The sequence below is a fragment of the Nostocoides vanveenii genome, from assembly GCF_039531165.1.
In the GTDB taxonomy this organism is placed as follows: domain Bacteria; phylum Actinomycetota; class Actinomycetes; order Actinomycetales; family Dermatophilaceae; genus Nostocoides_A; species Nostocoides_A vanveenii.
In genome coordinates, this window is sequence record NZ_BAAAPN010000059.1 from 1 (window position 1) to 55,044 (window position 55,044).

Here is a 55,044-nt window from a genome sequence, read left to right on the forward strand (position 1 = left end):
TGGCCAGCACAGGGCAGATCCCACGGCCACCACCGGGCACTCCTCTTGACCGTCACCGGGCAGGTCCCACGACCGCCCCTGGGCAGATCTCAATGGCCCTTGACAGGCATCTCAGCGACGAGCGATGTGTGTGTGCTCCATGTCGATGATCTCTTGAGTTCGCACGCGCGCACGACACATTCCGCCGGGCGTCTCTCCCGTGTGCTCTCCGTGCTCTCCGTGCTCCGCTATTCGTTGGAAACTGAGGCGAAAGCACCGGAGAGCACACGGAGAGCACACGGAGAGCACACGGAGAGCACACGGAGAGCACACGGAGAGCACCGCCTGTTGTCCTACCCCCCTGCTCTCCGTGTGCCTGTCGGCCCCTGTCGCTCGCCCGCACGGTGCCCCAGTCTGTCCGCCTTGGGTCTCATCGCTAAATGGCGACTCGCATTGCGTGTTGATGTGCGCTGTGTCGATCTGTATAATGGTGCACGCGAGGAGCCTTCGGGCCGATTGCACTGGGTCGCATTCGCGGCGCAGTGGGACTGCCGTCCACACCTGACTCACCTAGGGCAGTCCCGAGTCGTATGCAGTCCCCGAATGCCGGGCGGACGGGACCTCTTGAGAGGTCCTGTTTTTATGTCCGCTTTTGTCAGGAGCGTCTGCTCGGTCGACGGTCAGGTGACCATCGACCTCGAGCGCGACGCTGATCTGCTCATCGAGCCCTCGGACGTCGCCACCCTCGGCTACGGCCACCCCCAGACTGTCCGTGCACACATCCGCTCCGGCCAGTTGCCGGCCGTGAAGGTCGGCGGCCGCTGGAAGGTCCGCGTGGGGGATCTGCCCCGGCCCGGTGCTGCTGCGTCGACCCCGGTGGCTCCGGCTGCGAGCGAGAGCCCGGCCGGTAGCGCCGACCTCGATGCTCTCGCCGAGGCCCTCGTCGCGACCTTTTCCCCGCTGACTCGCGAGCAGGTCGCCGAGCTCGGCCGCCTGCTCAGCTCGGCTGCGGCGACTGACGCCTCGCCCGCCCACTCCGCGGCCTGACCGCTCCCCTCCCCCGTACACACGTGGGGCCCGGGGAGTGGAGTCTCCGCCGGGCCCGACACGGACGATCTGTAGAGGAGATCGCCATATGTCTGACCCCATTTTGCCACATCGCGACGACGATCGCGAGGGCACCAGCACGGCAACGCACTACGCCAACGTCGCTCCGGAGCACGTCCAGGAGCTCGAGGCCAGTGCCATCCCCGCGGCCGTGGCCGCCGACCAGGGTGTGTACACGGCCAACAAGGTCGACGACCTTCCCGAGTGGGCCCTTCGGCACGTCGAGAAGCACGGTACCGGGACGCTTCCGGCGCTCGTCTACCCGATGGTGCACCCCGACGGCACCGCCACCGGCCAGGTCAAGTTCGTGCCCGGCAGCGTGACCAACGCAGACGGTCACGTTCAGAAGTACGTCTCGCCGCTCAAGGATCAGAACCCGCCCAAGCTGCCCGTCCTGCGGGTCGTCAATGATCCCGCTGTTGTCCTCATCGTCGAGGGTGTCAAGCAGGCCCTCGCTGCTCTCGCCTGGGCTCCGGACGACTGGTCGATCTACCGGATCACCGGGATCTGGTCCTGGCGCGTGACCGGCGACGACGGCGCACCCGGCACCCCGACCCCCTACCTTGCTGCGGTCCAGCGTCAGGACGTGGTGATCGTCCCTGACGCTGACGCGGCGACCAACGTGCGTGTCTTCGACGGTGCTGCGGCCCTCGGCAAGGCGTGCGAGGAGTACGGCGCAAAGTCCGTCCGGTTCGCGCGCCTTCCTGGCGGCGGCAAGGACGGCCTGGACGATGTCCTCGCGAGGCTGGCCGACGACGACGCCCGCCGTTCGATGCTCGCCTCCTGGGTGACTGGCGCGAAGGCCAAGCCGGCCGATCTCGACAAGCGTGAGCTCGACAAGATGCGTCGGCAGCTTCGGGACCGGGATGTGGCCCGGTCAGTCGCTGCTGTGGCTGCGCAGGCTGGCGACGACCGGGTGAGCATCAACGTCGACGAGGACCCCCGGCAGGTCTCCCTCGAGCTTGTCGATGCCCTCGTCGAGCGTCGCGGCGGCACGCGGCTCTTCAGCCGGGACGAGGGCATCGTTCGTCTGCGCCGGAAGAACGACCCGGGCACCGGCGGTTACCTGGTCGTCAAGCCGCTCGGCAACCGTGGCGGGCTCCACCGCGAGCTGCTCGACGTGGTTCAGCCGATCACGGTCGGGCAGCAGGGTGCGCGCCCCTGCGGCGTGTCATCCATGCTGCTCGACCTCGTCGACGACCACCCCGACCGGTTCCCCGTTCTCGTCGGCATCACTCGCTCCCCCATTGTCCGCGCCGACGGCTCGGTCAACACGACGTCCGGTTACGACCCCGCCACGGGCCTCTACCTCGATCTGACGAAGGACGTTCAGGACATCGACGTCCCCGAGCACCCCTCCGATGCAGACATCCAGTGGGCCGTCGTGCTGCTTCGGGACGACCTGTTCGCCATGGACGGGGTCGGTGGGTACGACGGGTGGGTCTTCCAGGACGTCGCTGACCAGACCCACGCGATCGCCGGCCTGCTTACGCCGATGATCCGGGTGAACATCCCGCTCGCTCCGATCCTTGTGTTCGACGGTCTGCAGCGAAGCGTCGGCAAGGGCGGTGCCGTGGACGTGATCCACAAGGTCGCTTTCGGCACGCCGGCACCCCTGCAGGCCGCACCCAAGGATGACGCCGAGATGGAGAAGCGGATCACCGCGAAGGTCGACGCCGGTGCGACGATCATGGTCCTGGATGAGGTACAGCCCCCGGATGGCCCGTCGCGGCTCGTTTCGGCCGCTCTGACGACCGCGACCACCTCGCAGGTCCACGAGGGGCGCAGGCTCGGTGTCTCTGAAATGGTCTGCCTTCGTAACGTGATGACCTTCTACGCCCTGGGCAACAACGTCCAACTGCCGGGCGATGTCGTGCGACGCGTCTACACGTGCCGGATGAGCTCCGATCGGGCTGACCTGGAGACGCGTGACAACTTCCGTCACGACCTCGACACCTGGGTCCCCGAGAACCGCGCTGCGCTGCTGCGTGCCGCTCTGATCCTGATCCGGGCCTGGTACGACCGCGGTCAGCCGCCGGCCCCGCGTGCGTTCGGCTTCAAGAGCTACACCGAGTGGCAGCGGGTCATCGGCGGCATCCTGCACCTGGCCGGCATCCGGGACTTCCTCTCGACCGTCCTGGACGTCCGTGAGACTGCCGACAGCGAGGCGGTCGACAACCGGGAGCATTGGGAGTGGGTTGCTGGCCTGTTCCCCGTCGGCACCCGCTTCGGTGCCTCCCAGGTCGTCGCCCATGCCAAGGCCGACCCGGACGCTCCGGCTCCGTACGGCTTGTCCTGGGGTGATGTCGACGCGAAGGTGCTCTCGACGTTCTACGGACAGCATCCGCGGTGGTACGGCGACCTGCGGATCCGTCACGACGGCAAGCTCCACGGCCGCGGCAAGGCCTATGTGATCGACCGGCTGCAGGCCGGTGTCACGGCCATCCCTGCCGCTCCTACCGCTCCCCCGGCTTCTCCCGGACCGCGCACGGGTGCCGGCGCTGCCCCCGGCGAGGTCATCGAGTTCACCGACCGTCACGGCTTCACCCAGCGGGCGGCGCGGACCATGCCGTCGATCGACGGCAAGACCATCGCCGAGCTCAGCGGTGATGCGTCGTGAGCACCCTCTACCTCGACCTCGAGACCGCCGACGCCGACCGCCTCTGGGACCACGGTCCCGGCTTCGTCCGGCTGGCCGGCTACGCCATCGGCACCGGGCCGGTCGTCACTACCACGGACATCGCCGCAGTGGTTCGGCTGATCGAGCAGGCCGACCACGTCGTGGGGCACAACATCCTCGGCTTCGACCTGCTCGCCCTGGAGCGGTACCACGGCCTCGACCTGGCCCGCCTCGTCCGCGAGGACCGAGTCGTCGACACCCTGCTCGTGGCGCGCCAGAACGACCCGCCGGTCTCGGGCAAGGCCGACTCCCGCCGCTACAACCTCGATGCGGTGTGTCGCCGCGTGCTCGGAGAGGGCAAGGTCGCCGACGACTCGGGGTCCCTGCTGAAGGCTCTGGCGCGACAGTGTCGCGGCTACGACCTCATCCCCGTCGACCACCCCGACTACGTGCGATACCTGGTCCAGGACGTGGATCTCGTCCGAGGCTTGGCCGAGCACCTCGTGGTCGACGACTACGTCCGACGCGAGCACCGGCTCATGTGGCGGCTGCACCACATCACCAAGGTCGGCTTCCGGGTCGACGTCGACCTCGTGCAGCGCTCGATCGACGAGCGGGAGGCACGCGTTGTCGCCTCCAAGCGCGCGCTCTCCCGGCGGTACGGACTGCCGACCGACGGGGCGAAGCCGCACACCACGACGGCTGGCAAGGCCGCGCTGGAGCGCGCCTTCACCGACCTGGGCATCGAGCCTCCACGCACTGCCAAGGGCGGCCTTGCGACCGGCAAGGAGGCACTGGCGGACCTCGAGGCGCAGCACCCGGACCACGCCGGCCTGATCGACCTCTGCCGCACCTTGCGGGCCCTCAACGGCGAGCGGTCGACCGCCCGGACGATCCACGACCACACGGGACCCGACGGCCGCGTGCATCCCACGGTGGCCGCTGTGCAGGCCACCGGCCGGATCAGCATCACCCACCCGGGACTGTCCGTGATGGGCAAGCGCGATCGGACCAACGTCGGTGAGCGCTGCATGCTCCTGCCCGATCCGGGACATGTGCTCATCACCGCGGACCTGGCCCAGATCGACGCCCGGGCGATGGCGGTCCACTGTCAGGATCCTGCCTACATCGCCGCCCTCGAGCCCGGGAAGGACATGCACGACGAGATGGCCGCCGCCATCTTCGGAGAGGCCGACTGGGACCGCACGAGCGGGCACCACCCGCGCCGTGGCGACGCCAAGGCCATCACGCACGCGACCAGCTACGGGATGGGCGCTACAGCGCTGGCCGGCCACGCCGGGATCAGCCTGGCCGACGCCGAGCGTCAGCTCGCCACGCTCGATCTGCGGTTCCCCAAGCTGGCCAGTTTCAAGGAGGCCATCCGCCATGAGGCCGCTGGTCAGGTCGTGCGCAGCGCCTTCGGCCGGTGGATGCGGGTGCGACCCGGCAAGGAGTACACGCAGGCCCCGGCGTTCGTCGGTCAGGGCACCGCTCGCGACTTGATGATGGAGGGCGTCCTGCGTCTGCCCGAGTGGCTGCTGCCGTGCCTGCGCGCGATCGTCCACGACGAGATCGTGCTCAGCGTCCCCGAGTGCCGTGCCGAAGAGGCCGAGGCGGCTGTCCTGCGCGCACTCCAGTTCGAGTACCGCATCACGCCCGATGCGCTGGCCGTGCCCGTGTTGGCCGAGGCCGGTGACCGCGGTCGCGACTGGGCCGACTGCTATCGCAGTGAAAAGCGTGCCTGGCCCGAGGTCGCCCGCGACCACCGCGACCAGCCTGAGTGCGAGGACGTCGACTGCACCTGGCACAAGACCACCAGCAACACCACCGAGAAGAAGGAGAACGCAGCATGAGGATGCCCACCTACGACGAGATGCTCCGTATGGCCTACGTGAGCGCCTACGACTACCTGCGTGAGCACCCGGAGTTCGACGGCCGGCCTCGACCCGGGCTGGACGCCATCGTCCGCCGCGGTGTCGACCCCAAGGACATCAAGCCGTGGCCCGGCGTCGCCGACGTTCGCACGATGTCGCGGGACCAGTGGGTCGCCGCCCGGCTCGCGGCCGTCGCCCGCGGCGACGAGGAGCCTCCCCTGCGCCGGCCGGGAGGTGCTGCCGCAGGATCCCTCACCCCCTGACCGAGACCGAGCGGGCGGAGCCCGCGAGCAGAGACAGACAAGACCGCCCGCGCCAGCGGGCGCACTACAAGATCGGAGATCACGACATGACCACCTACACCACCAAGAAGGCCGCGGCGCTGGCCCAGCGCCTCGCCGATCAGGAGGCCGAGAACCGGCGGCTGCTCGCCGCGATCCAGGCCGAGCAGGACGCCCACGACGCACGGCTGGCCAAGGCCCTGGCCGACGCCGGGCCGGCCCGCGTCGCCCTCGTCGAGGACCTTCTCGACAAGCTCGGCATCGACTCGGTGCCGCACGAGGCGCAGGTACACAAGCGCACCGGCGAGGTCGTCACCGACAAGTCCGGCAAGCCCCGGATGATCGACCCGGACCCGCACGAGGAGCAGCGCATGCAGCTGCTCGCCGAGGCGATCGACCGGCTCATCGAGGGCAGCGCCGACCAGGTTGAGGACAGCGGCGATCGCGACCTCGACGAGGTCATCGCGACGGTCCAGCTCGACGCCAGCGAGCAGGAGTCGGTGTCCGTCGAGGACGACGCCGGTGACGATTCGCAGGAGCCCGTGCAGTCCTGGTCCGCGGCCTGATGCCGTCGCCCGGCACGGGCACCGAGCAGCCCCGGTCAGCAGTCGCTGGCCGGGGCTGTCCCGTGTCTCCGGCGCTGCACAAGGCTGCGGTCGCGGCACCGTCCGTGCAGACGGCGGCCCCACGTCGCCGCACCGGCGGCGGCATCGTCGCGCACCACGGCCCGAGCGCGCAGCGCGAGGGGTCCTCTCCCCCAGGTCCACGGGGCGGAGCGAGCGAAGCGAGCGTGAGCCCCTGGCCGGCAACCCCCTGCCCGGAGGGCGCGCGCGTAGCGCGTTGATATCAGGGGGGATTGCTGGCTTCACCTCCTTTCGCTACCGGTACCCCTCCACGTGGTGTAGTATTGGCAGCATCAGAACTAGTCTCGATCTAGTGCCGTACTCGGCAAGGGGGTGCTCACAGCATGGCGCAGTACGCGGTCGCCGTCCTCGTGCGGATGACGCCGGAGCAGGCCGCTCGACTGGACGAAGTCCAGGCGATGGGGTCGCCGCTGTGCTCCCGCGCGGCTGCCGTGCGTCGCCTCATCGACTCCCTCGACGACGACGACCTCGCCCCCTCCGTGGCGGCCTCGTCCGCTCCCCCGGTGCCGGTCCTGCACCCGGATGTCGTCGCGGCACTGGAGTGCCGCACCGAGGCCTACAACGAGATTGGGAGGCAGGTGCGCGCGGCCGGTCACAACCTCAACACGATGACGCGCCTGAGCCATCAGATCGCAACCTACGGACGCGGCGACGCGATCCCTGCCGAGGCCGTCGCAGCAACCGGTCGCGTGCTGGTCGACGTGCACCGGCAGATGTTCGAGCTGGGTGCACGGGACCGTGCCGACGACATTCGCCTGGCCGGGTAGTCGCTCATGACGGCCGTGTCGAAGCACATCCCTACGACCTCCGCGTCGACCCTGATCCACTACCTGCGCGGGCCCGACGGACTCGAGTTGCGCAATCCGCGCGCGGTCTACGCCTGGGGCACGCACTGCACCTACGAGCGGGCAGAGTTCGAGTTCCGGGACCTGCGCATCGAGCAAGGTCGTGACCAGGAGGTGCGGCGTAACCCGAGCAAGTATCGGAAGCCGAAGGACCCGGCCGACGCCACCCACCTCAAGGTCGGGAAGAACTGGCGCGAGGCCAAGGCGAACGAGACCGCGACGCACCTGCGGATCCCGCCCGAGGTGGAGCTGGAGAAGCGGTACGAAGCGTTCCATTTCATCTACAGCTTCGACCTGGCCACGGTGAATCCGGACGACCCGCAGTCCGTGATGCGCGCTGGCGACGCCGTGCGCGCCTTCCGCGAGGGGTACTCGCCCGGCGTGCAGTCGCTCTTCGTGGGCCAGTCCGACGCCAAGGGTTCCAAGGCTGCCCAGGCACGCGGCGAGGGCGGCAAGTACCACGTGCATGAAGCCATGAACGCCATCGTTCACTCGCGCATGACGGTGGGCGGCCGGACCTTCGAGCCGGGCATGCGCGTCGGCGGCGCGATCACCCATGTCGACACCTACCGCGCAGCGTGGGACGAGTTCCTCGAGCGGCGTGGCCACGAGTTCGGACTGGAGCCGCAGGACCGCGACGTGCTGCCCGAGGTCAGGTCTGCGGAGTACAAGGCGGTGCGCCGTACCGACCACGACTTCTGGGTTCGGGAACGCGGTGGCATTTCCGACCAGGACCGCGCCCGGCGGGGCATCGAGACGGCACTGCAGTCGCTCTCGAGGGACCCGTCGAGGCTGGCCGGGCTCAGCGCCGGTCAGCGCATGGACGTTCTCGTCGACGAGGTCGCCGCCACCGGGGATCTGGAGATCAAGACGCGGTCCACGAAGAAGCTGGGCACCCGGGTCCGCTCGTTCGTGGTGCCGGGGCGGCAGCAGCCGATCGGCAGCACGAAGCTCGGCGAGCGGTACACCAACGCCGGCCTCGACGAGCAGCTCGACCTCGTGGCGCAGGGACGGTGGAAGCCGCACACGCGCGGGCGGGTGACCGCCCCGCCGAAGACGTTCGAGCCGCTGTCGCCACAGGAGGAGGCGGAGCTGTGGGCGGAGGTCCACGAGGCTGCGGCGCAGGAGCGGGCCGCACAGGCGGCCGAGAAGCAGGCGGCCGAGAAGCCGCAGTCGATCGCCGAGCTGTACGAGCAGCGTGTGCGCCCGACGCTCGACGACGGCGACGAGTACTTTGGGGGCGCTGCGGCAGCCTTCCTGGCCGACTACGAGCAGCGGGGTCGCGCTCTGCCGTCGATATCTCCGGCCGTCGAGCAGACCGAGGCGACGCGGCCGACGGTGCACGTCGACGACACCACGCATCAGCACGTCGAGCCGCACGCGGCCGAGACCGCTGCACGCACCGACGACGCCGTGGAGCAGCAAGCCGACACGCCCTCGCTCGAGCGTGAGCCGGATGTGCCCGAGGTCCAGGCAGGGTCGGCGACGGCACCGACGGCATCGCCGACGGTCGCCAAGCCCCAGCGCCGCCGGGAGCGTCAGGTCTCCGTCCTCAAGGGCGACGAGATGCGCGGCCGCGAGCTGGTCGCCGTCGTCGTGGGCGAGCAGGACGATCGCGTGTATCTCGACGCCCAGCTCGCGGCCCACGACCCGGCCGCCGCCGACAGGTCGGGACTGCACCTGTACACCGAGCGCAAGAGCACCACGAAGGACGGTCACCGGCAGACCGTGACCGCCGTGGCTGCCCCGTACTCCCGCGAGCAGGTGTCCACGCTGCGTGCCGCAGCCGGGGACAACCGCGTCGTCGTCGCCGGCCGCGAAGTGCTGGCGCTGCGCGGCAATGTCTCGCCGTCGAACGACGGACGCGGCTACGTCGTCGTCCCCCACTCCGTGGGTCCGACCGACCGCCCGATCGGCACCGATGTCATCGAGCGGCAGCACGCGTCGGAGGACCGGGCCCGCCAGCGGGAGAAGGAGCGGGGCAAGAGCCTGTCGGAGCAGTTCAGCCAGCAGACCCTTGAGGCCGCAGAACGCGACGACCACGACATGGATCGCTAGGAGAGGGTGATGACGATGACCGAGCAGAGCTACGAGCGGTGGCTGCTGACTGAGGCCGAGTGGCTCGAGCAGGAGGCGGCCCGCCTGGAGTCGCAGGCTGACGAGGACGAGGCGTATTCGTGCGGCTCCTACCTCATGGGCGGCACCGGGGCCAGCAGCCACCAGTACGACATGGACCGCGTCGAGCGCCTGCGCCAAGAGGCTCGTGACCACCGGGCCACGGCCCGGCGGTACCGCATCGACGCACGAGCACAGCGCCGGACGGCGTGACAACCAGACCCGAGAGAGAGGACGAGGACATGGCTACACAGCAGGGCACGAGGCAGATGGACCCGCAGCGGGCGGCCGAGATGAGGCGGCTGCTGGCCACCGAGGGCGAGCGGGCCGTGGCGCAGCGCTACGGCGAGCAGTCGCTGCGGACCGAGGAGTACCAGGAGGCCCAGCGTCAGCTGCAGCAGCGGCGCAGCCAGGAGCGCAAGACGGTGCTCGAGGGGCTCGAGCGTCAGGACCAGCTTGAGCGCCAGCGCCAGGAGCAGGTCCAGCGCGAGGACCAGGCTCGTCGCACCGAGCAGGTCCAGCGCCAGGACGCTCAGCGTCGCGAGCAGCAGCGTCAGGCCCAGATGCGTCCACAGCAGGAGCAGCAGCGTCGGCAGGAGCAGCAGCAGGTCGACTCGGACCATCAGCGCACCGCGCAGGAGCAGGGTCAGCCGCGCGACCAGCGGGCCGATGCAGGTCCGGACCGAGACGCGGGCCGCCACACGGACACCCGCACGACCGAGCGCCGGGTCGCCGGTCGGCGCGAGAATGACGAGCCGCAGCAGATGAGTCCCTCGGACCGCTTCACCGCCGCGGCCAACGCCGCGGAGGCGCGCGATCGCGAGCAGGAGCGCGAGGGTCGCGGCCGCTGACTCGGCATGCAAGAGGGTCCGGGCCACGCTGGCCCGGACCCTCTCTCGTGTGCAGCGCTGACGGTCACCAGCGCCAGATGCCGGGCAGCTCGACCATCTGCCCCTTCCTTCCGTACAGCAGCAGTCGGCCCTCCTCGGCGCTGGTTGGCAGCAGGCTGGTGGCCGTGGTCCGCTGTGCTCGCTCGGCGGTCATCGACCGCTGCTGCCTGGCATCGATGGACTCGCGCCACACGTCCGCCTCGCCGTCCCACCAGGCCGCGGCCTCGAGCATCTCGCGCTCGGGTGCCCCCTGCAGGATCAGCGCCGCGGGGAAGACCTCGCGCAGGACCTTCGCGCCGGTCTCTCCCCACCGCAGCTGCATCTGGTTGGTCGACTGCACCGCGATGACGCAGGCGACGCCCAGGCCGCGGGCCTCCGTCACATAGGTCGGCAGCTTGGGGATGGGGCATGTATTGACTGCCTCGTCGATCGAGAGCAGCACGCGAGGCAGGCCGCGCTCGATGCCGCGTCGCCAGTGCTTGATGATCATCTCCACGGCTCCGACGGCAGCGCCGGCCGCCACGCCATCCGCCGGGGCGATGATCGCCAGCGTCGGCTCGCGGCCACCCTCGCCCTCGAGCATGGTCGGGCTGAACGCCTTGGCTCCTGCCCCCCGGACGTTGGTCAGCAGCCACGGGGCGAGCCCGGCCTTCATCGTCGCCGTGATGTTGTCCCGCATCTTCGCCTCCGTCTCGACCACTGCGGCGAGGTTCTGTGCGTGGAAACTGGTCTGCTCGATGAGCTCGTAGCCGATCGCCCACGACGGGCTGATGTCCCCCTCATCGCTCTTCTTGTGCTTGCTCGCCGCGCGGACCGTCCAGTCGATGCCCTGCCCGGAGGCCTTGCCCGCCAGCAGCAGCGCCGCCAGCGGTTGTGCCGCGATCGTCTGCCAGAAGGCGTCGTCGGAACTGCCCCCGCCGTCGGAGGCACCGAGGCTGCCGACCTTCATCAGCAGCGCCGACATAGCCAGCGCGTCGTCATCGTTCTCGATCAGCGCCGTCGGGTCGCTGGTCACCCGGGTGTACTCGATGCCCTGGAGCCAGTCGAAGGACTCGTCGAGCTCACCGGCCAGGTCCATCACGTAGAGCGGACCCCGCTTGGCGATGTCCTTCTCGACGAGCCACTTCAGGTAGTCGGTCTTGCTCGAGACGATCACCCGGGGGCCACGCCACAGCACTGCCCCTGGAGCCAGCACCCGGGTGGTCTTCCCTTGGCCGGTGGGCCCCGATACGAGCAGGTGCGGGGCGGTGGCGACGGGCACCGCGCCGATCGCTCCGCCGTAGGGCGTCTGCTGGGCCTTGAAATCACTCTCGGTCATCCTCGCTCCTTCTTCTCGCTGCTGTCCCAGCGCACCCGTGCCGCGGCTCGTGCACCGGCCCTGATCCGCTTGCGCCCGGCGCGCTTCTCGTCGCGGATGCGGTCGGTGACTTCCGGGTCGTCGACGTGATCGAGTCCGTGCAGAAGGAGCACCCGGGCGAGCAGGCCGTGGCTCATGCCCGCCCGTTGCGCCTCCCCGTGCAGCACCTCCTGCTCTTCGGCCGACAGCGGCACGTACTGCTTCCGGCTCAGCTCCATCGCGATGTCTCCTCCTTGTTGATGCGTTGCCCTACTCGGGGTACTATTATGATACCAAGCATCACAACATGTTTTTAGTGCCCGATCGAGAGAGGGGTAGACATGGCGGGTTTCGTCATCAAGGCGGTCCTCGGCCTGGTCGTCGTCGGCGCGATCTGGTTCTTCGGCTTCGTCGCCGGCGGCGCGTTCGCCACCGGGATGGCCGAGGAGTCGGTGCTCCAGCACGTCGCCCGGTGCCTGCCGGCCGAGACGATTGACCAGCTGCGGCCCTGCCTGGCGCAGGGCGGGTGAGCGATGAGTGACATCGAGCGCTACGAGCGCGTCCGCGCCGATTGGCTGCTGGCCAACGAGGTCAGCTGGCACCTCTCGGACCGGCGCATGGCCAACGAGTTGCGCCGCGCGGCGGACAAGAAGGACCGGTCGGCCGCCGGTGCCGCCGAGTCGTCGCACCACGAGGGACGGATCAAGCCGATCTGGTCGCGCTTCGTCGCCTCCGGCGAGGACTCGAAAGAGACCGCCGCCCGGGCGCTCCTGCTGTGGGCCGGGGTCGTCCCGGCGCTGGCGCTGACCTTCGGCCCGGCGCTGGCGCTGTCCTACGGCACCTACCGCGCCACGACCGAGAAGGCGCTGCGGCGCGGCTCGGTGCCAAGGCGTCGGCCCTGGCTCGTCGCGGCCGCTGTGCTCGCGGTGGCAGGTATCGCTGCCGCCGCGCTCCTGCCCGACCTGGCCACCGTGGCCACGCTGCGGTACTACCCGGAGCAGACGGTCGCCGTCCACTGGGGCCGCGTCGGACTCATGTACCTCTGGTGGCAGACCTCCGTGGGCCTGGCCCTGGTCGCCTGGCAGGTCCGCCGCCACGGCTGGCCCGGTGTGACGGTCGCCGACCAGGCGCAGGTACCCACGGTGCCGAGCATCCCGCAGGTCCCGACGGTGCCCGCCGCCGCGCACGAGCCTTCCCCAGTCCCGGCGCTGCCGCCAGTGCCGGACACCCCCAGAGCCCCCGCCATCGAGGACGCACCCTTCGTCGTGGTCAGCGATGACGAGGACGACGAGCCGCCCTATGACGAGGACGCGCCCTTCGCACTGATCTACGGCGACGAGGACGTACCCGACACCGACACCACCCACCACATCCATCAAGGAGGAGCAGCATGAGCACCGACGCCGACAACGACAGCCGCGCCGCGGCCGACCCCGTGAGCCCGACCGTCCACGTACACAACGCGATTCGTCTCGACAGCGGCCGGGGCTGGAACGTACTGGTGACGTTCCTGCTCGTCGCCGGTCTGACCGCGATCGCCTACCAGCTGAGCCTCGGCCCGCTGGCCGACGTCGTCGCCACCGGCCTGGCGATGTTCACCACCACTCTCGTCACCTTCATGTTCCGCGCGGGCATCCTGCGGCTTCCCGAGACCCAGGGGCCCGACGACCTGGCGTTCACGAAGTCGACGGCCCGGCGCATCTACGACGAGCTGACCGCGGCGATCGTCAACAGCTCGATGCCGCGGCTCATCCTGTTCGCCGCCGTCCAGACCGCAGCCTTCCTCATCTTCCGGGCCGCGGTGGCCTTCGGACTCGGGCTGCTCTCGTCGATGTGGATGGCCATCGGTGTCGGCCTCATCGCCGGCGCGCTGGTCGTCGCCCAGGACCAGATCTGGTCCTGGGTCCGCGGGTCCATGGTCAAGAGGGGAAACGCGCGATGAAGGGCACGATGGTCACCGCGGTTGCTGCCCTCGTGGCGCTGGCGCTGACCGGCTGCGTGCGAGTCGACACCACGCCGCAGGACGGCACGGCTCCTCCGCGCACGTCCTCTACCGCAGTGCCGAGCGACAGCACCGGCTCCTCGACGTCGGGCAGCAGCACGCCCTCGTCGCCGGGTGCCAGCTCGACCTCGAAGCCGAGGCTGCCGGTGGTGGACCTGACGCCGGAGACGGGTCAGACCTACCTCGCCGCCTTCCCGGCCTCCGGGATGATGTCGCCGCCGAAGGTCCTTGGCCCATGGATCGAGCAGTGGCACCTCGATGGCACGAAGCTCACCTACCGCGAGATCATTTGCACGGGCACCGCCGTCCGCACGGCGACCGGCACCCTCGAGGACGGCCCGGACGGGAAGGTCGTGCGGTGGATCGACAACGGTGAGGGCGAAGCAGACGACCCGTGGATCGGCAACGCGGAGACCGAGACCACTTCCCTGAAGATCACTGACAGCGACGTGCGCGCACCCTTGCACGAGAAGGCGGTCAGCGACACCGACGGCCAGACCCGGGCCTTCGTGCGGCACTGCAAGGACGCCGGCGAGGAGGTCGCCGACTTCCTCGGGGTCGGATCGAAGTGATCGCGCGGCGTGAGGGGTGTCCAGCGGGGTCTCCCCTGCTGGACACGCACGGCACCCACGGGTGAGGCGTCCATCGAGGTCAGTGGACGTAGAGATGGACATGACTGCAGAGAGGGTTAAGACATGAATGGACACATGGGGCAGGTGGTCGGCTACGTGCGCGTCAGCGCCGTCGACCAGAACGAGGCGCGGCAGATCGCCGCGCTCGGGTCAGTCGACCGTCCCTTTTCGGATAAAGTCAGCGGGCGCACCACCGACCGCCCCCAGTTGCAGGAGTTGCTCGCCTACGTCCGCGACGGCGACGTCGTGCGGGTGAAGTCGCCTGACCGGCTCTCGCGCTCGACGCGGGACCTGCTGGAGCTGGTCGAGAAGCTGCAGGGCAAAGGCGCGCAGGTCGAGTTCGTCGACAATCCGTCGCTCAATACCGGCACGCCGCAGGGCGAGTTCCTGCTCACGGTGCTGGCCGCGTGCGCCCAGCTCGAGCTGGCCACTCTCCGTGAGCGGCAGGCCGAGGGCATCGCCATCGCCAAACAGAACGGCGTCTACGAGCGCACGCTGCGGCTCACCGGCGAGCAGATCGCGCAGGCGCGGAAGCGCATCGCCGCCGACGTCCCCAAGGCCGTCGTCGCCCGGGAGCTGGGGGTGAGCCGCCAGACCCTGTACACGGCGCTGGCAGGCGAGGGCAGTTACGCGGTGTCAGAGGGCGATGGGACGGTCGAGTCATGAGCGATTCACTTGAGGAGCAGCGGCTGTGGGCGGCGTCCCTCGCCAAGGTCGAGGCCCAGGACGCTGCCCGGGGAGACTGGGCAGACCCGCGCCAGGCGCAGATGCCCGACCCGCCGTGGCCCTCGCGGGACGACCCGACGCTGCGGGCGCTGCTGGACCAGGCTCGCCGGCAACTGGCGACCGAGGGCGTTGAGGCCGCCCTGATCCATCTGGCGACGCACTGCTGGTTCGAGGGAGGCATCGAGGCCTACGACCGGGGGCAGCAGGATGCCCGCCGGGGGCAGGGCCACTGAGCGGGCGACCAGTCAGTCGGTCAGCCCGAACCGAGCGAGCTCCTCGTCGTTGAGCTGCAGCTCGTAGATGTCTCAACATGCCCTCGGCCGGATTAGCGAGCGCGAGACACCCGGCGGCCCCGAGACCCACCGGTAACGCCCGACCCGCCGCCCATGTCTCGTCAGGGTGATGTCTCCGAGACGCCGTCGTAGACGCCTGGTTGCTCGTCGGGCGGGCCATGATGGCGCGGTGCGGACATGCCGCCAGCCCTCTTCGCCGCCCGGCCGCTGGACAGCGACCACGACATCGTGCCGCTCGTCGCGGTGTTCAACGCGCTGGGACACAGACGCTCGGCCCGACTTCGCCGGACCGAGCATCTGTGTTGTGTCGTCAGCCGTGAGCCAAAGGTCGCGGATGGCGACGATCACGCAGGTGGAGCAGTGCCTTCCCCGCGGCCGCAACCGCGGCCCATATCAGCAGGAGCCTGACCGTGTCCATGGTGCCAAGCGCTCCTGTGATCATCGCCGCGATCACGAAGCTCACGATGACAAAAAGCAGAGTCTGTAGAAGCTTGACCATCGATCCTCCTTTGTAGATGCCGGTTGCGAACTGTCGCTGGCTGCCAATCAGCCAGTCTTCCAACCTGAGTAGCTCGCCGTTCCGTTGCCGTACTGCGTGATGGAGACCGCCGGGTACAGGTCCTGCAAGCACCCGTACTTGAAGACGCAATACTCCATGTGTCCCTGCTGGTAGTCGTGCAGCGACCAATAACCAGCTGCACCGACGCTACTGGAGCTGACGCCTCGGTACGCCCAACCGTACTGCTGGTTGGTGACGTAGGTGTACTGGTTGTTGATTCGGGTCACTTTCGACCCGGACCAGCAGGTGTCCAGGTGACTGCGCCACTTGTACTCGACGCTGTAGTCAGGCCACCCGGTCTTGCGGGTCAGAGTTCCCTCCTGCCACCCACAACCGGGCCCGGCGGCCGCTGCTTGGACGGCGGTCGACACCTGGCGACTCGGACCACTCGCGGTCGAGACTTCGACCGAACCAGGCGAGAATGCCACCGCGAGGTCGTGGTGGTTGGCGAGGATTCGTTGGTCCGCTTGGGACGGAGTCGCTGTGCTCGTCCGGAGCCTCACGAGGGCTTGCAGCACCTCGGAGGGGATGGACGCGCGTGCAGCTGCCTGCGCATGCGTCGGCACGCTCCACCCCGCAAACGCCTGACTCGCTGTCATGACCGGCGGCGCGGCATGCGCCGCGTTCGGACTGACCAGCAGCGCGACACTCACCCCCGCCATCACACTGCCCCACTTACTGACCCTTCTCATCGTGGACCCCCTGCCCACTCAGGCCGATCCCCATGAATCGGCATGTCCGCATCAAAGCGCGACAGGATGCCCGAGCGCATCGCACTTGACGAAACCTTGACCATTGCGGGAGCAAAACTTGACTGAAGCCCGTTGTGCGCGGATTCCGTCAGCTTGAGCCGACCAGGACGGTTTAGGTGCCCTACCAAGCGCTTGGCGAACACTATTCCGGACCAACGGACCCGTTTGAAGGCGAGCCCCGTTGACCTCCTCCAGTGTTCAGAATGACCAGCCATGGAGATGCCCGATGCCCTCTTCGCCGCCCGGCCGCTGGACAGCGTCCACGACATCCTGCCCCTCGTCGCGGTGTTCAACGCGCTGGGACACCGGCACAGGCTGAGCATCTTGCGGGCACTGGTCCAGAGCGACATCCCGCTGTCGGTGCCCCAGCTGCGGGTGCGTGTGTCCGGACCGGCCACCGTCCTCGAGCACCTCAAGACACTCAGGTCTGCCGGCTTCGTGGAGATGGTCGGTCAGGGCCGGGCATCCAAGTGGCGCGTCGTGCCCGGGAGTCTCGACAAGGCGGCTGCGCTGATCGCCACCGACCCGCACTGACGGTGGGCTGACCCACTGGACTCTGGTGGCTCTCAGCGCTGCACAGCGTCGAGGTCGGCCTTCGTCAGCAGCGACACAGTCGCGAGCTCGATCTCGCCGAGCGTGTTCTTTCCGGGCTCGGACCGGTCAATGGCGCAAACGACGGTGTGCACCGTCGCTCTGAGCTCGCGCAACGCGACGGCGGCGTTTCGCACCGCGCCGCCGGTGGTGACGATGTCCTCGATGAGCGTGACGGTCTTGCCGGTGAAGTCGCCCCCTTCGGCCAGCCTGCAGGTGCCGTAGGTCTTGGCCTCCTTGCGGACGAAGACCGCGGGGAGGCCGGTGAGCGAGCTGACCACGGTCGCGATCGGGACACCACCCAGCTCAAGGCCGCCCAACACCTCGGTGTCGGCCGGCAGCAACGGAACCATGGCTTCTGCGACGCGGCGCAGGAGGACTGGGTCACCCTCGAAGCGGTACTTGTCGAAGTACTCGTCCGTGATCGTGCCGCTTCGCAGCGTGAAGGTGCCGCGGATCCGGCAGGCAGCGTCGACGTCAGCAGCGAGGTCTTCCAGCTCGTGGGTCATCGGTGGATCGTCTCATCCCTGCAGAGGTGTCTTCCCGTCGACGACGTTGAGATCGCCGTGGACGGATCTCGTGGTGACGAGGAAGAATCAATGAGTACCGAGAGTGAGGACTCCTGATGGCAAAGGTCACAAAGGCTGCGTCCGGTGCGTCGCGACCCGAGCGCGCCGAACGGACGGTCTCCAAGCACGAAGCAAACCGCATCGCCGCTGCGAAGGTCTACGTGAAGGCACGGCGCAAGGCGGGACTGGCTGTGCCGACCTCGATCGAGAACCTGGCTGCGAAGTCTCGGTAGCTGCCTGAAGACCGACACCGGGCTGCTCGGTTGTGCGACTGCAGGCACGAGAGCCCCATGGATCTCTGGTGCCGCGGCGGCGGTTTGTGCAACGATGACGGCCTAGCTCCCCACCGTCCTCCGGGACTGGTGGGGCTTTTCGTTTCAGGCAGGGCCGGGCATCCGAGTGGTACGTCGTGCCCGGCAGCCTCGACAAGGCGGCTGCACTGATTGCGTCCGGCCCGCAGTGACGGTGTGCTGACCTGACCGCTGGGCTCAGGGGTCGATGACGTGCCACTTCTTCGGCAGCTTCCTCGGGAACGGCTTCCCGAGTAGGGACTGCACCACGTGCTCCAGGACAGGGGCGATGCCGCCGGTCTTGCCGTCGCAGAGCACGAGCCGCGAGGACGGGGCAGCACGACGCCAGGCGGCCTGGTTGTGCTCTTGCAGGCAGCAGAAGAGCAGGAGCGTCGGGGCGGTGATGCTGCCTGCGGGGAACGCCTCGTCGATCGAGCGCCAGTCCCGGTCCTCGATGCCGACGTCCTGGTCGACCCGGGACCAGTCATGGTCGACCGGTCCGATGAACCCGTCGTCCCAGCCGTGCAGGGTCGGCACGACGATGTCGGCCGTCGACCTCGTCACCGCTTCGACGAAGCCGTCCCAGTCGTCCGGGGCCGGGCAGATGCTGGTCCGGGCAGTCTCGACGCGGTACCTGGTCATCGCCCGTTGGATGGGGCCCCAGGCCTTGGCCATCTCATCCTGGTCCGTGTCGAAGTGGATGACGTGGACGCGGGTCGAGTCAGTCACCACGGGGATTGCCTTGTGCGTCAGTGAGCCTGGTGGAATGCCTCGACGACATTGGTCGGGATGCGACCGCGATCGGACACGGTGTACCCGTGCGTGCGCGCCCAGTCCCGGATCGCGGCCAACTGTGCGGGGTCGGTTGCAGCGCCGCGCTTTGCTCCTGACGACACCGTGGTCTTGCGGCCACCGGTGCGACGGGCAGCCGCGACGTACTTCTCGAAACTTTCGCGCAAAGTCGCCGCGTTGTCGCCGGAGAGGTCGATCTCGTAGGTGACCCCGTCCAAGGCAAAGCTGATCTGCTCTCCCCCGCCGGCCTCGATGTCATCGCCAGTCAAGTCGTCGATCAGCTGGATTTCAACGCGCTGCGCCATGGTGATTTCAGTCCACATCTCGTGAGGGGTTGCTGGTGCGATCAGTATGTGGTGTCCGTGCATCGCGGTCGGGAGAGTGGCGCGACTGAGCGGTGAGGTCATGTCGGTGGGGCGTCGCGCCACTCTCACCGGTCTGCTGCTCAACGGCGGCCCGGTGATGGGCCGGACTCAGGGCGCAGGTGTTTGGTCCGTCAGTCTCTGACTCGCTCGACGAGCTCTTCGGCACCGAGCAATCGGTCGATGTAGTGGCTCAGTCGGGCTTGGACCGCGGACCAGTCGTTGGGGTCGGCCGAGAACGTGGTGTCCTTGCTGACCGGCCACAGGAGACTGGAGACATCGATGGCGTTCGCTGAGCCTGGGGTTTTCCAGAGCAGATGGAACGCACCACCGGTTCGCCACTCCCCGTCCGTGGCGAGCAGATATCCGGCCCCGGTGTCGAGGTTGAACCACTCGATGTGGCCGATACCACCATGGGACCTGAATCGCTCGGTGTCCTGTGGGCTCCACTTCGCGGTGAGCTTGCTGGTGCAGGTGCGGATCCAGGTCATTGATGTGTCCCCTTCAGATGCTGGTCGGCAGAGCGGTTCTCCCTGTCCGAGAGTAGGTCAGAACATGATTCAGGAGGCTCTTGCGCTTGGTGGCGGCTCACACGACACCTTGTGGATTCCATGCCGCGATAAGAGCCCTTACCGGAAACCGGGGCCGGGGCCGGGGTCGTGGCCCCACCGAGAAAGCGACCCCGGCGACTACGCGGTCATAGCGAGCGACCCGCAGGCAAGCTCGGTGTCTGTGACCTGGGTACTCGCCGAGGACGGCAGTGATGTCACCCGTGGCGAGCTGCTGGTCCCGACCAGCGAGCCCATCGACGCGGGGGACCTCCTGCAGCAGGTCTTCCTACCTGAGCCGAGGACGGCTGACGGGCCAGCAGATCGACCTGGGTGACGTACACGGACACGATCCCGACGGCACCAGATGCTGTGATTCAGCATCACGTGTCGCCCTCGATCTTGCTGGTCATCCCATCTCCTGCAGCTCTGGGGCCCTGTCTCGCAGACCCACCCGCAGCGGTCGTCAGCCCGCCCCGTCTGTGCCCAGTGACTCACGCGACTGCGGGCGTTGTCGGTGGTCGCTGCTTGACTTCGCAGTGGTCGCCGACCGGCGGCCTTTCGGCGGAGACGAGACGTGGGGAGCATGCGGATGAGCAGCAGGACGCCAGAGGTGCAGCAGCGACGGGCCGAAGTCGCCGACGTGGACATGTGCCCGGCAAGCGGTCGGGACGCCGGTCGCATGATCGAGATCCCGGGATCCGACGACTGGAAGATCGCGTGCCCCGATTGCGGCGCGTGGTGGCACGGCGGCGGGATCCGGCTTCCCCGACACCAAGGTGAGGGGCCGCGATGACGACCGCCAACTCTCCCGAGCCCCCGCCGAACTTCGGCGACGAGGCGCGATCCCACCTCCAGGACGCCTCGGTCGCCGCGCGACCCGGCGGTGCCCCTGTCGATGATGCGTCCGGCACCGAGGACGACGACGACCTGTTCGAGGAGCTGCTGAGGCAGAGGTATCCGGACCCGGAGCACTCCCCCGCGCCGGACCGGGGGTCTGTTCCCGTGACCGGAGTGCTGACCAGGGACGCTGCAGACTCGGCCCCGAGGTCGGTGGAAGGCTTCTTCGACTACAGCCGGCCGAACAGCCTCGGTGCCTGGGCGCGATTCCTGCTGCCGTACCCGGCTCGCCTCGTGCTGTCCGCGGTCTGGTGCGTCCTCGCTGCACTTCTGGCCATCTACTTCGTGTTCGGGCCCTACGACCTCGTCGTGCCTACCTGGATCCTGGCGATCGCCATCGCCGGCGGGACAGTCCTCTCCTTCAAGGAGGTCAGGTTCGCGGCCCTGCCTGCCGTGATTGCCACCCCGGTCTGCATCGTCATTGCTCTCGTCGAGAACGAGGTCAGCAGGACGAAAGTGATCGACTTGGGCTGGGTGTGCGCCTGGGCACTGATCGCAGTCGTGTTCATGCTGTGGGACCGGCCGACGAGGCCCAGGTGGGCCGATCGTCCGGGGTCCACCTACCGCGACTTCGGGTTCCGCGACGAGACGCCGGAGCAAGTCGACGAACGTCGCGGCAGAGCCGACGCCTCCCTTGCCGCGATCCGGACGCAGTGGCGCTGGGGCAAACCCGGTGCCGCGATCGGTGCGGAAGGCAAGTTCGGCGACGACGGCAAGACCGGGGCCGCCGGCGAGCGGCAGGGAGCAGACGCTCTCGACCGACTGTCGCAGCGCCCGGAGGTCACGATCTTCCACGGCCTCCGGTTCCCGGGGTCGGAGCGGGCCGACATCGACCATGCCGTCGTCTCGGGCAACCGGGTCGCTCTTGTCGACTCCAAAGCTTGGAAAGGCGGTCACTACGCCCTGAGCCGGGACGGCGCGATCACCCGCAACGGCAAGCACTTCGCGGGTGGGGAGAGCAACATGCCCTACGCCGCCGCCCGGTTGCAGGACCGACTCCTGGAGGAACTCCCAGTCGATGTCGAGGTCAGGTCCTGGGTTCTCATGACCTCGGTCGGCGGCCACGCCACCGTGGACAACACCGGAGCGACCGACCTTCGCCTGGCGACAGAAGACTCCGTCGCCGGCGAGCTGGACGCCTGGTTCGGCGACGACCACTTCATCAATGCCGACGTCGTCACCCACTTCATCGATCAGTTGATCTGACGGGGCGACCGGCCATCACGGACGGCCCAGTCAAGCGGGGCTGCTTGCGCACCGCCCCCGACTCCTGGGACCGGTATGTGGTTCTCAAGGATGCGCATGGCGGCGGGTGAGCGGTGTGCGAAGAAGACCGTCCGACTGCTCAAGGGGCGGTCGTTCTGCGGGTGCGGCATGGCCCCGACGCTGCTGACGGCGAGGTCTTGGACGTACGGATCCGGAAAGATCCGAGGTTGCCGAGGAGGTCACCGGCGAGGCTGCCTCTGTCCGTTGTGCTCCATAGGCTCACGACATGACCTTCACACAACTGCACCGCGCACTCGGTCTCGGACCAGGGCCGTTGACCACCCAGCTGCTGGACGAGGCAGTGGCGGCCGGCGTCGTGGAGACCGACGGCCTTGATTGGAAGAGCGAGCTGCCCCCAGCCAAGGGTCTGGCGGGCACCGACTTTCCCAAGGACGTCGCCGCGATGGCCAACACCGGGGGTGGGTTGATCGTGTACGGCGTGACGGAGTCGCAGAAGGCGGCAGCGGAACGTGTCGATGTCGGCGGGTTCGACGAGGTGTACGAGCGATCGCTGCGCAGCGCAGCGATCAACGCGATCTCGCCCCCAGTGTTCGGCCTGGCCGTGCACCGGCTCGGCAGCGAAGGCCATCGCGCTGTGGTGGTCGAGGTGCCGGCGAGCGTCGACGGTCCGCATCTGATCTACAGGAACGAGTACTTCGGAGCCCCCGTCCGCAATGACGCGGACACCGTGGGGATGAAGGAACGCCAGATCGAGGCGATGTACCGCGCGCGGTTCGACGAACGCCGCCACTCCGCAGAGGGGCTGGACAACCTGTACTCCGAGGCCGCCGGCGGACGCGACGCCGCCAAGCGCGCTTGGTTCGTCGCCGTCGCCCGCCCACGCGTTCCGCGCCTCCACGGCACATTGACGAGAGAACAGGCCAGTGCGGTGTTCACCGAAGCGGCACAGTCGGCGCTGACCTACGCCGACCGCCGCGGCATGCATCCCCTGGAGAACGTCAACGCCCTCAGCCCAAGACCCGGTCTTCGCCGCTGGGTGACAGCCAACACGGCGATCGGCGAACGGTCACTCTGGAGGGAAGCATGGGCGAGTCTCCATCACGACGGCTCCGTGACGATCGCGACGTTCCGAGTCTGACCCTCCATTCCAAACACTTATTCGTACACTTGTTCGATGGGTCAGTCGAGGTCGGAGCGCACGTGGCGCACACCGCGCTCGACCCGGCACGTGTGGGTGAAGCTGAAGACGTCCCATCCCCACGAACCACCGCGGCAGGGACTGGTCGTGGCCTGGCGGAGGCGGTCATATCGGTGGTCCTGCCTGGTCGTGCTGGTCGACGATCAGGTTGAGGACGGCGACGAGCCTGTGGTGGTGATGCGCTGGGTGTCCGCCGATCAGCTGCGACCGGTTCCGGCTGACCCAAACCGTGCGTTCGGGCTCTGGTGAACCGCCGACCAGCAGAACCCCGCGGCCGCGTCAGCATGACTAATCTCCCTCAGATGGACGACGGGATCGCACTGGCAGAGGCCGGGCCAGTCAGCAGCGGTGCCGATGTCAGGTCGGCAGCTCGGGTCTTCGCCGCGCTCGGCAACCCGACACGCCTGAAAATGGTGCAGCTGTTGCACCAGCGAGGCGAGATGACGACCGCTGAGCTCCGAGTGAGCGTGCCCACCGGCGACGTCGCGGTTCATCTCCAGGTGCTCGTTGAGGTGGGCCTGGTGGACCGAGCAGGTCGCCGCCGCATGTCCGGCGCACCAGTCATCTACGTGTTGGCCGACGGCGCGCTCGATGCGGTGCGCGATCTGCTGCGTTGACCCTCTGCTCGTGGCCGTTCGCCTACGGTCTGCCCTGTGACCTACGGTCCGTCCCGTGATCTACGCTTCCACCGCATGACCAACCAGCACTCCACCGCGTCGTCGAGCCCAGCCATGTCGACGTACGAGCGTCAACGGTGGGACGAACTCCAGGCAATTTGGGCGAAGAAGGCGGAACGCAGGAAGGTCCTCCCTGCGCCGGCGAAAAAGGCGCTCTCAAGCGCCACCGACCGTACAAAGCGTGCGGCTGTCAGGACCGGCCAGGCCGTCGCTAACGCGACACCGACGATGGTCAAGGATTTCGCTGGCGTCACCCTGGACACGGCCCTTGTTCCCACCGCCGAGGGTCTTGTTCGCGTCCTGGAACTCGCCAACGAGTGGGTCGTGGAACTCTCCGATCCCGAGCGTGTGCTGAAACATCACCGCAAAGCGGGTCGCCCCGTCGCCTCGATCGAAGACCTACGGTCACTCGATCTGGAGGTCTTGGACGAGGTCACACGCAGAATGGCGCTCCGCTGGCGGACCGTGGGCGCGGGAGAGGGCGCTGCCCTCGGCGCACTCGCCATGATCCCGGTGCCAGTCGTCGCCAGCGCCGGGGCGATCACCGCCGATCTGTTAGTGATGCAGGCCCTGACGGGGGCGGTCGCCGCACGTGCCTGCTACGCCTACGGGTTCGACGCGCGCGACCCCGACATGAAGCACATGATCGACAAGATGGTGACCCGCTCATATCGGAACCAAGCCGCGAAGGCACGAACGACCAGGAGTGCCGGTGCAGCGTTCAGGGCTTCCAAGGATCGCCTCAACTGGAGCAAGAAGCTCCGCGAAGACCACCGCCTCATGGCCGCCATGGAGAAGCTGCTCAAGCAGGTCGGCGACGGGAGCCGGGTCCCGGTGAAGAACGCGCGCATGGGGATGCCCCTTGTTTCGATCTTCGTCGGCATGGGCACCAACTCATACGTGCTGGGGGACACCGCGAAACATGCACAGAACTACGCCGCGACGATGCTGCTTGCTCGGAAGCACGACCTGCCGTTGCCGGCCAATCTGGTGCATGACGCCGATCTGGACGACACCCAAGGAGCCGGCGACGATTCGGAATTCACCGTCTGACTGAGCCCGCGGTTCATACTTGCCACATGAGCGCCACCGACGACGACACCGACGCCACCTGGCTCTGCCACGGCTGCGGCAGCTACGCCGTGCCCGAGACTGAGGACGAATGCCCCGAGTGCGGTTTCGATCGGACGTCCCTCGACCCGGACGACCCCTACAGCGGCGAGAACGCCGGGTTCCAGTTCGGCTGAACGCTCCGACTGCCCATCACCACGGGATGTGATCAGGCGGATGGACCCCGTCAACGATCGTCAGCGTGATGTTCTTGCCTGGATCGGCGACGGATGCCCGAGCCGGGACTGGCCCGACTACACCCATCGCGCGTCTGCCCGTGCACTGGCCGGTCGCGGCCTCGCGAAGGTCAGCGGCCACGGCCCCACTTGGAAGGCGACGATCACGGACCGTGGTCGCGCCTACCTGGATCACGGCCCGGGGCCGCGCCCGAAGGCGAAGCCAATGCCGCGCACCGGCCCTCCGGCCCCACGGTCACCAGGCCGCCCCGAGTCTGCGCCTATGGCACCACCGGACCCGCCTGCGGTGCCGGTGCCGACGACGGACAACTCTGCACACGCCGTGGCGAAGACCCTGACTCGACGGACGGATCTCTCCATCTCGCAGGCCATCCGTGGCAGGGCTGTCGGGCTGCTCCAGACACTCGCCTACGAGGCAGCTCGTCGCGGGTTCGACTGTTCCGTACCAGAATCCGGCCCGGTGCTCGTCCTGACGATCAACCACATCGACGTCGAGTTCACGCTGCACGAGGAGAAGGTCCGCGGGACCGCCGTCGCCGAGGAAGACCGCGCCAAGGTCAGGTACTCCTGGCAGCGGGCACCGCTCCAGCGCGTCGAGCAATGGACAGGCCGCCTCGTCCTGACCCTCGTGAAGGACCCCTACAACAGGGCGTTCTGGGCCGACCGGAAGCGGTGGACGTTGGAGAGCCGCCTGTCGCTGGCACTCGACGCCGCGGAGGAATGGGCTGGGATCGTCAAACGTAGGCAGGACGACGCCGAGGCCGCGAGGCAGGAGCGGCGTCGGCAGTGGGAGCAAGCGGTGCCTCAGGCCAAGACCGACTATGTGGACTCGCTCAACCGGGAGCGAGTCACCGCGCAGCTCGAGGCGATGCACCGGGCTGCGGACCTGCGCGCGTACGCCGACGCCGTCGAGAACGTCTTGCCGGGGCTCGCCGACCAGGAGCAGTCCGCGGCTCGCGAGTGGGCCTCGTGGATCCGGCTCGAGGCCGACCGCTGCGATCCGCTGCTCGTGACCGCCGAGCTCCGGTACCACCGTCCCGAGAACCTGCCGTGGGTCGAGGTCGACCGGTTCATGCCGCGCGGCATGAGCAGCCTCAAGCCGCCGGAGTGATCAATCGGGTTGCACCCGAAGCATTTCGACCGTCTCGCCCAGTGCCATCGCCAGGCGGTCCGCGTCTGCGCTGTGGCCGTGCTTCCGAAGTGCCGCGATCGCGTCCTCCGCGACGAGCCCTACCCGATGAATCTCCTTGCGCAGCTCCGTCAGCTCGTCCCACCTGTCGACGGCGTCGACACCGCACCACGCGCGACGCAGCTCACGCGACTGCCGGTAGCCGTTCTCGTCCTGCTCCCGCACGATCGCGACCTCCTGTTCCAGGTCTCGGTAGGCGTCCCGCCTGCGCCACCGGAAACCGTGGATCAGCTCGTCCTGCAGACGTCGCTCCTCCTCTGCGATCTCACTCAGCACCCGGTCGGGCATGCGGCGCGCGAGTGCCTGGGCAACCGCGAGCTTCACGGGCCAGGGCGCTACTACCTCCCCGTCCTCTTCGAAAGACACCGGGTGGCCCGTCAGGTCGTCAGCCGGTAGGCCCGACAGTTCGCTCAGCGCAGCGACATCACGGATCCTGATCACACCCCAGACATCTTCCGCGGCGACCTCCAGCGGGACGAGGAGGTCGAACACGGTCTCCGCAGCCATCGCCTCAGCGTCGTCGTTTCGTGGCCCGGGCGCGCACACGGCGTCCCATCGCTGCTCGCGCGCGACGAACGTCTCAGCGTCGGCCCACGGCACCTTCAGTCGTGCCGGCGGCACCCATTCCTCGCGTCCCTCCGCGTCCTCGCCCTCGAAGCGGATCCGCACACGGGAAGGTTTCTGGGTCCCGTGACGCACGACCCGCACCGGCACCAGGGGATCAACACCCCGTGCCCGGTACGCCCAGACCTCATCCACCACCGGGTCCACTGTCATCCCTCGCCGCCCTCCGAGTAGCAGTCACTCCCCGTTGTGCATTGTGGCTAGCCCCGCGCCAGCCCTCACACCCATGCCTCCGGGGTGCTTGACTCAGGCCGCCGGCGACTCCCCCTCGACCGTCTCGGAGTGGGCAGCCCGATACGCCGTCACGACGGCATTCGGGATCTGTCCATGGTCGGCGACCTCGTAGCCCTCGGCCTTGGCCCAGGCGCGGATCTCCGCCCGCTCCTCAGGCGTCGTCTGCGGCACGCGCCGCGGGGTCGACGGCTTCGCCGACATCGGGCCCAGCTTGCGACCCCTTGCGACGTACGGCGCGAGCACCTCCTCCAGGGCCGCTCGCTCGGCCGGCGTCATGTCGAGCTCGAGGACCTCACCCTTGATGCCGAGCAGGGTCGTCTCGGCACCGGGCTCACCGCTGATGTCGGACTCCACGATCTTCATGTTTCGAGTAACCATCTGCTTGCTCCTTCGTCAGTTGTCCAGGCAGCCAGACTGCTGGAACATTGAGGCGAGGCCTTCCTCAGCCTGCTCAGGCGATGCCGCCCCCCGCTCAATCTCGTCGCGGATGATGTCGAATTTGTCCTGGGGCATCCCCAGGCACTCGGCCATCTCCGCCTCCGTCATCGAGTCCAGCTTGGTCCGGATCTCTGCACGCTCCGTCTCGGCAGCACTCGCCTCGTCCTGACGCTTCGTCTCACGCTCCTGCTTCTCAGCGGCTGCGTCCGCGCACTGCTGGTCGAACTGCGACTTCGACTCACCGGCGTCCTGGCGCGTGAACGTGTCCGGCTCGTCCCACTTGCTGGGGTTGGCGTCGTTGCTCGAGATGGTCACCGACGACTCGGTGAACGTCACAGTGTCGTCGCCCTCGAAGCGACCTTCCTCCAGCCAGACCACGAGGTTGCGTTCGTCGTTGAGCTCTCCGACGCTCGTCCCCTGGTTCTCGCCCTCGCACTGCATCCGGGTGTACGTCAGCTTGTCCCCGTCGATGACGACGCTGGTGAGGTCGTCGCTGTCCTCGGCGAAGTAGTCACCGTTACCGCTGGAGGCGTCGTCGCTACCGCACGCCGCGAGACCGATGCCGAGTGCGATGAGGACGGACGTCCGTGCCGCCTTGCTGGTGATTGTCGTGGTCATGCAGTTCTCCCCTGGTTGGCTGAGGTTCGCTGGACTGGCCGCTCCGTGGGACAGGCCGGCCACCAGTCGGAACCCCCGCCCCATCGAGCACGCCCGTGACGAGTCGATTGCGGACAAGATAACCGGATAGGCGCTTTTACGCCACTGTGCAAAGAACGCGCCATGGTGATCGTTGAGGGATGCCGACACCTGTCCCGGACCTGCGCGCACTGGGCATCGAGATCGCGAGACTCAGACACGAGGAGAACTTGTCGATCGACCGACTCGCGGAGGCGGCCGAGGTCCACCGCAAGACCCTCATCCAGATCGAGGCCGGCCGAGTCGCAGCGCGGATCTCGACCCTGCACGCCATCGCCCACGCTCTGGGCGTGCCACTCAGCGAACTGGTGACCCCGCTGTGCGCCAGGCATCAGAAGTCGGTGCGGACACCAGCGCCGATCATCTGACCTCGCAGGCCGATCAGCTGGTGCCAGCCCATGACCTGACTGATCGCGGGCACGAGGACCTTGTCCCAGCGGTCCCCAAGTCGGTGCGCCATGAGTGTTGGCCGGTGCAGAGCCGTCCTGCTCGAGGTGACATGCCGTCGAGCCCAACAGGTAGCGACGAGTGGCCCACAAGCCGATCGATCAGTGGCGCTTGGGTGTCGGTCAGGGCACGATGCACACTCGCCATCCCGGTGCGCCAGAAGCGAAAAGCAGCAGAGTCACTCCCCCGCGGCTATGGTCGAGTCCATCACTCTCAGGGGGCGCTGTCATGACATACCACTCGTTCACTCGACCCGGATTCGCCGGAGGACGACACACGGTGAACGACTGGATGGACTGGATGCTGGATCAAGCCGACTTCCTCATGCCGGTCGGCCCACACCACCAACTCGGCTGCGAACTGTGTCACGGAGCTGTGGGGTTCATCGGAGACGGCCCGAACGTGTGGCCGCGATGCCCCCAGTGCCGTGGGTACGGCGACGTCATCGACAGACTCGTGCCCATCACCTACAGCATCGACGCGGGGCTTGAGTCGGCGTTGCATCGCTACAAGGATTTCGGAGCAGCGTGGCGCTGGCTGCGATTGCCGCTGGCGTGCCTTGTACACACCTTCCTTACCGAGCACGGCTCGTGCATCGATCAGGCCGCGGGCACGATCGACGTAGCTACGTGCGTTCCGTCGAACAACCAGGACCGCGCCTTTGACCACATCGACGGGTTCCTCCGTGGGGCCGTGAGAGGCGACCCATCCCTGGATCGCTTCGCTTGGGAGCCAGGTCTCGTCAGCAGGGACCCGGCAACGAGCAGGCCAGAGCGTGGCGAGCTGAAACCGTCGGCCTACCGGGTCTCGCGGCAGTTGGAACCGGGGTCGGCCGTGCTGCTCTTCGACGACACGTGGACCTCAGGATCGTCAGCTGCCAGCACGGCAGCCGCCCTGAAGGCGTCAGGAGCCGGCGACGTCACCGTGCTGACGCTCGGGCGACAGTTGCGGTCAGATGGTGAGTGGGGGACGACCCCAACACTGTGCAAGGACCGACGTCAGAGGTCTTGGCGTCGCGACCAGTGTGTGCTGTGCTGCTGACCACCCGGAGGTCTTCCGAGGGAGGTTCACTCCACTGTCGGTGCGCGGTGGCAGGGTGAGGTTGGAGGTGGAGTCCATGGATGTCTCGCAGCGCCGGCTGTCCTACGCTGGGCAGATGAATACCGCAGCCCTGCAGGAGCATGCAGCCCTCGTGGCGATGCTGCGCACGCTCGCCAAGGGTGAGCGGTGGGCCTCGGTAACCGAGCGCGTTCTTGAAGCAGGCAGCGCCGTCAATGCGTGGCAGGAGAAGACTGCCGATGCTCTGCTTCCCGACCCCCAGCTCGATGCCGCCCTCGAAGGAGCCAAGTCCGATGTGCGTGCGTGGGGCGAGGCGGGCTGGCGCATGGTCGGGATTCTGGACGATATTTACCCGGCGCGCCTGCGCGAGATCCACCAAGCGCCCCCGTTCCTCTTCGCGTCAGGCGATCTCCGGGCACACGACCCCGCCATCGCCGTCGTCGGATCCCGGAACGCTTCCGCGCGTGGGCTCGACATCGCGGCTTCCATCGCAACGACCCTGGTGAGTGAGGGAGTCACCGTTCTGTCTGGTCTCGCCGCAGGCATCGACGCCGCCGCCCACACAGCCGCGTTGGCCGCTGGCGGGCGGACCGTTGCGATCATCGGTACAGGGATCTCCAGGCAGTATCCGGCTGCGAACAGGGAGCTCCAGTACGAGATCGAGTCCCGGGGCCTGGTCCTGTCCCAGTTCTGGCCAGAGGCTCCGCCGCAAAAGCACAGCTTCATCATGCGTAACGCCGTCATGTCCGGCTACGGCCGCGCCACCATCGTCGTCGAAGCCGGCGAGCAGAGCGGAGCGCGCGCCCAGGCCAGGCTCGCTGTCGAACACGGCCGGCCCGTCATCCTGACCGAGCAGGTCGTGAACGCCAATGATTGGGCTCGGAAACTCGTGAAACGTCCAGGAGTCCATGTGGCAACTGGTATCGACGAGGCCCTCGCTATCGTGCGCGACGTCCTCAATCGGGAGCACGCGGTGGGTCAGCTGCTGGATGACCTCGTCGGCATCGGCCTGTGACGAACGAACCCACAGCGCACATCGGGTCCGCGCTCGTCGAAACTGCAGGAGGATTCCTTCGCAATCCCGGCGGCCCGGGCACCTGCACACGATGCTTCACCCCAACACTCCCTGGGCCGACATGTCCCGGCTGCCGCGGTGCCGCCATGCTCGAGGACGGCATCGACCTGCTCGGGGTGGTGACGTATGCGGGGTACCTCGACCCGATCGCCCAGTCCGGGCACGTGATGCGCGGGTACAAGAACCCTGCGATCCCTCGCGGTAGCCACTGGCAGACCGTCAGGCTGATGGCTGCCTTGGGTCTCCTGTGCCACCGCGACTGCCCAGGCAAACTCCTCGGACAGCCCCCGACGGCGTGGGCCACCGTGCCCTCGCTCCCCGCGACGCCGCAGCCTCAGACGCACCCCCTCAACGAGATGGTGCGGCAGCTGGCACGGCAAGGCGGCCACGAAGTGGTGCTGGAAGCCAAGGGTCACGTGCAGAATCCCAGAGCCATCAACGCGAGTCACTTCACCGTTCGCGCCGATTCCGCCCGCGGACGCCACATCCTGCTCATCGACGACACCTGGACCGGCGGGGGCCACGCAACTTCTGCGGCGATGGGACTCAAGGCGGCTGGAGCAACGCACGTATCCGTACTTGTTCTTGCCAGGTGGCTGTCGATCGGTTGGGAAGCCACCACAACGGCTTGGGCAAAGCGCGCCCTGACGGCACCTGACTTCCGCCCCGACGTCTGCCCGTGGACGCAGGGTTCCTGTCCCTAGCCCGAGGCCACTCAAACCGATCCGACCCAAGCCGTCAGGTCTCGGATTCGCAGGTTCCGCTCCGCATCGACCGGAGCGATGATGGGCATGACGAGGAGGTGAGCACTCATGACAATCAAGGTGACGCCCGACCAGGTCGACAATGCTCGACTGCTCATGGCTCTAGACAGGGCAGACGGTCGTACATCCGACGAGTGGGTCGTGCGCCTCGCGAACGCCAGACCCGCAACACCGGTGGAGCACCCGCATACGCCGCTTGACGACCCAACCGCCGCACCTGAACCCGAACCCCGCGACTGAACTCTGGACTTCTCGCGCTGCAAGGACGAGCGAACGGCCGTAGCGTGCCCGGCATGGGTGGGGACAGCGACCGAGGCAGGATCCCGGCGTGGGTATTGCTGGCGCTGCTGCTGTTCGTGGTCTGCCTGCTCGTCGGCGACCCCTTCGGGTGAGGGACGCCGTGGCGCTCCACGCACCGCCACGGCATCAAACTCCACTCGAGGTCGACCTACACGGGATCGTCTGCCATCCGTTGTCTCCGTGACTGATACAGGTACTGGCCGATAAGTCGGATGAACTCGTCGGCCCGCTCGTTCTCGCCCGTGAGCGCGTCCGTGAGTTTCCCGAACGCGCCCTCGTTGAGCACGGCCGCGTCGGTGAGGGTCTCGCGCAGGTCCGGCGACGTGAGGAACTGGTCCTCGGCGTTGTGGTCGATCTGGTCGGCGATGCGACCATCCTCCTCAGCCATGCCCGCCGCCGCGATGACGAAGCCCTCGATCTGCGGGTCGGCGAACTCGGAGCCGAACAGCGCGTTGATGCGGGAGACCACCTCGGAGAGCAGCTCTTGCTGAGGGTCCTTGCTGGGGGCGTGTGTACCGATGCCGGTGATGCCTCGTACTGCTGGGGTCTCTTGGTCACCGGCCAGGCCGATGTCGGCCTTGCCATGATCGATCTGGCGCACCCGGCGCAGCTCGAGACCCGACACGTCCGCGTCGATCTCCTGCCCATCGCCGGGCAGCAGGTGCACCAGCTGGCGCAGGAACTCCGCGAGCTTCTCCAGGTCGGACGTGCCGTAGTCGATGACCTGGGACATGAAGTCGTACAAGCGGACGTAGGAGCCGCAGTCCTTGCGGAAGGTGTGTAGCTCGTCGAGGGCCTGCTGGTCTCCGCTGTTCTCTGCCTCGGCCTTACGCGCGATGTACTCATCCCGCGCAGGGGTGACCGCTGCGTTCAGCGCCGCGTGCGACTGCACCGGTGCCCACCACGCCTGCGCGTACCGCTCGACGTCGTTCGGCGTGTAGATCCTCGTCTCGGCCAGTTTCGCTGCGAGACGGTGGACGAGGTTCGGATCCGTCTCGGTCTCGACGTGCGCCTCGAGGTAGTAGGTGAGGAACGCATCCTGGATCTCCGTCGGGTCGTTGACGAAGTCCAGCACGAAGGTGCGGTCCTTCACCTCGCCCGACGGTGCCCGGTAGGTGCGGTTGAGCCGGGACAGGGTCTGGACCGCATGCACGTCCGGCAGCTTCTTGTCCACGTACATCGCGCACAGCAGCGGCTGGTCGAAGCCGGTCTGGAACTTGTCAGCGACGATCATCAGCCGGTAGTCGGGCCGGCGGAACTCCTTGGCGAGGTCCGAGCCGAGGCCGGGGTTCATGCTCGCCTCGGTCGCGTCGACCAGTCCGAACTCCTCGTCGCTGATCTTGTCCGAGAACGCCACGATGGTCTGGTAGCCGTAGCCCTTCTTAGCGAGGTACTTGTCCGTCTCGATCTTGTAGCGCACGGCGGCTTGGCGGGAGTCGGTGACGACCATGGCCTTGGCGTGCCCGTCCAGCAGATGCGCGACTGAGGTGCGGAAGTGCTCGACGATGATCTCGACCTTCTGCCCGATGTTGGACGGGTGCAGGTTGGCGAACCGCATGATCTTGCGCGTGGCGACCTTCGGGTCCACGAGCCGATCCTCGGTGGCTTCGTCGTCGGTCATGGTCGTGAGGATGCCCTGCTCGCCGCGCTGCTCGATCTCGAACGCGGTCTTGTACGTCTGGTAGCCGCGCAGCACGTCGAGGATGAAGCCCTCCTCGATGGCCTGCCGCATCGGGTAGACGTCGAACGAGACCGGCTTGCCGTCATCGCCAGGTCGGCCGAACAGCGACTTCGTCTTCGCCTTGGGCGTGGCCGTGAACGCCAGCATCGACACGTTCGCCGCGCCGGCACGCGCCGCCGTCTGGGCAGCGATCTTCCGTTCCAGGGCGAGATCGGCCTCGATGAGCTCGTTGACGACGTCCTGGGAGTCGACATCCTCCTCGGTGGTGACTTCCCCACCGTCGGTGAGGACCTTCTTCAGATCCGTGGCCGTCTTGCCGGACTGGGAGGTGTGGGCCTCGTCCACGATGACCGCGAAGTTCTTGTCACCCAGCGTGGACTCCAGCAGCCCCTTGACGTAGGGGAACGTCTGGATGGTGACGACGATGATCAGCGCAGAGCCTGTCAGGGCATCGAGCAGCGCGCGCGACTTGGAGCCGCCGGAGCGACGGATGGCGGTCGAGTCGATGACCGCCACGGTGCCGACGGTGTCGTCGACCTGCTCGACAGCCTGCTGCAGCTGTGCGTCCAGGACACGGCGGTCCGAGACGATCAAGACCTTGTCGAACACCTTGGTGTTGGAGGCATCGTGCAGGCGCGCGAGCCGGTGCGCCGTCCACGCGATCGTGTTCGTCTTGCCGGAGCCGGCCGAGTGCTCGATGAGGTAGCGCTTCCCCGGGCCCTCATCGGTGATCGCACGCACGGTCTTCTCCACCGCTCGCCACTGGTGGTAGCGCGGGAACATCAACGCGGTGGAGCGCTTGATCTTGCCCGTGGCCGGGTCCTCTGTGGTCTCTGACTTGAGGAACATCTGGGAACCGAGGATCGCCAGCCAGTTGTCGCGCTGCAGGACCTCTTCCCACAAGTACGAGGTGGCTGCACCGGTGGGGTTGGCCGGGTTGCCCGCCGCGCCGGTGTCCGCGTGGCCGCGGTTGAAGGGCAGGAAGTACGTCTTCTCCCCCGCCAGCCTCGTGGTCATGTGGACCTGGTTGTCATCGAGTGCGAAGTGCACCAGGGCTCGGGTGCCGAAGCCGAGCAGCGGCTGACCTGCCGGGTCGCGGTCCTTGCGGTACTGCGTGACCGCCGTGCGCCACTCCTGCTTGAAGGAGGACTTCAGCTCCGCGGTGGCCACCGGCAGTCCGTTGACGAAGAACACCAAGTCGATCGAACGGCTGTCACCGCGCTTCGGCGAGAAGTACACCTGTCGGGCGACCCGCAGACGCACCTTGCGGTAGTTCTCGGTCACCTGGGGGTTCAGCGTCGTGGCGGGGCGGAACTGGCACATCCGCAGGTGCGCGGTCGCGCCGCGCGTGTGGGAGAACTTCCGACGGAGCACGTTCAACGTGCCGCCGCCGGAGGACATGGGCGTATCGAGCTTGGTCACGAGCGCGTTGAGCAGCGCCTCGCGATCGGCCGGCTCGCTGGGGGTACCGACCCGGACGACCTTGGCGTACTCCTCCGGCTGGGTCTCCGAGAGCCACCAGTGCACATCCTCGGGCCACAGCGCACGCCGCGCGTCGTAGCCGGCATCCGTTGGGCTGTACTCCCAGCCGTGCGCTGCGAGGTACTCCGCGATCTCGGCCTCGAACGCTGCCTCCTGGGTCCCGTCAGGTGCCGCCATCGTGTTCAGCTCGCCTTCCGTGATGCCGTGCCTACATCGATCTGCCCGGTCACCGCCGCGGTGATCAACGCCGAGCGACGTTCCTTGGCAAGGGCGATGTGCTCCTCTGCCTTGGCGATGAGGGCGTCGATCGCTTCGGTTTCTGTCTTGATTTGCCTCGCAGCGCGGACCTGTTCATCCATGGGTGGGATAGCTACCTCGATGTCGGCAAGGTCGGGCCAGTACAACCGCCACTGAGAAGGGCGAATACCTCGAGAGCGAACCCGGTACTGAACCACCATTCGAGGCGATCGCAACAGGTAGTGCGCGAATACAGGGTCCAAGTCGGTGGTGCTTGGTCGGAGCACTTCGTAGTCGGCGCTGACGATGCCCCGGTGAGCAGACACCCCCAGCGAGCCCGACCATGCCTTCATCTTGTTCACGACTAGGTCGCCAGGACGAACCACGAGGTAGCGATCGACGTTTTCGGGGGTCTTGTTGAAGTTGTCGGATCGTGACGACTTCGGGATGACGCCAAGCTCCCGATAAACCGAGAGCACCTCTTCGTCAGGACCATTGGCCTCATTCGATGGGCGGTACAGCCACCTCATACGGCAAGGAGCGCCATCTACTTCGGCCAGCACATGATCAAGCACTGATCGTTTGCGCTCGGCGAGCAGACTCAGCAACAACTCCTGCTTGGCCACCAGCGCGTCGATCTGGGCTGTCTCCTGGTCCAGGTAGTCGGCGATGGCGCGCTGCTCGTCGAGTGGTGGGAGCGGAATGGTGACCTTGCTGAGGTCCGTGCTTCGGATTCCGACGCGAGTCACGCCCGCCGCGAGAACCCCCCATTGTCGAGCGACGGGCTCCGATGCGAGGGCCCAGTACAAGAACTTTGGATGTGTTTGGAGATGGTTGGGCCGAACAATTGCTAGGTGGTATCCGCAAATGAGGTCGTCGGCCTCATACTTGACGAAAGCCGGAACGCCGATGTCATCCGCGGTCTCCGAGTCCTTCGTGATGAGTGTGTCTCCGACTCGGATTCGGAACCTCTTGATCTGCTCCGGTGTGGCCGTAGCAGTCATGAAGTCGAGAGTCCCGTCGATGGCGTCGTTCTTGTAGACGTCGACGTAGTTGCAGAGTCGCACGGTCGGCTGACCTTCCACCGTGTGCTTGTCGACGTTGCTTGTCCAAGCAGCTGCAGCCTCGAACAGACGAGCACCCCTCCACCCCGGTGGCATGTCTCCGAGCCACTTGTGAACCCGTCGGGAGACAGCGCTTATGGTCGCCTGGGTCACGCCTCCACCTCCCGCAGCATCTCCAAGATCTCGGCGACGACGCGGTTCAGGTCTGCGTCGATCTCCTCAAGCGGCCGCGGCGGCTCGTAGGTGTAGAAGTGCCGCGTGAACGGGATCTCGTAGCCGGTCTTGGTCTTGGTCCAGTCGACCCAGGCGTTCTCGACGTGGGGCTTCACCTCGGCATCGAAGTAGGCCTGAACGGTCCCTTGGAGCGCTTCGTGGGTCTTCGGGTGGTCACCCCAGCCGAAGGGGACGTTCTCGGTGTCGCGCAGTGCCGGGTCGGGTTCCGGCTCACCCTTGTTCTTGCCGGACGGGACAACGCACACGTCGGCGGTTTCGTCGTGGACACCGATGGTTTGCCACAGGGCCTTGCGCTGGGCCGCGGTGAGGGTGACGCCACAGCCGCCCAGATGCTTGCCGAGGTCACGGTTGAACGTCTCCCGGTTCAGGTACACCGCGTCACCGAACGACTCGAGGGCTTCACCCAGCCCGTCGACCTTGCCGAGCGTCTTGTGCTCTGTCACGGCGCTGACGGTCTCGCTCGTGCACTGGAAGCGCAGCTGCAGCGGACGCTCGACCGTGACGGTCCAGTACGCGAAGTCTCGGTTGGAGAACACCTTCACCGGGACCTGGATCTCGTCGTCCTCGGCCGACTGGTCGGCGAAGGCACGCACGATCGCCTCGCGCTGCTTCTGGGCGATCTCGACACGCTTGGAACCAATCGACTTGCGCAGCTTCGAGCCCAGTTCGGTGGCATCGATGAGGCGGATCTGGCCCTTGCGATCCTCGGGCTTGGCGTTGGTCAGGATCCACAGGTAGGTGGCGATGCCGGTGTTGTAGAACATGTCGTTCGGCAGCGCGACGATCGCTTCGACGAGGTCGTTCTTGAGCATGTGACCCCGGATCTCCGAGGGGCCGGAGCCTGCGCCGCCGTTGAACAGCGGCGAGCCGTTCAGGACGATGCCAGCGCGACCTCCGCGGCCGGTGTCATCGACGTCGCGCATCTTGGACGCCACGTGAAGCAGGAACAGCATCGCGGCGTCGCCCACCGCCGGCAGGCCCGGCGCGAACCTGCCCTGGCCGCCGCGGGCGTGCTCGCCCTTGACCTCGGCCTCCACAGCCTTCCAGTCGGTGCCGAACGGCGGGTTCGACAGGACGTAGTCGAAGCGCTGGTTCTCGAACCGGTCGACCACGAGGGTGTCGCCCTGTCGGACGTTGGACGGGTCCTGACCCTTGATGAGCAGATCGGCCTTGCAGATGGCGTACGTGCGCGGGTTGATCTCCTGACCGAAGAGCGCCGTGGACGCGTCGGGGTTCAGGTCGTGCAGGTGCTCGTCGGCGACGGTGAGCATGCCGCCGGTGCCGACGGTGGGGTCATAGATGGAACGCACAGCGCCACGCTCGCGTAGGGCCTCGGTGTCGTCGGCGTAGACCAGGTCGACGAGTAGCCGCACCACGTCGCGCGGCGTGTAGAACTGGCCGGCACCGTCATTGGCGGACTCCGCGAAGCGGTAGATGAGGTTCTCGAACAGATCCCCCATGTCGGCGTTCGAGACGTTGTCCGGCGACATGTCGATGCCCTCGAAGTGGCGGACCACCTGGGCAAGTCTGTTGCGCGCATCGAGTGTGCGGATCACGTTCTCGAAGTCGAAGGACTTGAAGACGTCGAGGTTGCCCGAGAACCCGCCGACGTAGTCGATGAGGTTCTCCGCGAGGTTGTCCGGGTCCTGCAGCGCCTTCTCGAGCGTGTAGTCACTCGTCGTCCAGAACGCCAGGCCGGCGCTGTCCTCGGACCGGGTGGCGATCTTCAGGCGTGTCCGGCGCTGCTGCTCGCCGTCGTACTTCGCCACGATCTCGGCCATCGCCTCACGGTGCGGGGCCATGACGCACTCGAGGCGTCGCAGCACCGTGAACGGCAGGATGACTGAGCCGTACTCGGCCTCGGAGTACGGACCGCGCAGGGTGTCGGCGACACTCCACACGAAGTTGGACAGAACGGACACGGCACTCCTGGTCAGGTGAGAGCGGATTCGACTCGTGCACCGACCCTATCCACGTGGGGTGACAATGCTGCGCGGGTCGCGCACTCCATCGGACAACGGGTGCCGAGGGGCTGCTCGCGCCGCGCGGCCACCTCTGCCCTGAGCTCGGCCAACCACAGCGCGACCGACGGAGCCCGCGTCCCCGCGCGGGCGGGCACTACCCTTGTGCCTCAAGGCAGTTCGGGCTTCGATATCGAGGAGACAGTTCACGACGCAGGGCGGCTCGTTGATCCAGATCTCTTCGACCGCAGGATCGTCGAAATACTGCTGGAGCGGACCGAAGCCGGCGACGGCGTCGAGGATCGACTTGGCTGCGGCATCCAGATCGGGCAGTCGTGGCAGCGCACCGGAGATCGAGCGATCGTCATAGTCGGCGACGGCGTCGCGGACGACCCGGCGAATCTCGACGGCATCGACCACGGGGTCGAGGGCCGAACGTCGGATGAGATCACGGACGTCACTTTCGATGACGGCGACAGCATCCATCGGTCCCCCTCAGGTCCAGATCGGCTCGCCCGCACGAGCCTGACTGATTCGGACCATATGGCGGCTTCGCGAAGCGCGCATCCGGAGGACGCGAGTTATCCACAAGCAGGCCAGGACCGGGCGAAAAATTGGGGTGCCTTTGACGAAGTCCTTACTCGCCCTTTACTCGGAGGACCGCGCGACGGGAGCACGCGGCGACGGCGGATCTTCGGAGCCCGCATATCGGCTCACCCGGCAGCGACCGCGAGGGCCTGATCGTGCCCGTGCCGAGCCAGCGCGTCCGCGACCCAGCCGGCAGCAATCAGGTCGCCGAGAACCGCGTCGAGCCATTCCCGGACTGCGGCATCCCGGTCCACCGCGGTGCCGGCGGCTTGGTGGATCTGCATGAAGGACTCGGGCAGAACGCGCATGCCGGGGTGAACCGCGGCATACGCCTCGGTCGGTTGACGTATGCCGGCGGCGACCTCCAGTCCCTCATCGGCGTACGCGACCACGCCGTCGGCGCCGCGCACGAGCGTGGCGTGGGCGATCGTGCGCGCGAGGTGGAGGTCGTAGGCGGATCCCAGCTTCACCCCGATCCGGACACCGGGGCGGTCGACGTGCGCGAGGGTGGTGATCGCGGAGTCGGACGGCACGGCATACGCGCCCTCGATCACGACATATGGCCGCGTGAAGGCGATCGTGTCGGCGCGGCCGGGGTCGATGGCGAGGAAGCACACATCGGCGACGCCGTCGCGGACGGCGTCCACCGACTTGCGTGCGGCGTCCAGAGGAGGAACTCGACCGGCACGTCCAGATGGCGAGCGAACTCGCGGGCGAGGTCCAGGGTGACGCCTCCCGGCGCGTCGAACGAGCCAATAGTCAGAACGGCGTTGCCGAGGTTGATAGAAGCGCGGAGGGTGCCGGTCGGGGCGAGGGCGGCGCGGATGTCGGTCACGCTCCCGCACCGGGCCAGATCACTGCGACGCCACGGGATCGACGGTATCGAGCCCTAGGTGTTCCGCCACCGTTTTCATGGTGACGTCATGAGTCGCAACCGTCACTGAATCCCCGATCAACAGCGCAGTAGCAAGATGCAGGGCGTCAAGCGTCCGCACATGCCGCTCCATCGACTCCGCAACCGTGTGCGTCTCTCGGGTGATGTCAAACAGCCCGACGCGACTGAGTAGCGGCTCCGCGTCCGACGTGGGTCTTTGGTCGCGTCGTAGCACGCGGATCACCTCAGTGCGCAGCAGCCTTGATGAAACGAAATCCGCACCAGGCTCGTCGATCCACTCCTGCAGTCGCTGCCGTTCCGGCACGTCGAGGATGGTGCGAAGAGCCACAGAAGAGTCGAGATAGACAATGCCCATTGCTCAGTGCTCGCCCCTCATCTGATCGAGCAATTCATCGATGTCCTCGGACCGGTAGCGAGGACCGCCGACATCCGTCGGCCAGGGCACCCGGTTCGAGGGTGGCGTATAGCGCCCCTGTCGCTCGGCTCGGGCAAGAGGATCGTCTTGACCGCGGTAGGAGCTCACCCGCCATCGCGGCTCGCCCCGCTCGGTCACGATCACCTCGCCGACCACCGCTGCCTGCGCTAGGACCTCGGTAGTCCGCTGATTGAGATCGCGCTTGGTCACCGTCGCCATGCGTCCATGGTAGTACCTATGTCTGACGGTCGACGGCGGCCGAGAGACCACGAGTCTGCACCTAGCCCTGGCCTGACAGTCCACGGCAAGGACCAAGTTCAAACCGTCGACATCGATGCACGTGAAGTATGGCGTACCTGTTCAGGAAGCCGCCTCCTGAGAGCAGCGAGGCACGAGAGCTGCTCGGCCGTCAAGACCTGGTGACACCGAAGAAGGTGAGGTCACCCACCGTCACGACCTCAGCGAGCCGCAGGTCGCCGGGGTCGAGGTCACGCGCACTCCACCAGAGTTGGTTCAATCTCGCTAAATGTCAGACGTTGAAGCGGAACTCGACCAGGCGTTAATCCGAGACCCCCCTGACTCCCTCAATCTTCAGGCGACCCAGCGGCGACTCCGCGACCTCCCCGATGCTCCACTGGCCCATGTCCAAGTCGGAGGAACAGCACCCATCCCCCGAGTTCAGCAACGCGTCACAGTCGCGAGTAGTCAAGGGGTCAGCGCCGGTCGACCCGCCACAACGGGGGACTTGAGTACGACGCAGGGTCATAGTTGATGCTAGGGGCATGGCGAGGAAATCTGCGTGGCTGCGAGCCGCGCACCGCGCACACACAGGACTCACAGTGGCAGTGGTAGTCACCCTGCTGATCCTGAACCTCACGGACGTGCTCCGCCCCGAGATGGCGCTTCGACTCTTCCTCCTGATCGAGGTCCCGCTGATCCTCGTCTTCGCCGCCATTACCTTCGTGCGGTTCAGGAACCTCGGACGCTCCGCAGGGCCGGGCAACGCCAATTTCCTTGACCGGCTCAAGGCCGAGGAACCGATCCTGAGACCAGCGCTCTCTGAGATCCGCTCGATGTGGAGCCTGTGCCTGGCCATCGCACGCCGAAGGCGCGTTCCGCCCGGGTCGGCACCGTTCGGGTACACCAGGGGCACCTTCGCCATGCCTGCCGTCATGCTCGCGCTCTGTCTCGGCGAGCTCGTGGTCGTGCACTTCATCCTCCCCTGGCAGTGGCTTCGCATCGTGCTGCTGGTGCTCACTGTTTGGGGCGCGCTGTTCATCTTTGGATTCTTCGCTGCACGCAGAGTCCACCCGCACTTCGTCTCTACCGGTGCGCTGCACCTGCGATGGGGGTACAAGAACGTCCTCACCACGCCGATCTCGAACATCCTGTCCGTGGAACTTCACGCCAACCACACCCACGCGCACCCGTTCGCAGAGGGCAGCCAGCTGGTGCTCACCCAATTCCAAAGCAGCAACGTGCGCATTCGACTTGCCGCGCCGGTCCCTGCAGATCCGCCCGTGATCAAGAAGGACGCGATCGCCGGCTTCAAAGCGTCGGAAGTCCTGCTCTATGTCGACGATCCAGATGCGTTCGTGAACGCACTGACTCCCCACGGTGACCATGGGACAGGTAGCGATCCGAAGGCGAGGGCCGCATATGACTGATCTCGTCCTGCGGAGCGCCGAACTCGCGGAACTCGCTGGAACGACTCCTCGCGCCCTTCGCCACTACCACAAGATCGGACTGCTCCCCGAGGTGCCCCGCGACACCAACGGGTACCGGCGCTACGGCGCGCGAGATCTCGTGACTGTGCTGCGGATACGCCAACTGTCTGCGAGCGGGGTACCGCTGCGCGACATCGGAAACCTCTTGGGAGGGGGCGAGGTCGGCCAGGACCAGCTCCTGACCGAGCTCGACAAGCAGCTCGAGGATCAGGCCGAACGGATCCGCATTCAGCGGAAGATGCTGGCGGACCTGCGCCGGACCAGCCCCCGGACCGGGATGCGTCAGCCGAACGGTGGTCCCCCCGCCTCCAGCCAGTCGTTCGATCACGACGTCTGGACACTCGCGACGGCGGCCGGCGCGATTGACGCAGACACCGCCACAGCGATGCTCGACGCTGTCCATGATGGGCCACTCGCAACGGACGCGGCGGCTTGGTTCGGACAGTTCGAGGACCTCAAGGACCAGACCCATGTAGACGAGGCGACAGCCGAACACCTGGTGGGGCAGATGGTGAGCTTCGGCCTTGCCGCTATGGACGCGACGGGCCCGATCCCTGCCGCTGGCGAGCAATCGACCATGGCTGCGGCGATGGAGCAGCTCGAGATCGAGGGGCTGAGCCCGGCGCAGCAGGTCGTCTGGGCCCGGTTCCGAAGCACCCTCCAGAACCGCGTCGGCGACGGAGCCGCGGTCCGCGAGTGACGACAGCGTTGGCCTGCAGGTGCGCACACCCGACGACCTGAGAAGGAGATTCACATTCATGACACATGACCACCCAAGCCGTGGAGCGGCAGCGCCCACGACGACAACGTCCCAGGAGTGCTCAGGATGATCGAGGTCGAGGGGATCACCAAGACGTACGGCCAGGTGCGAGCCGTCGATGGAACAGCTTCACCGCAGCCGACCGTCGTGTCACCGGCTTCCTCGGCCCCAACGGGGCGGGAAAGTCCACGACGATGCGCATGATGGCTGGGCTGGAAAGGCCGGACGTCGGCACGTGCACGGTGGGAGGCAGCAGCCCTAGGGACCTCACCGACCCGATCCGGACCATCGGCGTGCTGCTCGATGGCCAAGGCGGAATCCCGGGGCTGCGCGCCCGGGACTATCTCCGAACGGTCGCGGCACCCGCCAGGATCTCCGGGGCGCGGGTCGACGAAGTTCTCGAGCAGACCGGCCTGGTCTATGCCGCCGGCCGGAGGATCCGCACGTTCTCCCTGGGCATGAAACAGTGTCTGGGCATCGCGACAGCACTGCTTGGTGACCCGGACCATTTCGTCCTCGATGAACCGATCAACGGTCTTGACCCCAAGGGTGTCATTTGGGTCAGGGGCCTGCTTCGGGACCTGGCCTCGGAAGGCATCCACGGCTCACCCTCCAGCTCGCCCGACTCGGAAAGGAGGTGCGATGCCACTCGTGACGGACGGCCCCGATACTGCGCACGCTCGAGATCAGTTGACCAGCCGCCACCGACATTCCAGGAGAGGCCGAGGAGCTTCGTCTCGGCGAGCGTCACTTCTTGCCCCCGGTACCAGACGTTCCTCCGTGCCGGAACTCCACCACGTCGCCGTCCTGCATCACATAATCCTTGCCCTCGAGGCGAGCCTTGCCGGCGGACTTGACCGAGGCCATCGAGCCGAGCTCGTCGAGGTCGGCGAAGGAGACCACCTCGGCCTTGATGAAGCCCTTCTGGAAGTCGGTGTGGATGACGCCCGCGGCTTGGGGCGCGGTCCAGCCTTGCCGAATCGTCCAGGCCCGCGACTCCTTGGGACCGGCCGTCAGGTAGGTCTGCAGGCCGAGCGTGTGGAAGCCCACCCGCGCGAGCTGATCGAGGCCGGACTCCTCGGCGCCGAAGCTTTGGAGCAGCTCCAGCGCCTCCTCGTCGGACATGTCCATCAGGTCCATCTCGAGCTTGGCGTTGAGGAAGACCGCATCGGCCGGCGCGACGAGCGCCCGCAGCTTCTCCCGCAGGTCGCTCTCAGCGAGTTGGTCCTCGTCGAGGTTGAAGACGTAGATGAACGGCTTCGTCGTCAACAGGCCCAGCGACGATGCGGCGGCGAGGTCGACGCCGGCGGCGGCTCCGCCGGCATACAAGGTCGTGCCTTCTTCGAGAACCCGTTGCGCCGCAACGGCATTGTCGTATGCCGGCCGGACATCCTTCTTGATCTTCGACTCCTTTTCCAGCCGCGGGACGGCCTTCTCCAGAGTCTGCAAATCGGCGAGGATCAACTCGGTGTGGATCGTCTCGATGTCGCCGGCGGGGTCGACCTTGCCGTCCACGTGGACGACATCGTCGTCCTCGAAGGCGCGCACGACCTGGCAGATCGCGTCGGCCTCACGGATGTTCGCGAGGAATTTGTTGCCGAGCCCCTCGCCGACCGACGCCCCCTTGACGATGCCGGCGATGTCGACGAAGGACACCGTGGCGGGCAGGATCCGCTCGCTGCCAAAGATCTCTGCCAGGCGCGTCAGCCGCGGGTCGGGCAGCGGGACCACGCCGACATTCGGCTCGATCGTCGCGAACGGATAGTTCGCCGCGAGGACGTTGTTCTTGGTCAGGGCGTTGAAGAGTGTCGATTTGCCGACATTGGGCAGTCCGACGATGCCGATGGTGAGAGCCACGAGGTCAGGAGTCTACTTAGCGGCCAGGTGGATCACCAATGCCTGCTCCGGGTGCAGCGCTGGGAGCGAAAGCCCCAGATCCATTAGGACTGCTCCGCTGATGTCGGCACCGCCGGCGCTCCACCACGCGGGGCCGGCTTTCTGCTGCGTGCCGGGGAACTCGCCGAGCATGACCGGTTCGACGCGGTAGGTCGCCGTCGGGTCGAGACCGTCCAGACGGAGCAAGCCCGGGAACTCGGTGACATTGGTGCCGATCTGGGCATACGAGAAGATCGCCTCCCGCCGGTCGCGCGCGACCACGCCGTGGACGACCACCGGCCGGGTCGCGTCGTCGATCCGCACCACGTCGCCACTGTGCAGAAAACCGCGATGCGCTTTGTACCACTCCACCGCGGTCTTGACCATGGTCATCTGCGCCGGTGTCAAGGTCGCGAGATTCCACTCGATGCCGAGATGGCCGAAGACCGCGCTCGCCACCCGCAGCGGGAAGGGTGAGGTGCGCCCCGTCGTGTGCGCATGCGGTCCACCGATGTGCTGACCGATCAGCTCGGGCGGCACCACGAGTGAGGTCCACAGGTTGATCTGCTGCCGTTCGATGGCGTCGATGGTGTCACTGGCCCAGAGCCGGTCGGTGCGCGCGAGGATGCCGAGATCGACCCGTCCCCCGCCGGAGGCGCAGGTCTCGAACTCGACATCGGGATGACGCTCGCGCAGCGTGTCGAACAGCCGGTAGAGCGCGATCGTCTGCCCGTGCGCGGCCGCTCGGCCCTCGTGGGCCGCGTCGGTCAGCCCGCGGTTGTCGTCCCACTTGACGAAGGCGATCGCGTTGTCGCTGAGCAGCGCGTCCAGGCGGCCCAGGATGTGTGCGAAGCACTCCTCGTTGGCGAGGTCGATGACCTGCTGATGGCGCGCCAGCAAGGGGTCGCGGCCCTCGACGGCCAGCATCCAGGCCGGGTGCTCCCGCAACAGATCGGAGTCGGGATTGGCCATCTCGGGCTCGACCCAGATGCCGAAATCCATTCCCCGAGACCGCACATGGTCGATGAGCGGTCCGAGCCCGTCGGGCCAGACCTCCTGCGAGACAACCCAGTCTCCCAGGCCTTTGGTGTCATTGCGCCGCGAGCCGAACCAGCCGTCGTCCAGGACGAAGCGTTCGACGCCGGCCTCGGCCGCAGCGTCAGCGAGTTCGGTGAGCACATCGAGTCGGTGATCGAAATAGACGGCCTCCCACGTGTTGAGCAGGACCTTGCGGGGCGTGGTCGGGTGGGAGGGGCGAGAGCGCACGAAGCCGTGGAAGGCCGCACTGATTCCGTCCAGGCCGCGCGCACTGTAGGCCGCGAGGAGGTCGGGCGCGTCATACGTCTCGCCGGGCGCCAGGATCATCTCGCCGGGGGCGAACATTTCCCCCGCGCCGAGTTGGGCGAAGCCGCCGGGGCTGCGTTCGGCGAAGGAGACACAGTCGCCGCTCCAGGCGAGGTGGACCGCCCAGACGCGACCCGCGCGGAAGCCGAAGCCCGGGTCACCGACGCATAAGGCGAGGGGCCCGTCGTGGCTGGGGCGCCCCTCATACGACTCGCGGACCCAGCTGCCCATCCCGAGCGGCAGTCGCTGGGGCGTGCGCTCCCGGCACCAGCGGCCGGTCAGGTCGAGAACCTCGACGGCATCCATCGGCAGGGGCACGCTGGATTCGAGGGCGGCCACGGCATACGGTCCGGGGCCGACATTGGTCAGCGCAGCGCCGATCTGAAGCAGCCCGTCCGGATGCATCGTGTAGGTGAGGGATAGATCGAGGCCGGCCGTGGCGTCATGGGCACCTAGGCGCAGGCTCGCGTCATCATGGGAGAGCGCCGTCGTCCGGAAGCAGGGGGCGAAGCGGGTGCCGTCGGGAGCCGACCCGCGAAGGCCGTCCCGAAGGCGCCACCGGTCCACAGCCAAGGGCACAATCCGGCGGGCCAGAGGCTCGTCCATCGAACAGTGTGGGACGGGAGCACGCAGAGTGGCCTCCAGTTCCTCCGCGCTCACCGCGTCGGGCAGCCGGGCTCCCCAGTGCAAGACGACGGGGAGAGCATCGCCGTCGGTCGCCGCAATGAAGGAAGTCGTCTCGCTGCGCAGATGGATCAGGGTCACGTGGCACGTCCTCGGGCCGATTCGGATGAGCGAGGACGAGCCTAGAGGGCCGGTCCGACAACGCCTTGGCGTGGCGCCGAATTCTCCAGATAAGGCGGTGTGTCGCGGGCCACGCAGGCGGCAATCAGCCGGGCGGCGTAGGGGGCCGTGCGCTCGGCGACGACGCTGGGATCGGTCCAGTGGACGGCAACGATCTCGCGGGGCTGAAGGGTCAGCCGATCGACCCAATCGGCGTCCACGCGCCCCAGGTCGAACAGGAAGAGGACGGCGTCGTCCCACCCTCGGTAGGGCGGCAACCAGGTCGTGGTCACCAAACCCGTAACGGGCAGGTCGACGCCGAGTTCCTCGCGGCATTCGCGCTCGACGCAGGTCGCCGGCGACTCGAATTTGTCGACCACGCCGCCGGGCAGATCCCACTCGTTCTTGTAGGTCAACTGGCAGAGCAGCACCTCGTCGCGCTCGTTGCGAAGCAGACCCTGGGCGATCACGCGCTTGGTGGGAAGGCGCTCGTTGAGAATTGCCGTGAAGTCGGTGCGGCCCTGGTCCGTGGACAGGTCGGCCGCCGGCCGCTGGTGGGTCGCGCGGCTCGCGGGATCGCTCGGATCGGGCATGACCGCGAGGCTACCCGGGCGGATCGACGCAGGTGGATGGGGTTGTCGGTACTGCCTGATTGGGTATGGCTCATGGAGATCTGGCTGCTCACCACCGCTCCCGCGGTGCTCGCCGCGGCGTTAGTTGGGCTGCTCGTGCACCTGCGCGGCGCGGCTCGGTTCGCGGCAGCCACGACGGAGCGTGACCTGCTGCGCGACCGGGTCCGTGACCTCGAAGCGGCACTGGCCGAGGACGCCGAGACCGCGGCCGCCCTGCGCCCGGTCCACGAGAGCATCGCGCGCGTGGAGCGACAGGTAGCCGTCCTCGAACGCGACCGGGTCGACCAGTTCAGCGCCGTGCGTTCGGCCCTGCTGCGCGTCGAGGACGAGACCTCGGCCCTTGGCCGACATACCGCGTCGCTCGCCGGTTCGCTCAACGCCTCCTCGGTGCGCGGCGCCTGGGGTGAGGTCCAGCTGCGGCGCGTCCTGGAGCATGCCGGGATGTTGGCCCGCTGCGATTTCGAGGAGCAGGTCGCCGCGACCAGTCAGCACGGGCGAGCGGTGCGCCCGGATGTGGTCGTGCGCCTGCCCGGCGGGCGGGTTCTGGTTGTGGACGCGAAGGCGCCCATGACGGCGTTCTTGCAGGCGCAGGGCGAGGACGTGGAGGCGTCCGAGCGGTCGGCCCTCCTTGCCGACCACGCCCGGGCGTTGACCGGTCATGTGGACACGCTCGCGGCCAAGGACTACTGGTCGGCGTTCACGACCTCGCCGGAGGCCGTGCTCTGCTTCGTCCCCTCCGACGCTATGCTCTCGTCGGCGCTCGCTGCCGATCCGGGCCTGCACGAGCGGGCGATGGCCAAGCGCGTGGTCGTGGTCGGCCCAGGCGCCTTGCTGGCGGTGCTTCGCTCGGTGGCCTTCACGTGGCAGCAGGACGCCCTGGCCACCAACGCCGAGGAGCTGCTGGTCGTCGGGCGCGAGCTGTATGCCCGCCTGGCCACCCTGGGCGGGCACGCGGCGAAGCTCGGACGGAGCCTGACCGGGAGCGTCGAGGCCTACAACGCCCTGATCGGCGGTCTGGAAGCCCGGGTGCTGGTCAGCGCACGACGATTGCACGACCTGGGCATCGGTGGCTCAGAGCTGCCCCAGATGGGCCCGGTGACGGCGGCGGCGCGGCCGTTGACGGCCTATGAACTCATCGACGCGGTGACCGCGACGGACCGGCGGCCGGAACTGCTCGTCGATCCACCGGCCGAGACGGAGGGCGAAATGGCGGCAAGTTGAACCTCGGTCAGTGCAATGAGCCGGCGAACGAGCCGTCGTGCCGCATCTTGTCCGACATTCCACGTGCCTTGAGGTCGCGCCGGATCTCGTTGGGCAAGGAGAAAGTCAACGACTCCTCGGCGGCGATCACCGGGGTGACCTCGTCATAGCCGCGCCCGGCGAGGAAGTCCAGGACCCCCCGGACGAGAACTTCGGGCACCGACGCACCCGAGGTGACGCCCACGACCTCGACATCGTCGAGCCAGGTCGGGTCGATCTCGTCCGCATAGTCGACGAGATGTCCCGCACGAGCACCGTGCTCGAGGGCGACCTCGACGAGGCGAACCGAGTTGGAGGAGTTGCGGGAGCCGACGACGATCATCAGATCGCAGTCCTTGGCCATCTGCTTCACCGCGAGCTGGCGGTTCTGGGTGGCGTAGCAAATGTCGTCGCTGGGCGGGTCCTGCATCGCCGGGAAGCGCTCGCGCAGGCGGCGAACCGTCTCCATCGTCTCGTCGACCGAGAGCGTGGTCTGCGAGAGCCAGACGACCTTCTCGGGGTCGCGGACGGTGATGTGGTCGACGTCGTCGGGGCCTTCGACGAGGGTGATGTGCTCGGGCGCCTCGCCCGAGGTGCCGACGACCTCCTCGTGCCCCTCGTGGCCAATGAGCAGGATGTCGTAGTCGTGCGTGGCGAAGCGCACGGCCTCGCGGTGCACCTTGGTCACCAAGGGGCAGGTGGCGTCGATGGTCTTCAGCCCGAGCGAGCGGGCTTCCTCGTGCACCACGGGAGCGACGCCGTGGGCGGAGAAGACGACGGTCGCGCCCTCGGGCACCTGCTGGGTCTCGTCGACAAAGATCGCGCCGCGCTTCTCCAGGGTGGTCACGACGTGCTTGTTGTGGACGATCTCCTTGCGGACATAGACGGGCGGCCCGTAGAGCTCCAGCGCCTTCTCGACGGTCACCACTGCCCTGTCGACACCGGCGCAATAGCCGCGTGGCGCGGCCAGGAGAACACGCTTGCGCGGGCTCGCGGGAGGGGTCATCTGGGCAGAACTCATGCCTCCATCGTAAGTTGCCCTCCGCACGCCTTAGGCTCGCGCGAGTGACCAGCTCGCCCGCCAGCCTGCCCGAACGGGCGGCCGACACCACGCCCGAGCACCCCTGGCCGGTGCGCGTGCTGAGCATGAAGATCGGCGAGTACATCGAGAAGATGTCGGTCGTCTGGATCGAAGGCCAGATCGTCCAACTCAACCGGCGACCAGGTGGCCGGACGGCCTTTTTGACCTTGCGTGACCCCGACGTCGATATGTCTTTCTCGGTCGCCATCGCCGCCACGGCGCTCGATGCCATGGCGCGCCCGGTCGGTCAGGGCGAACGGGTGGTCATCCAGTGCAAGCCGGCCTTCTGGGAGCAGCGCGGCCAGCTGACCCTCGATGCCCGTCAGATCCGGCCGGTCGGCATCGGCGAACTGCTGGCGCGGATCGACTACCTCAAGCGAATGCTCGCCTCGGAGGGCATCTTCGCGGCCGAGCGCAAACGCCGCCTGCCCTTCCTGCCGCAGACCATCGGTCTGATCAGCGGACGCGCGAGCGCGGCCGAACGCGATGTCGTGGAGAACGTCGCCCGCCGCTGGCCGGGTATGGCTTTCGAGATCCGGTCGGTCGCTGTCCAGGGCGTCAATGCCGTCGAGGAGGTATGCCGTGCGCTCGCCGACCTCGATGCCCTCCCCCATGTCGACGTCATCGTCATCGCCCGCGGCGGCGGGTCGGTCGAGGACCTCCTGGCCTTCAGCAATGAGAGCCTGATCCGGGCCGTCGCCGCTGCCCGCACCCCGGTCGTCAGCGCCATCGGTCACGACATCGACACCCCCCTCCTGGACTATGTGGCGGATGTCCGAGCGTCCACACCCACCCACGCGGCGAGCCTCGTCGTTCCCGACGCCCGCGCTGTGCGCACCGAACTCGACACCGCCCGCGATCGCCTCCGCCGCGCGGTCGCCGACCACCTCCTCCGAGAGCGCCGCCGGCTGGTCGAGCTGACCAGCCGGCCGGTGCTGACCGACCGAACGGCATACGTCAGGACGCAGCGGGCGGAGATCGCGGCCTACCGCAGGCGGGCCCATCTTCGGGCCGAGGCACTCATCGGGCGAGACCGCGACCGCGTCGAGCACCTGCGCCGGCAGGCGCGGCTACTCTCGCCGCAAGCCACCCTCGATCGCGGCTACGCCCTGGTCACCGAGCCCGACGGCACGATCGTTACCGACCAGGAGCAGGTCGGGGTCGGCGACCTGCTGCGCGTGCGCGTGGCCCGCGGCGACTTCGCCGTCCGGGCGAGCGACGCCTGACGCCGACCCCTTCCTAGCCACCGGTCGGTGTCGGACCCACGCCGTAGGCTTGCCGCCCATGAGCACCGCGACCGACTCCGACATCGCCGACCTGTCCTATGAGCAGGCCCGCGACGAACTCGTGGGTCTCGTGGCCAAACTCGAGGGCGGCCAGGTCGGCCTCGAGGACGCCATGACCCTGTGGCGGCGGGGCGAGGCGCTCGCCGCGCACTGCACGGCCTGGCTCGAGCGCGCCGAGGCCAGCCTGCGTGCCCAGACCGACGCGGAGGGCGCGGGCACGGACTAGTCGCACCGGATCGGCGACCACGACAGCGACGAACGCCCCTCGCCCAACGAAGGAGTCTCGATGGCCGACGCCCTGGTCACCTATGCCGTCACCGACGTGCACATCGCCCGAATCACCCTCGATGCCCCGGCACGGCGCAATGCGCTCTCGGACGCCATGCTCGACCAACTCATCGGCGCGTGCGAGCGCGCCCGCGATGACGACGAGGTGCGCGTGCGAGCGCGCCCGCGATGACGACGAGGTGCGCGTGGTCGTCATCGGCACGAGCCACGAGCGGATCTTCTCGGCCGGCGGCGATCTGCGCGCTCTGGCCTCGGACTCCTCGGCCGTCGAGAAGTTTGCCGATCCTGACAGATTCCCGCGCCTGGTCAGCCTCATCGGCAAACTCCACAAGCCGGTGATCTGCGCGGCCGGCGGGGACGTCCTTGCCGGCGCCTTCGGACTGGCCCTCGCCTGCGATTTCATCATCGCCAAGGACGGCGTCAGCTTCGGCTGCCCCGAGATCAACGTCGGCCTCTTTCCCTTCATGATTTCCGCACTCATCTATCGCAATCTGCCTCGGATGAAGGCGAACGAGTTGATGCTTCTGGGCAAGCCGGTCACGGCCGCCGAGGCCCTGACCTGGGGATTCGTCAACCGAGTCGTGCCGGCCGCGCAGTTCGATGGCGCCGTCACCGAGTGGGCTCGCGAACTCGCCGGCACGTCGCCGCTGCTGATGCGCATGGGCAAGGACGCGCTGGACGCCACCGGGGACCTGGCCCTCCCCGAGGCCCTCGACGCCCTCCGGGCGCAACTGGCCCTGGCCTTCACCACCGCCGACATCCGCGAGGGAGTCACCGCCTTCCTCGAACGTCGCGAGCCGCGCTGCACCGGCCGCTGACCGCCTCCCGCGCTCACCGCATCCGCACTCACCGCCCGCCGACCGCACCCGGGCCGCGGCCCTGCGGGAGGATCGCCGTATGACCGGACCCCCCTCCCACGTCGTCGTGGTCGGTGCGTCGCTGGCCGGGTTGCACGCGGTCCGGGGACTTCGCCGACGCGGATTCAGCGGCCGGATAGTCCTGGTTGGGGCGGAGCACTACCGACCGTATGACCGCCCACCCCTGTCCAAGGAGTTCCTCTGGGGCCGCGCGGAACCCACGCCCTACCTGATCGACGAGCAGGACTGGGATGCCCTGGACGTCGACGCCCGGCTGGGCGTCACCGCTACCTCGGTGGACAGGCACTCCCGAAGGGTCGCGCTCGGCGATGAGGACCTGTCCTACGACGCATTGGTGATCGCCACCGGGCTGAAGGCACGGCAGCTTCCCGGCCGAACCCTGCCTGGGGTGCACACCCTGCGCGGGGTCGGCGACGCCCGAAACATCCGCGAGGCACTCGACCGGGCAACGCGCCTGGTGGTCGTCGGCGCTGGTTTCATCGGGGCGGAGGTCGCGTCCGCCGCCCGGCGGCTTGGCGTCCATACGACCATCCTCGAAGCGGCCGCGACGCCTCTACGGGACGCCGTCGGGCCGACGGCAGGCGCAGCCCTCGCTCGATTGCATGCCCGCCACGGCGTCGAACTGCATTGCGACACGGCGGTTTCCGAGATTCTGGGCGGCGATCGAGTCGCCGGCCTTCGGTTGGCCGACGGATCGCAACTGGCCGCCGACCTCGTGGTGGTGGGCATCGGCGCCATCCCGGAGACGGATTGGCTGGCCGGCTCGGGCCTGGACCTGAATGACGGCGTGCTGTGCGATGCCACGCTCAAGGCCGCCGACGGCGTGTGGGCGGCGGGCGATATCGCGCGGTGGCCCAATCCGACCTTCGGCACCACGATGCGCCTCGAACACTGGACCAATGCGATGCAGCAGGGCGACCACGTCGCAGCCAACCTGCTGGATCCGGAGCATGCCACGGAGTTCGCCGAGGTGCCCTACTTTTGGTCGGAGTGGTATGGCCAGTTCATCCAGTGCGTGGGGATGCCGATGGGCGAACCGGCCCTGGTTGTCGGCGACTGGGACGCCGAGGAGTTCGTGGCGCTCTATCGGGACGGCGAGCGCTTGGTCGGCGCCCTGACCGTCAACCGGCGCCGCGACATCATGCGTTATCGGCGGCTGATCGGCGCGCGCACAGCGTGGGACGCCGCCCTGGCCGCCGCTCCCCGGTAACCGTCCGGCCGCTCCCCCGCCGCCCGCAGAACCCGGTTTGGAGGCGCCCGGTCAGGAGCGGAAAGGCTGCAGGTGCTCGGCGAAGACCTTCAGCTCCTCCAGCGTCCCGTCGCCGGTGACGATGGTGGTCAGCTGCCCCGGCCCGGGCGCGACGAGGCTGTTCTGCGTCTTGATGTCCCGCACGTAAAGCTGCCAGGTGCGCCCGGCAGCCACCTCGGCACCCTTGACCGGCGCCCGGTTGGTTTGCTGAGTGATCCACTTCTTGGTGGCATCCGCGGTCTGCTCCACCGCGATGTAGTGCCCGTCCGGCGAGGTGTAGCCGACATGCCAGGTCGGCAGATTGTCGGTGGACGGCACAAAACGCACCGCACTCGGGCGCCAGCCGTCGGGCAGGTCGGCGGGCACCTCGATGGGCCAGCCCGTCTCGCGGGCGACACTCGTCGCCAGGCCCGAGACGTCGACCGGTGGCCCCGACAGCGTATTGGTGCGCGCCACCGCGAAGAAGATCACGGCCATGAAGGCCACGATGAGCGCGAGCGATCGCACCATGTTCGCCGCGGACCCCCGCGCGTAGTGGCTGGCCGACGCGCTCGCCGGCCCCGTCGGGGCCGAGGCGGTCGGCGCGGCGGTGGGCTCACTCATACGGGCTATCGTCGCTCATCGGCTGCGGCGTGCCCAAACCGCCTCACCCCCGCCGGCCCGCCGGGACGACGCCGCGCGGAATCAGTAGAGTTCAGATGTCGGTTCGGGCCACGCGTCATTCGAAGGGTCAGCAATGGGGCAGCAGGACGCACGTGAGTTCCTTGTCATCGGCGAAGCGCTGATCGACATCGCCCAGCGGTATGCCGAGAATCCCGTCGAGCACGTGGGTGGCTCGCCGGCGAATGTCGCGGTCGGCCTGGCTCGCCTGGACAACACGGTGCAGTTCGCGACTTGCCTCGGCGACGACGCCCGCGGCGAACGCATCCGTTCGCATCTTTCGCGCCGCAATGTCACCGTCATCTCGAAGTCGACCGAGCACGCGACCTCGACGGCGCAGGCGAATATTGACGACGGCGGGGCGGCCACCTACCTCTTCGACATCACCTGGGACCCGGGCGTTATTGAGCTCGGCGAGGAGATCGGGCACATCCATACCGGCTCCATCGGCGCGGTGCTCCTGCCGGGCACCGATGACGTGGTCCGCGCCCTGCAGCAGGGCCGCGAGCAGGCCACCGTGTCCTACGACCCCAATGTGCGCCCGACCATCATGGGCGACCTGGACAAGGTCCGCGCCCAGATCGAATCCATCATCGGCTACTCCGATGTCGTCAAGGCCAGCAGCGACGACCTCGAACTGCTCTACCCGGGAATGAGCATCGAAGCGATCCTCACTCGGTGGGGCACCCTCGGCCCAACCCTGACCGTCGCGACCCGTGCGGCGGACGGCGTCAGCTTCCGAT

The 55,044-nt window shown here is 67.7% G+C and carries 61 protein-coding genes (1 of these 61 only partly in view); 38 read left to right on the forward strand and 23 right to left on the reverse strand.

Annotation, left to right across the window (positions count from 1 at the left end; translation table 11 throughout):
* Positions 1–621 precede the first annotated feature (621 nt).
* The 9 genes from ABD209_RS14700 (at position 622) to ABD209_RS14740 (ending at position 10,316) form a co-directional block, all read left to right on the forward strand.
* A complete protein-coding gene (locus ABD209_RS14700; RefSeq protein ID WP_344067563.1) occupies positions 622–1,026 on the forward strand; it encodes a helix-turn-helix domain-containing protein in 405 nt (134 codons plus the stop codon).
* 88 nt (positions 1,027–1,114) lie between these two features.
* The gene (locus ABD209_RS14705) at positions 1,115–3,706 is read left to right on the forward strand and encodes a toprim domain-containing protein (RefSeq protein ID WP_344067564.1); all 2,592 of its coding nucleotides are present in this window, start codon (positions 1,115–1,117) and stop codon (positions 3,704–3,706) included.
* Positions 3,703–5,559, forward strand: coding sequence for a DNA polymerase (locus tag ABD209_RS14710; protein ID WP_344067565.1), 1,857 nt, complete (start codon positions 3,703–3,705; stop codon positions 5,557–5,559). The genes ABD209_RS14705 and ABD209_RS14710 overlap by 4 nt, the downstream gene beginning before the upstream one ends.
* On the forward strand, positions 5,556–5,843 hold the full coding sequence (locus ABD209_RS14715) for a hypothetical protein (RefSeq protein ID WP_344067566.1): 288 nt from the start codon (positions 5,556–5,558) through the stop codon (positions 5,841–5,843). Before ABD209_RS14710 ends, ABD209_RS14715 begins: the two co-directional genes overlap by 4 nt.
* Before the next feature lie 86 nt (positions 5,844–5,929).
* Positions 5,930–6,427, forward strand: a complete 498-nt coding sequence (locus ABD209_RS14720; RefSeq protein WP_344067567.1) for a hypothetical protein — start codon at positions 5,930–5,932, stop codon at positions 6,425–6,427.
* A 401-nt stretch (positions 6,428–6,828) separates the two neighbouring features.
* Positions 6,829–7,272, forward strand: coding sequence for a hypothetical protein (locus ABD209_RS14725; protein WP_344067568.1), 444 nt, complete (start codon positions 6,829–6,831; stop codon positions 7,270–7,272).
* A gap of 6 nt (positions 7,273–7,278) precedes the next feature.
* Complete coding sequence (locus ABD209_RS14730; protein WP_344067569.1) at positions 7,279–9,408, forward strand: hypothetical protein; 2,130 nt, start codon at positions 7,279–7,281, stop codon at positions 9,406–9,408.
* A 9-nt stretch (positions 9,409–9,417) separates the two neighbouring features.
* Complete coding sequence (locus ABD209_RS14735; protein ID WP_344067570.1) at positions 9,418–9,678, forward strand: hypothetical protein; 261 nt, start codon at positions 9,418–9,420, stop codon at positions 9,676–9,678.
* Between the two features lie 29 nt (positions 9,679–9,707).
* The gene (locus ABD209_RS14740; RefSeq protein ID WP_344067571.1) at positions 9,708–10,316 is read left to right on the forward strand and encodes a hypothetical protein; all 609 of its coding nucleotides are present in this window, start codon (positions 9,708–9,710) and stop codon (positions 10,314–10,316) included.
* Between the two features lie 64 nt (positions 10,317–10,380).
* On the opposite strand, the gene ABD209_RS14745 is transcribed toward ABD209_RS14740, so the two are convergent.
* Together ABD209_RS14745 and ABD209_RS14750 are read right to left on the reverse strand one after the other, a co-directional pair.
* Positions 10,381–11,673: a TraM recognition domain-containing protein gene (locus ABD209_RS14745; protein WP_344067572.1), complete on the reverse strand. Its 1,293-nt coding sequence runs from the start codon at positions 11,671–11,673 to the stop codon at positions 10,381–10,383.
* The gene (locus ABD209_RS14750; RefSeq protein ID WP_344067573.1) at positions 11,670–11,930 is read right to left on the reverse strand and encodes a hypothetical protein; all 261 of its coding nucleotides are present in this window, start codon (positions 11,928–11,930) and stop codon (positions 11,670–11,672) included. The genes ABD209_RS14745 and ABD209_RS14750 overlap by 4 nt, the downstream gene beginning before the upstream one ends.
* Before the next feature lie 102 nt (positions 11,931–12,032).
* On the opposite strand from ABD209_RS14750, the gene ABD209_RS14755 reads away from it, so the two are divergent.
* The 6 genes from ABD209_RS14755 (at position 12,033) to ABD209_RS14780 (ending at position 15,284) form a co-directional block, all read left to right on the forward strand.
* Positions 12,033–12,221, forward strand: a complete 189-nt coding sequence (locus tag ABD209_RS14755) for a hypothetical protein (protein ID WP_344067574.1) — start codon at positions 12,033–12,035, stop codon at positions 12,219–12,221.
* Positions 12,222–12,224: 3 nt separating this feature from the next.
* Positions 12,225–13,085 carry a hypothetical protein gene (locus ABD209_RS14760; RefSeq protein WP_344067575.1) on the forward strand — a complete coding sequence of 287 codons (861 nt, stop codon included), beginning with the start codon at positions 12,225–12,227 and terminating at the stop codon, positions 13,083–13,085.
* Positions 13,082–13,633, forward strand: a complete 552-nt coding sequence (locus ABD209_RS14765) for a hypothetical protein (RefSeq protein ID WP_344067576.1) — start codon at positions 13,082–13,084, stop codon at positions 13,631–13,633. Before ABD209_RS14760 ends, ABD209_RS14765 begins: the two co-directional genes overlap by 4 nt.
* Positions 13,630–14,265, forward strand: a complete 636-nt coding sequence (locus tag ABD209_RS14770) for a hypothetical protein (protein WP_344067577.1) — start codon at positions 13,630–13,632, stop codon at positions 14,263–14,265. The genes ABD209_RS14765 and ABD209_RS14770 overlap by 4 nt, the downstream gene beginning before the upstream one ends.
* A gap of 135 nt (positions 14,266–14,400) precedes the next feature.
* Entirely contained in the window at positions 14,401–14,991 is a 591-nt protein-coding gene (locus tag ABD209_RS14775) for a recombinase family protein (protein WP_344067578.1), read from the forward strand.
* Positions 14,988–15,284, forward strand: a complete 297-nt coding sequence (locus tag ABD209_RS14780; RefSeq protein ID WP_344067579.1) for a hypothetical protein — start codon at positions 14,988–14,990, stop codon at positions 15,282–15,284. Before ABD209_RS14775 ends, ABD209_RS14780 begins: the two co-directional genes overlap by 4 nt.
* Before the next feature lie 370 nt (positions 15,285–15,654).
* On the opposite strand, the gene ABD209_RS14785 is transcribed toward ABD209_RS14780, so the two are convergent.
* Together ABD209_RS14785 and ABD209_RS14790 are read right to left on the reverse strand one after the other, a co-directional pair.
* The gene (locus tag ABD209_RS14785; protein ID WP_344067580.1) at positions 15,655–15,843 is read right to left on the reverse strand and encodes a hypothetical protein; all 189 of its coding nucleotides are present in this window, start codon (positions 15,841–15,843) and stop codon (positions 15,655–15,657) included.
* A gap of 47 nt (positions 15,844–15,890) precedes the next feature.
* Positions 15,891–16,274: a hypothetical protein gene (locus ABD209_RS14790; RefSeq protein WP_344067581.1), complete on the reverse strand. Its 384-nt coding sequence runs from the start codon at positions 16,272–16,274 to the stop codon at positions 15,891–15,893.
* A gap of 594 nt (positions 16,275–16,868) precedes the next feature.
* On the opposite strand from ABD209_RS14790, the gene ABD209_RS14795 reads away from it, so the two are divergent.
* Complete coding sequence (locus ABD209_RS14795; protein ID WP_344067582.1) at positions 16,869–17,189, forward strand: ArsR/SmtB family transcription factor; 321 nt, start codon at positions 16,869–16,871, stop codon at positions 17,187–17,189.
* A 32-nt stretch (positions 17,190–17,221) separates the two neighbouring features.
* On the opposite strand, the gene ABD209_RS14800 is transcribed toward ABD209_RS14795, so the two are convergent.
* Positions 17,222–17,755: an orotate phosphoribosyltransferase gene (locus ABD209_RS14800; protein WP_344067583.1), complete on the reverse strand. Its 534-nt coding sequence runs from the start codon at positions 17,753–17,755 to the stop codon at positions 17,222–17,224.
* A 116-nt stretch (positions 17,756–17,871) separates the two neighbouring features.
* Here ABD209_RS14800 and ABD209_RS14805 point away from each other — a divergent pair, with 116 nt between their 5' ends.
* On the forward strand, positions 17,872–18,048 hold the full coding sequence (locus ABD209_RS14805; protein WP_344067584.1) for a hypothetical protein: 177 nt from the start codon (positions 17,872–17,874) through the stop codon (positions 18,046–18,048).
* Positions 18,049–18,303: 255 nt separating this feature from the next.
* Here ABD209_RS14805 and ABD209_RS14810 read toward each other — a convergent pair whose 3' ends face one another.
* The 3 genes from ABD209_RS14810 to ABD209_RS14820 form a co-directional block, all read right to left on the reverse strand.
* Positions 18,304–18,834, reverse strand: a complete 531-nt coding sequence (locus ABD209_RS14810) for a hypothetical protein (RefSeq protein WP_344067585.1) — start codon at positions 18,832–18,834, stop codon at positions 18,304–18,306.
* Between the two features lie 20 nt (positions 18,835–18,854).
* Entirely contained in the window at positions 18,855–19,202 is a 348-nt protein-coding gene (locus ABD209_RS14815) for a histone-like nucleoid-structuring protein Lsr2 (RefSeq protein WP_344067586.1), read from the reverse strand.
* Between the two features lie 191 nt (positions 19,203–19,393).
* Positions 19,394–19,750 carry a hypothetical protein gene (locus tag ABD209_RS14820; protein ID WP_344067587.1) on the reverse strand — a complete coding sequence of 119 codons (357 nt, stop codon included), beginning with the start codon at positions 19,748–19,750 and terminating at the stop codon, positions 19,394–19,396.
* Positions 19,751–19,985: 235 nt separating this feature from the next.
* Here ABD209_RS14820 and ABD209_RS14825 point away from each other — a divergent pair, with 235 nt between their 5' ends.
* The 7 genes from ABD209_RS14825 to ABD209_RS14855 all read left to right on the forward strand — a co-directional run bounded on the left by ABD209_RS14825 (position 19,986) and on the right by ABD209_RS14855 (position 26,227).
* The gene (locus ABD209_RS14825) at positions 19,986–20,144 is read left to right on the forward strand and encodes a hypothetical protein (protein ID WP_344067588.1); all 159 of its coding nucleotides are present in this window, start codon (positions 19,986–19,988) and stop codon (positions 20,142–20,144) included.
* A 455-nt stretch (positions 20,145–20,599) separates the two neighbouring features.
* A complete protein-coding gene (locus ABD209_RS14830; protein ID WP_344067589.1) occupies positions 20,600–21,913 on the forward strand; it encodes a nuclease-related domain-containing protein in 1,314 nt (437 codons plus the stop codon).
* A 361-nt stretch (positions 21,914–22,274) separates the two neighbouring features.
* Entirely contained in the window at positions 22,275–23,072 is a 798-nt protein-coding gene (locus tag ABD209_RS14835; RefSeq protein WP_344067590.1) for an AlbA family DNA-binding domain-containing protein, read from the forward strand.
* 362 nt (positions 23,073–23,434) lie between these two features.
* Entirely contained in the window at positions 23,435–23,749 is a 315-nt protein-coding gene (locus tag ABD209_RS14840) for an ArsR/SmtB family transcription factor (protein WP_344067591.1), read from the forward strand.
* Between the two features lie 75 nt (positions 23,750–23,824).
* Complete coding sequence (locus ABD209_RS14845; protein WP_344067592.1) at positions 23,825–24,862, forward strand: EcsC family protein; 1,038 nt, start codon at positions 23,825–23,827, stop codon at positions 24,860–24,862.
* Between the two features lie 26 nt (positions 24,863–24,888).
* Positions 24,889–25,056, forward strand: coding sequence for a hypothetical protein (locus tag ABD209_RS14850; RefSeq protein WP_344067593.1), 168 nt, complete (start codon positions 24,889–24,891; stop codon positions 25,054–25,056).
* A 322-nt stretch (positions 25,057–25,378) separates the two neighbouring features.
* Complete coding sequence (locus ABD209_RS14855; RefSeq protein ID WP_344067594.1) at positions 25,379–26,227, forward strand: hypothetical protein; 849 nt, start codon at positions 25,379–25,381, stop codon at positions 26,225–26,227.
* Here the strand turns inward: ABD209_RS14855 and ABD209_RS14860 are convergent, their stop codons facing one another.
* The 3 genes from ABD209_RS14860 to ABD209_RS14870 form a co-directional block, all read right to left on the reverse strand.
* On the reverse strand, positions 26,228–26,974 hold the full coding sequence (locus tag ABD209_RS14860) for a hypothetical protein (RefSeq protein ID WP_344067595.1): 747 nt from the start codon (positions 26,972–26,974) through the stop codon (positions 26,228–26,230).
* Between the two features lie 201 nt (positions 26,975–27,175).
* Positions 27,176–27,541 (reverse strand): histone-like nucleoid-structuring protein Lsr2, encoded by a 366-nt coding sequence (locus ABD209_RS14865; RefSeq protein ID WP_344067596.1) that lies wholly within the window; start codon positions 27,539–27,541, stop codon positions 27,176–27,178.
* Between the two features lie 15 nt (positions 27,542–27,556).
* Positions 27,557–28,219, reverse strand: a complete 663-nt coding sequence (locus ABD209_RS14870) for a hypothetical protein (protein WP_344067597.1) — start codon at positions 28,217–28,219, stop codon at positions 27,557–27,559.
* 179 nt (positions 28,220–28,398) lie between these two features.
* Here ABD209_RS14870 and ABD209_RS14875 point away from each other — a divergent pair, with 179 nt between their 5' ends.
* From ABD209_RS14875 to ABD209_RS14890, 4 genes are all read left to right on the forward strand, one after another.
* On the forward strand, positions 28,399–28,665 hold the full coding sequence (locus ABD209_RS14875) for a helix-turn-helix transcriptional regulator (protein WP_344067598.1): 267 nt from the start codon (positions 28,399–28,401) through the stop codon (positions 28,663–28,665).
* A gap of 535 nt (positions 28,666–29,200) precedes the next feature.
* Positions 29,201–29,785: a hypothetical protein gene (locus ABD209_RS14880; protein WP_344067599.1), complete on the forward strand. Its 585-nt coding sequence runs from the start codon at positions 29,201–29,203 to the stop codon at positions 29,783–29,785.
* 157 nt (positions 29,786–29,942) lie between these two features.
* A complete protein-coding gene (locus ABD209_RS14885) occupies positions 29,943–30,818 on the forward strand; it encodes a DNA-processing protein DprA (protein WP_344067804.1) in 876 nt (291 codons plus the stop codon).
* A gap of 146 nt (positions 30,819–30,964) precedes the next feature.
* Entirely contained in the window at positions 30,965–31,582 is a 618-nt protein-coding gene (locus ABD209_RS14890; RefSeq protein WP_344067600.1) for a hypothetical protein, read from the forward strand.
* A 508-nt stretch (positions 31,583–32,090) separates the two neighbouring features.
* Here the strand turns inward: ABD209_RS14890 and ABD209_RS14895 are convergent.
* The 7 genes from ABD209_RS14895 to ABD209_RS14925 form a co-directional block, all read right to left on the reverse strand.
* On the reverse strand, positions 32,091–35,282 hold the full coding sequence (locus tag ABD209_RS14895) for a type I restriction endonuclease subunit R (protein ID WP_344067601.1): 3,192 nt from the start codon (positions 35,280–35,282) through the stop codon (positions 32,091–32,093).
* Positions 35,283–35,287: 5 nt separating this feature from the next.
* Entirely contained in the window at positions 35,288–36,559 is a 1,272-nt protein-coding gene (locus ABD209_RS14900; RefSeq protein ID WP_344067602.1) for a restriction endonuclease subunit S, read from the reverse strand.
* Positions 36,556–38,562: a type I restriction-modification system subunit M gene (locus ABD209_RS14905; protein WP_344067603.1), complete on the reverse strand. Its 2,007-nt coding sequence runs from the start codon at positions 38,560–38,562 to the stop codon at positions 36,556–36,558. Before ABD209_RS14905 ends, ABD209_RS14900 begins: the two co-directional genes overlap by 4 nt.
* A gap of 45 nt (positions 38,563–38,607) precedes the next feature.
* Positions 38,608–39,087, reverse strand: a complete 480-nt coding sequence (locus ABD209_RS14910; RefSeq protein WP_344067605.1) for a hypothetical protein — start codon at positions 39,085–39,087, stop codon at positions 38,608–38,610.
* 227 nt (positions 39,088–39,314) lie between these two features.
* Positions 39,315–39,836 (reverse strand): type 2 periplasmic-binding domain-containing protein, encoded by a 522-nt coding sequence (locus ABD209_RS14915; protein WP_344067607.1) that lies wholly within the window; start codon positions 39,834–39,836, stop codon positions 39,315–39,317.
* Positions 39,837–40,043: 207 nt separating this feature from the next.
* Positions 40,044–40,439 carry a type II toxin-antitoxin system VapC family toxin gene (locus ABD209_RS14920; RefSeq protein ID WP_344067609.1) on the reverse strand — a complete coding sequence of 132 codons (396 nt, stop codon included), beginning with the start codon at positions 40,437–40,439 and terminating at the stop codon, positions 40,044–40,046.
* A 3-nt stretch (positions 40,440–40,442) separates the two neighbouring features.
* A complete protein-coding gene (locus tag ABD209_RS14925) occupies positions 40,443–40,718 on the reverse strand; it encodes a type II toxin-antitoxin system Phd/YefM family antitoxin (RefSeq protein WP_344067612.1) in 276 nt (91 codons plus the stop codon).
* A gap of 626 nt (positions 40,719–41,344) precedes the next feature.
* Here ABD209_RS14925 and ABD209_RS14930 point away from each other — a divergent pair.
* The 3 genes from ABD209_RS14930 (at position 41,345) to ABD209_RS19870 (ending at position 43,843) form a co-directional block, all read left to right on the forward strand.
* Positions 41,345–42,166 (forward strand): hypothetical protein, encoded by an 822-nt coding sequence (locus ABD209_RS14930; RefSeq protein WP_344067615.1) that lies wholly within the window; start codon positions 41,345–41,347, stop codon positions 42,164–42,166.
* On the forward strand, positions 42,159–42,926 hold the full coding sequence (locus ABD209_RS14935) for a helix-turn-helix domain-containing protein (RefSeq protein WP_344067617.1): 768 nt from the start codon (positions 42,159–42,161) through the stop codon (positions 42,924–42,926). The genes ABD209_RS14930 and ABD209_RS14935 overlap by 8 nt, the downstream gene beginning before the upstream one ends.
* A gap of 65 nt (positions 42,927–42,991) precedes the next feature.
* Positions 42,992–43,843 (forward strand): ATP-binding cassette domain-containing protein, encoded by an 852-nt coding sequence (locus ABD209_RS19870; RefSeq protein ID WP_425564693.1) that lies wholly within the window; start codon positions 42,992–42,994, stop codon positions 43,841–43,843.
* Here the strand turns inward: ABD209_RS19870 and ychF are convergent.
* Genes ychF through ABD209_RS14950 form a run of 3 tightly spaced genes read right to left on the reverse strand, consistent with a single transcriptional unit; the run spans position 43,734 to position 47,581 of the window.
* On the reverse strand, positions 43,734–44,843 hold the full coding sequence (gene ychF, locus ABD209_RS14940) for a redox-regulated ATPase YchF (protein WP_344067619.1): 1,110 nt from the start codon (positions 44,841–44,843) through the stop codon (positions 43,734–43,736). The genes ABD209_RS19870 and ychF overlap by 110 nt on opposite strands.
* A gap of 12 nt (positions 44,844–44,855) precedes the next feature.
* Positions 44,856–46,970: an alpha-galactosidase gene (locus ABD209_RS14945; RefSeq protein WP_344067621.1), complete on the reverse strand. Its 2,115-nt coding sequence runs from the start codon at positions 46,968–46,970 to the stop codon at positions 44,856–44,858.
* A 41-nt stretch (positions 46,971–47,011) separates the two neighbouring features.
* The gene (locus tag ABD209_RS14950) at positions 47,012–47,581 is read right to left on the reverse strand and encodes an NUDIX domain-containing protein (RefSeq protein WP_344067623.1); all 570 of its coding nucleotides are present in this window, start codon (positions 47,579–47,581) and stop codon (positions 47,012–47,014) included.
* Between the two features lie 72 nt (positions 47,582–47,653).
* Here ABD209_RS14950 and ABD209_RS14955 point away from each other — a divergent pair, with 72 nt between their 5' ends.
* Positions 47,654–48,841 (forward strand): DNA recombination protein RmuC, encoded by a 1,188-nt coding sequence (locus tag ABD209_RS14955; protein WP_344067625.1) that lies wholly within the window; start codon positions 47,654–47,656, stop codon positions 48,839–48,841.
* Positions 48,842–48,848: 7 nt separating this feature from the next.
* Here the strand turns inward: ABD209_RS14955 and ABD209_RS14960 are convergent, their stop codons facing one another.
* Entirely contained in the window at positions 48,849–49,880 is a 1,032-nt protein-coding gene (locus ABD209_RS14960; protein ID WP_324386445.1) for a 4-hydroxy-3-methylbut-2-enyl diphosphate reductase, read from the reverse strand.
* Between the two features lie 44 nt (positions 49,881–49,924).
* On the opposite strand from ABD209_RS14960, the gene xseA reads away from it, so the two are divergent.
* From xseA to ABD209_RS14985, 5 genes are all read left to right on the forward strand, one after another.
* The gene (gene xseA / locus ABD209_RS14965) at positions 49,925–51,166 is read left to right on the forward strand and encodes an exodeoxyribonuclease VII large subunit (protein ID WP_344067627.1); all 1,242 of its coding nucleotides are present in this window, start codon (positions 49,925–49,927) and stop codon (positions 51,164–51,166) included.
* A gap of 58 nt (positions 51,167–51,224) precedes the next feature.
* The gene (locus ABD209_RS14970) at positions 51,225–51,452 is read left to right on the forward strand and encodes an exodeoxyribonuclease VII small subunit (protein WP_324386447.1); all 228 of its coding nucleotides are present in this window, start codon (positions 51,225–51,227) and stop codon (positions 51,450–51,452) included.
* 60 nt (positions 51,453–51,512) lie between these two features.
* The gene (locus ABD209_RS14975; RefSeq protein ID WP_344067629.1) at positions 51,513–51,686 is read left to right on the forward strand and encodes a hypothetical protein; all 174 of its coding nucleotides are present in this window, start codon (positions 51,513–51,515) and stop codon (positions 51,684–51,686) included.
* Positions 51,649–52,332, forward strand: a complete 684-nt coding sequence (locus ABD209_RS14980) for an enoyl-CoA hydratase/isomerase family protein (RefSeq protein ID WP_344067631.1) — start codon at positions 51,649–51,651, stop codon at positions 52,330–52,332. Before ABD209_RS14975 ends, ABD209_RS14980 begins: the two co-directional genes overlap by 38 nt.
* A 79-nt stretch (positions 52,333–52,411) precedes the next feature.
* Positions 52,412–53,602 (forward strand): NAD(P)/FAD-dependent oxidoreductase, encoded by a 1,191-nt coding sequence (locus tag ABD209_RS14985; protein WP_344067633.1) that lies wholly within the window; start codon positions 52,412–52,414, stop codon positions 53,600–53,602.
* Between the two features lie 51 nt (positions 53,603–53,653).
* On the opposite strand, the gene ABD209_RS14990 is transcribed toward ABD209_RS14985, so the two are convergent.
* The gene (locus ABD209_RS14990; RefSeq protein WP_344067635.1) at positions 53,654–54,244 is read right to left on the reverse strand and encodes a DUF4245 domain-containing protein; all 591 of its coding nucleotides are present in this window, start codon (positions 54,242–54,244) and stop codon (positions 53,654–53,656) included.
* Positions 54,245–54,377: 133 nt separating this feature from the next.
* Here ABD209_RS14990 and ABD209_RS14995 point away from each other — a divergent pair, with 133 nt between their 5' ends.
* Positions 54,378–55,044, forward strand: the 5' portion of a protein-coding gene (locus ABD209_RS14995; RefSeq protein ID WP_344067637.1) for a PfkB family carbohydrate kinase. It continues 260 nt past the right edge of the window; 667 of the gene's 927 nt are visible here — the first part of the coding sequence; its start codon is at positions 54,378–54,380; its stop codon lies beyond the right edge, outside the window.

Bases quoted from the DNA above. Each gene is read 5' to 3' on its own strand.
- ABD209_RS14755 (WP_344067574.1), top strand. From the start codon at position 12,033: ATGGCGGGTTTCGTCATCAAGGCGGTCCTCGGCCTGGTCGTCGTCGGC.
- ABD209_RS14980 (WP_344067631.1), top strand. From the start codon at position 51,649: ATGACGACGAGGTGCGCGTGCGAGCGCGCCCGCGATGACGACGAGGTG.
- ABD209_RS14820 (WP_344067587.1), bottom strand. From the start codon at position 19,750: ATGACCTGGATCCGCACCTGCACCAGCAAGCTCACCGCGAAGTGGAGC.
- ABD209_RS14970 (WP_324386447.1), top strand. From the start codon at position 51,225: ATGAGCACCGCGACCGACTCCGACATCGCCGACCTGTCCTATGAGCAG.
- ABD209_RS14745 (WP_344067572.1), bottom strand. From the start codon at position 11,673: ATGACCGAGAGTGATTTCAAGGCCCAGCAGACGCCCTACGGCGGAGCG.
- ABD209_RS14780 (WP_344067579.1), top strand. From the start codon at position 14,988: ATGAGCGATTCACTTGAGGAGCAGCGGCTGTGGGCGGCGTCCCTCGCC.
- ABD209_RS14895 (WP_344067601.1), bottom strand. From the start codon at position 35,282: ATGGCGGCACCTGACGGGACCCAGGAGGCAGCGTTCGAGGCCGAGATC.
- ABD209_RS14740 (WP_344067571.1), top strand. From the start codon at position 9,708: ATGGCTACACAGCAGGGCACGAGGCAGATGGACCCGCAGCGGGCGGCC.
- ABD209_RS14845 (WP_344067592.1), top strand. From the start codon at position 23,825: ATGACCAACCAGCACTCCACCGCGTCGTCGAGCCCAGCCATGTCGACG.
- ABD209_RS14985 (WP_344067633.1), top strand. From the start codon at position 52,412: ATGACCGGACCCCCCTCCCACGTCGTCGTGGTCGGTGCGTCGCTGGCC.
- ABD209_RS14735 (WP_344067570.1), top strand. From the start codon at position 9,418: ATGACGATGACCGAGCAGAGCTACGAGCGGTGGCTGCTGACTGAGGCC.
- ABD209_RS14910 (WP_344067605.1), bottom strand. From the start codon at position 39,087: ATGGATGCTGTCGCCGTCATCGAAAGTGACGTCCGTGATCTCATCCGA.
- ABD209_RS14950 (WP_344067623.1), bottom strand. From the start codon at position 47,581: ATGCCCGATCCGAGCGATCCCGCGAGCCGCGCGACCCACCAGCGGCCG.
- ABD209_RS14785 (WP_344067580.1), bottom strand. From the start codon at position 15,843: ATGGTCAAGCTTCTACAGACTCTGCTTTTTGTCATCGTGAGCTTCGTG.
- ABD209_RS14705 (WP_344067564.1), top strand. From the start codon at position 1,115: ATGTCTGACCCCATTTTGCCACATCGCGACGACGATCGCGAGGGCACC.
- ABD209_RS14725 (WP_344067568.1), top strand. From the start codon at position 6,829: ATGGCGCAGTACGCGGTCGCCGTCCTCGTGCGGATGACGCCGGAGCAG.
- ABD209_RS14885 (WP_344067804.1), top strand. From the start codon at position 29,943: ATGCTGCGCACGCTCGCCAAGGGTGAGCGGTGGGCCTCGGTAACCGAG.
- ABD209_RS14765 (WP_344067576.1), top strand. From the start codon at position 13,082: ATGAGCACCGACGCCGACAACGACAGCCGCGCCGCGGCCGACCCCGTG.
- ABD209_RS14750 (WP_344067573.1), bottom strand. From the start codon at position 11,930: ATGGAGCTGAGCCGGAAGCAGTACGTGCCGCTGTCGGCCGAAGAGCAG.
- ABD209_RS14935 (WP_344067617.1), top strand. From the start codon at position 42,159: ATGACTGATCTCGTCCTGCGGAGCGCCGAACTCGCGGAACTCGCTGGA.
- ABD209_RS14800 (WP_344067583.1), bottom strand. From the start codon at position 17,755: ATGACCCACGAGCTGGAAGACCTCGCTGCTGACGTCGACGCTGCCTGC.
- ABD209_RS14990 (WP_344067635.1), bottom strand. From the start codon at position 54,244: ATGAGTGAGCCCACCGCCGCGCCGACCGCCTCGGCCCCGACGGGGCCG.
- ABD209_RS14890 (WP_344067600.1), top strand. From the start codon at position 30,965: ATGCTCGAGGACGGCATCGACCTGCTCGGGGTGGTGACGTATGCGGGG.
- ABD209_RS14850 (WP_344067593.1), top strand. From the start codon at position 24,889: ATGAGCGCCACCGACGACGACACCGACGCCACCTGGCTCTGCCACGGC.
- ABD209_RS14955 (WP_344067625.1), top strand. From the start codon at position 47,654: ATGGAGATCTGGCTGCTCACCACCGCTCCCGCGGTGCTCGCCGCGGCG.
- ABD209_RS14760 (WP_344067575.1), top strand. From the start codon at position 12,225: ATGAGTGACATCGAGCGCTACGAGCGCGTCCGCGCCGATTGGCTGCTG.
- ABD209_RS14715 (WP_344067566.1), top strand. From the start codon at position 5,556: ATGAGGATGCCCACCTACGACGAGATGCTCCGTATGGCCTACGTGAGC.
- ABD209_RS14865 (WP_344067596.1), bottom strand. From the start codon at position 27,541: ATGGTTACTCGAAACATGAAGATCGTGGAGTCCGACATCAGCGGTGAG.
- ABD209_RS14875 (WP_344067598.1), top strand. From the start codon at position 28,399: ATGCCGACACCTGTCCCGGACCTGCGCGCACTGGGCATCGAGATCGCG.
- ABD209_RS14730 (WP_344067569.1), top strand. From the start codon at position 7,279: ATGACGGCCGTGTCGAAGCACATCCCTACGACCTCCGCGTCGACCCTG.
- ABD209_RS14775 (WP_344067578.1), top strand. From the start codon at position 14,401: ATGGGGCAGGTGGTCGGCTACGTGCGCGTCAGCGCCGTCGACCAGAAC.
- ABD209_RS14795 (WP_344067582.1), top strand. From the start codon at position 16,869: ATGGAGATGCCCGATGCCCTCTTCGCCGCCCGGCCGCTGGACAGCGTC.
- ABD209_RS14975 (WP_344067629.1), top strand. From the start codon at position 51,513: ATGGCCGACGCCCTGGTCACCTATGCCGTCACCGACGTGCACATCGCC.
- ABD209_RS14870 (WP_344067597.1), bottom strand. From the start codon at position 28,219: ATGACCACGACAATCACCAGCAAGGCGGCACGGACGTCCGTCCTCATC.
- ABD209_RS14770 (WP_344067577.1), top strand. From the start codon at position 13,630: ATGAAGGGCACGATGGTCACCGCGGTTGCTGCCCTCGTGGCGCTGGCG.
- ABD209_RS14855 (WP_344067594.1), top strand. From the start codon at position 25,379: ATGGCACCACCGGACCCGCCTGCGGTGCCGGTGCCGACGACGGACAAC.
- ABD209_RS19870 (WP_425564693.1), top strand. From the start codon at position 42,992: ATGACCACCCAAGCCGTGGAGCGGCAGCGCCCACGACGACAACGTCCC.
- ABD209_RS14960 (WP_324386445.1), bottom strand. From the start codon at position 49,880: ATGAGTTCTGCCCAGATGACCCCTCCCGCGAGCCCGCGCAAGCGTGTT.
- ABD209_RS14830 (WP_344067589.1), top strand. From the start codon at position 20,600: ATGACGACCGCCAACTCTCCCGAGCCCCCGCCGAACTTCGGCGACGAG.
- ABD209_RS14815 (WP_344067586.1), bottom strand. From the start codon at position 19,202: ATGGCGCAGCGCGTTGAAATCCAGCTGATCGACGACTTGACTGGCGAT.
- ABD209_RS14805 (WP_344067584.1), top strand. From the start codon at position 17,872: ATGGCAAAGGTCACAAAGGCTGCGTCCGGTGCGTCGCGACCCGAGCGC.
- ABD209_RS14840 (WP_344067591.1), top strand. From the start codon at position 23,435: ATGGACGACGGGATCGCACTGGCAGAGGCCGGGCCAGTCAGCAGCGGT.
- ABD209_RS14720 (WP_344067567.1), top strand. From the start codon at position 5,930: ATGACCACCTACACCACCAAGAAGGCCGCGGCGCTGGCCCAGCGCCTC.
- ABD209_RS14925 (WP_344067612.1), bottom strand. From the start codon at position 40,718: ATGGCGACGGTGACCAAGCGCGATCTCAATCAGCGGACTACCGAGGTC.
- ABD209_RS14920 (WP_344067609.1), bottom strand. From the start codon at position 40,439: ATGGGCATTGTCTATCTCGACTCTTCTGTGGCTCTTCGCACCATCCTC.
- ABD209_RS14700 (WP_344067563.1), top strand. From the start codon at position 622: ATGTCCGCTTTTGTCAGGAGCGTCTGCTCGGTCGACGGTCAGGTGACC.